The sequence below is a fragment of the Tessaracoccus flavus genome, assembly GCF_001997295.1.
Classification (GTDB): domain Bacteria; phylum Actinomycetota; class Actinomycetes; order Propionibacteriales; family Propionibacteriaceae; genus Arachnia; species Arachnia flava.
In genome coordinates this window covers 398,194-454,595 of the sequence record NZ_CP019605.1, presented here as the reverse complement: position 1 = coordinate 454,595, position 56,402 = coordinate 398,194, and the positions used below count along the sequence as shown (strand labels likewise).

The 56,402-nt window shown below is 67.5% G+C and carries 56 protein-coding genes and 1 pseudogene (2 of these 57 only partly in view); 25 read left to right on the top strand and 32 right to left on the bottom strand.

From position 1 onward, the window contains the following. From pepN to RPIT_RS14835, 11 genes and pseudogenes are all read right to left on the bottom strand, one after another. Positions 1–1,892 carry the 5' portion of an aminopeptidase N gene (pepN, locus tag RPIT_RS01975; RefSeq protein ID WP_077340080.1) on the bottom strand. The gene continues 613 nt to the left of window position 1, outside the view, so 1,892 of the gene's 2,505 nt are visible here — the first part of the coding sequence; the start codon lies at positions 1,890–1,892; its stop codon lies beyond the left edge, outside the window. 85 nt (positions 1,893–1,977) lie between these two features. Further along, a complete protein-coding gene (locus tag RPIT_RS14840; RefSeq protein WP_143028300.1) occupies positions 1,978–2,811 on the bottom strand; it encodes a DUF559 domain-containing protein in 834 nt (277 codons plus the stop codon). A gap of 219 nt (positions 2,812–3,030) precedes the next feature. Next, positions 3,031–3,705 (bottom strand): phosphoribosylformylglycinamidine synthase subunit PurQ, encoded by a 675-nt coding sequence (purQ, locus tag RPIT_RS01965; protein ID WP_077340076.1) that lies wholly within the window; start codon positions 3,703–3,705, stop codon positions 3,031–3,033. Further along, entirely contained in the window at positions 3,705–3,944 is a 240-nt protein-coding gene (purS, locus tag RPIT_RS01960; protein WP_077340074.1) for a phosphoribosylformylglycinamidine synthase subunit PurS, read from the bottom strand. The genes purQ and purS overlap by 1 nt, the downstream gene beginning before the upstream one ends. A 115-nt stretch (positions 3,945–4,059) precedes the next feature. Continuing rightward, a complete protein-coding gene (locus RPIT_RS01955; RefSeq protein ID WP_077340072.1) occupies positions 4,060–4,683 on the bottom strand; it encodes a DNA-3-methyladenine glycosylase in 624 nt (207 codons plus the stop codon). Next, the gene (locus RPIT_RS01950; protein ID WP_162274468.1) at positions 4,683–5,528 is read right to left on the bottom strand and encodes an aminotransferase class IV; all 846 of its coding nucleotides are present in this window, start codon (positions 5,526–5,528) and stop codon (positions 4,683–4,685) included. The genes RPIT_RS01955 and RPIT_RS01950 overlap by 1 nt, the downstream gene beginning before the upstream one ends. Positions 5,529–5,726: 198 nt before the next feature. Next, a pseudogene (locus RPIT_RS01945) lies at positions 5,727–6,578 on the bottom strand (phosphoribosylaminoimidazolesuccinocarboxamide synthase); the annotation flags it as partial. 57 nt (positions 6,579–6,635) lie between these two features. Beyond that, the gene (locus RPIT_RS01940) at positions 6,636–7,316 is read right to left on the bottom strand and encodes a sirohydrochlorin chelatase (protein WP_077340066.1); all 681 of its coding nucleotides are present in this window, start codon (positions 7,314–7,316) and stop codon (positions 6,636–6,638) included. A 547-nt stretch (positions 7,317–7,863) separates the two neighbouring features. Further along, positions 7,864–8,274: a hypothetical protein gene (locus tag RPIT_RS01935; RefSeq protein WP_093665120.1), complete on the bottom strand. Its 411-nt coding sequence runs from the start codon at positions 8,272–8,274 to the stop codon at positions 7,864–7,866. Beyond that, a complete protein-coding gene (locus RPIT_RS01930) occupies positions 8,274–8,771 on the bottom strand; it encodes a hypothetical protein (protein ID WP_143028301.1) in 498 nt (165 codons plus the stop codon). The genes RPIT_RS01935 and RPIT_RS01930 overlap by 1 nt, the downstream gene beginning before the upstream one ends. A gap of 455 nt (positions 8,772–9,226) precedes the next feature. After that, complete coding sequence (locus tag RPIT_RS14835; protein WP_143028302.1) at positions 9,227–9,556, bottom strand: hypothetical protein; 330 nt, start codon at positions 9,554–9,556, stop codon at positions 9,227–9,229. A 478-nt stretch (positions 9,557–10,034) separates the two neighbouring features. Here RPIT_RS14835 and RPIT_RS01920 point away from each other — a divergent pair, with 478 nt between their 5' ends. After that, the gene (locus RPIT_RS01920) at positions 10,035–11,690 is read left to right on the top strand and encodes a long-chain-fatty-acid--CoA ligase (RefSeq protein WP_077340058.1); all 1,656 of its coding nucleotides are present in this window, start codon (positions 10,035–10,037) and stop codon (positions 11,688–11,690) included. Positions 11,691–11,711: 21 nt separating this feature from the next. Here RPIT_RS01920 and purB read toward each other — a convergent pair whose 3' ends face one another. The 5 genes from purB to RPIT_RS01895 all read right to left on the bottom strand — a co-directional run bounded on the left by purB (position 11,712) and on the right by RPIT_RS01895 (position 17,258). Further along, the gene (purB, locus tag RPIT_RS01915; protein WP_077340056.1) at positions 11,712–13,142 is read right to left on the bottom strand and encodes an adenylosuccinate lyase; all 1,431 of its coding nucleotides are present in this window, start codon (positions 13,140–13,142) and stop codon (positions 11,712–11,714) included. A gap of 201 nt (positions 13,143–13,343) precedes the next feature. After that, entirely contained in the window at positions 13,344–13,703 is a 360-nt protein-coding gene (locus tag RPIT_RS01910; protein WP_176789368.1) for a YchJ family protein, read from the bottom strand. Positions 13,704–13,763: 60 nt separating this feature from the next. After that, positions 13,764–14,621, bottom strand: a complete 858-nt coding sequence (locus tag RPIT_RS01905; protein ID WP_077340054.1) for a MaoC/PaaZ C-terminal domain-containing protein — start codon at positions 14,619–14,621, stop codon at positions 13,764–13,766. Next, the gene (locus RPIT_RS01900) at positions 14,621–16,012 is read right to left on the bottom strand and encodes a 3-oxoacyl-ACP reductase (protein WP_077340052.1); all 1,392 of its coding nucleotides are present in this window, start codon (positions 16,010–16,012) and stop codon (positions 14,621–14,623) included. The genes RPIT_RS01905 and RPIT_RS01900 overlap by 1 nt, the downstream gene beginning before the upstream one ends. Before the next feature lies 1 nt (position 16,013). Next, entirely contained in the window at positions 16,014–17,258 is a 1,245-nt protein-coding gene (locus RPIT_RS01895; RefSeq protein ID WP_077340050.1) for an acetyl-CoA C-acetyltransferase, read from the bottom strand. Between the two features lie 92 nt (positions 17,259–17,350). Between RPIT_RS01895 and RPIT_RS01890 the strand changes: the two genes are divergently transcribed. From RPIT_RS01890 to RPIT_RS01880, 3 genes are all read left to right on the top strand, one after another. Then, positions 17,351–17,986 carry a TetR/AcrR family transcriptional regulator gene (locus RPIT_RS01890; protein WP_077340048.1) on the top strand — a complete coding sequence of 212 codons (636 nt, stop codon included), beginning with the start codon at positions 17,351–17,353 and terminating at the stop codon, positions 17,984–17,986. Between the two features lie 5 nt (positions 17,987–17,991). Further along, positions 17,992–19,920 carry an acyl-CoA dehydrogenase family protein gene (locus RPIT_RS01885; RefSeq protein ID WP_077340046.1) on the top strand — a complete coding sequence of 643 codons (1,929 nt, stop codon included), beginning with the start codon at positions 17,992–17,994 and terminating at the stop codon, positions 19,918–19,920. A gap of 434 nt (positions 19,921–20,354) precedes the next feature. After that, the gene (locus RPIT_RS01880; RefSeq protein ID WP_077340044.1) at positions 20,355–21,446 is read left to right on the top strand and encodes an IS110 family RNA-guided transposase; all 1,092 of its coding nucleotides are present in this window, start codon (positions 20,355–20,357) and stop codon (positions 21,444–21,446) included. Positions 21,447–21,510: 64 nt separating this feature from the next. On the opposite strand, the gene purD is transcribed toward RPIT_RS01880, so the two are convergent. Continuing rightward, entirely contained in the window at positions 21,511–22,737 is a 1,227-nt protein-coding gene (gene purD / locus RPIT_RS01875; protein ID WP_077340041.1) for a phosphoribosylamine--glycine ligase, read from the bottom strand. Positions 22,738–22,937: 200 nt separating this feature from the next. On the opposite strand from purD, the gene RPIT_RS01870 reads away from it, so the two are divergent. The 3 genes from RPIT_RS01870 to RPIT_RS01860 are packed head-to-tail and all read left to right on the top strand — an operon-like array spanning position 22,938 to position 26,334. Beyond that, positions 22,938–24,290 carry an ABC transporter substrate-binding protein gene (locus RPIT_RS01870; protein ID WP_077340039.1) on the top strand — a complete coding sequence of 451 codons (1,353 nt, stop codon included), beginning with the start codon at positions 22,938–22,940 and terminating at the stop codon, positions 24,288–24,290. Then, positions 24,290–25,474 (top strand): carbohydrate ABC transporter permease, encoded by a 1,185-nt coding sequence (locus RPIT_RS01865; RefSeq protein WP_077340037.1) that lies wholly within the window; start codon positions 24,290–24,292, stop codon positions 25,472–25,474. Before RPIT_RS01870 ends, RPIT_RS01865 begins: the two co-directional genes overlap by 1 nt. Continuing rightward, on the top strand, positions 25,471–26,334 hold the full coding sequence (locus RPIT_RS01860) for a carbohydrate ABC transporter permease (protein ID WP_226996312.1): 864 nt from the start codon (positions 25,471–25,473) through the stop codon (positions 26,332–26,334). The genes RPIT_RS01865 and RPIT_RS01860 overlap by 4 nt, the downstream gene beginning before the upstream one ends. Before the next feature lie 180 nt (positions 26,335–26,514). On the opposite strand, the gene RPIT_RS01855 is transcribed toward RPIT_RS01860, so the two are convergent. Genes RPIT_RS01855 through RPIT_RS01845 form a run of 3 tightly spaced genes read right to left on the bottom strand, consistent with a single transcriptional unit; the run spans position 26,515 to position 28,782 of the window. Then, positions 26,515–26,742, bottom strand: a complete 228-nt coding sequence (locus tag RPIT_RS01855; protein ID WP_077340033.1) for a hypothetical protein — start codon at positions 26,740–26,742, stop codon at positions 26,515–26,517. Then, a complete protein-coding gene (locus tag RPIT_RS01850) occupies positions 26,739–27,497 on the bottom strand; it encodes a hypothetical protein (RefSeq protein ID WP_077340031.1) in 759 nt (252 codons plus the stop codon). Before RPIT_RS01850 ends, RPIT_RS01855 begins: the two co-directional genes overlap by 4 nt. 1 nt (position 27,498) lies before the next feature. Next, on the bottom strand, positions 27,499–28,782 hold the full coding sequence (locus tag RPIT_RS01845; RefSeq protein WP_077340029.1) for an adenylosuccinate synthase: 1,284 nt from the start codon (positions 28,780–28,782) through the stop codon (positions 27,499–27,501). A 192-nt stretch (positions 28,783–28,974) separates the two neighbouring features. Between RPIT_RS01845 and dhaK the strand changes: the two genes are divergently transcribed. The 6 genes from dhaK (at position 28,975) to typA (ending at position 34,177) form a co-directional block, all read left to right on the top strand. Next, a complete protein-coding gene (dhaK, locus tag RPIT_RS01840; RefSeq protein WP_077340027.1) occupies positions 28,975–29,970 on the top strand; it encodes a dihydroxyacetone kinase subunit DhaK in 996 nt (331 codons plus the stop codon). Beyond that, positions 29,967–30,602, top strand: a complete 636-nt coding sequence (gene dhaL, locus RPIT_RS01835) for a dihydroxyacetone kinase subunit DhaL (RefSeq protein ID WP_093664998.1) — start codon at positions 29,967–29,969, stop codon at positions 30,600–30,602. The genes dhaK and dhaL overlap by 4 nt, the downstream gene beginning before the upstream one ends. Beyond that, on the top strand, positions 30,602–31,312 hold the full coding sequence (gene dhaM / locus RPIT_RS01830; protein ID WP_077340025.1) for a dihydroxyacetone kinase phosphoryl donor subunit DhaM: 711 nt from the start codon (positions 30,602–30,604) through the stop codon (positions 31,310–31,312). Before dhaL ends, dhaM begins: the two co-directional genes overlap by 1 nt. Continuing rightward, positions 31,312–31,716, top strand: a complete 405-nt coding sequence (locus RPIT_RS01825) for a hypothetical protein (RefSeq protein ID WP_077340023.1) — start codon at positions 31,312–31,314, stop codon at positions 31,714–31,716. Before dhaM ends, RPIT_RS01825 begins: the two co-directional genes overlap by 1 nt. Before the next feature lie 28 nt (positions 31,717–31,744). After that, positions 31,745–32,176, top strand: a complete 432-nt coding sequence (locus tag RPIT_RS01820; RefSeq protein WP_077340021.1) for a DUF3151 domain-containing protein — start codon at positions 31,745–31,747, stop codon at positions 32,174–32,176. Positions 32,177–32,314: 138 nt separating this feature from the next. Then, entirely contained in the window at positions 32,315–34,177 is a 1,863-nt protein-coding gene (gene typA / locus RPIT_RS01815; protein ID WP_077340019.1) for a translational GTPase TypA, read from the top strand. Between the two features lie 147 nt (positions 34,178–34,324). On the opposite strand, the gene RPIT_RS01810 is transcribed toward typA, so the two are convergent. The 3 genes from RPIT_RS01810 to RPIT_RS01800 all read right to left on the bottom strand — a co-directional run bounded on the left by RPIT_RS01810 (position 34,325) and on the right by RPIT_RS01800 (position 35,868). Beyond that, positions 34,325–34,786 (bottom strand): SRPBCC family protein, encoded by a 462-nt coding sequence (locus RPIT_RS01810; RefSeq protein ID WP_077340006.1) that lies wholly within the window; start codon positions 34,784–34,786, stop codon positions 34,325–34,327. 99 nt (positions 34,787–34,885) lie between these two features. Then, positions 34,886–35,458 carry an HD domain-containing protein gene (locus RPIT_RS01805; RefSeq protein WP_077340004.1) on the bottom strand — a complete coding sequence of 191 codons (573 nt, stop codon included), beginning with the start codon at positions 35,456–35,458 and terminating at the stop codon, positions 34,886–34,888. Beyond that, a complete protein-coding gene (locus RPIT_RS01800) occupies positions 35,452–35,868 on the bottom strand; it encodes a hypothetical protein (RefSeq protein WP_077340002.1) in 417 nt (138 codons plus the stop codon). Before RPIT_RS01800 ends, RPIT_RS01805 begins: the two co-directional genes overlap by 7 nt. A 93-nt stretch (positions 35,869–35,961) precedes the next feature. Here RPIT_RS01800 and RPIT_RS01795 point away from each other — a divergent pair, with 93 nt between their 5' ends. After that, positions 35,962–36,597: a SatD family protein gene (locus RPIT_RS01795; RefSeq protein ID WP_077340000.1), complete on the top strand. Its 636-nt coding sequence runs from the start codon at positions 35,962–35,964 to the stop codon at positions 36,595–36,597. Between the two features lie 43 nt (positions 36,598–36,640). Here RPIT_RS01795 and ppk2 read toward each other — a convergent pair whose 3' ends face one another. Further along, a complete protein-coding gene (ppk2, locus tag RPIT_RS01790; protein WP_077339998.1) occupies positions 36,641–37,555 on the bottom strand; it encodes a polyphosphate kinase 2 in 915 nt (304 codons plus the stop codon). A 72-nt stretch (positions 37,556–37,627) separates the two neighbouring features. Between ppk2 and tpx the strand changes: the two genes are divergently transcribed. Further along, positions 37,628–38,125, top strand: coding sequence for a thiol peroxidase (gene tpx, locus RPIT_RS01785; RefSeq protein ID WP_077339996.1), 498 nt, complete (start codon positions 37,628–37,630; stop codon positions 38,123–38,125). 157 nt (positions 38,126–38,282) lie between these two features. On the opposite strand, the gene ygfZ is transcribed toward tpx, so the two are convergent. Further along, positions 38,283–39,212: a CAF17-like 4Fe-4S cluster assembly/insertion protein YgfZ gene (ygfZ, locus tag RPIT_RS01780; protein ID WP_077339994.1), complete on the bottom strand. Its 930-nt coding sequence runs from the start codon at positions 39,210–39,212 to the stop codon at positions 38,283–38,285. 1 nt (position 39,213) lies between these two features. Beyond that, positions 39,214–39,717 carry a heme-binding beta-barrel domain-containing protein gene (locus tag RPIT_RS01775; RefSeq protein WP_077339992.1) on the bottom strand — a complete coding sequence of 168 codons (504 nt, stop codon included), beginning with the start codon at positions 39,715–39,717 and terminating at the stop codon, positions 39,214–39,216. A gap of 149 nt (positions 39,718–39,866) precedes the next feature. Between RPIT_RS01775 and dtd the strand changes: the two genes are divergently transcribed. Beyond that, complete coding sequence (dtd, locus tag RPIT_RS01770) at positions 39,867–40,304, top strand: D-aminoacyl-tRNA deacylase (RefSeq protein WP_077339990.1); 438 nt, start codon at positions 39,867–39,869, stop codon at positions 40,302–40,304. A gap of 206 nt (positions 40,305–40,510) precedes the next feature. Here dtd and RPIT_RS01765 read toward each other — a convergent pair whose 3' ends face one another. Next, positions 40,511–41,263, bottom strand: coding sequence for a discoidin domain-containing protein (locus RPIT_RS01765; protein ID WP_077339988.1), 753 nt, complete (start codon positions 41,261–41,263; stop codon positions 40,511–40,513). A gap of 70 nt (positions 41,264–41,333) precedes the next feature. Here RPIT_RS01765 and RPIT_RS01760 point away from each other — a divergent pair, with 70 nt between their 5' ends. The 8 genes from RPIT_RS01760 (at position 41,334) to pstB (ending at position 50,058) form a co-directional block, all read left to right on the top strand. Next, complete coding sequence (locus tag RPIT_RS01760; RefSeq protein ID WP_077339986.1) at positions 41,334–41,978, top strand: winged helix-turn-helix domain-containing protein; 645 nt, start codon at positions 41,334–41,336, stop codon at positions 41,976–41,978. Further along, on the top strand, positions 41,950–42,822 hold the full coding sequence (mshD, locus tag RPIT_RS01755) for a mycothiol synthase (RefSeq protein ID WP_162274467.1): 873 nt from the start codon (positions 41,950–41,952) through the stop codon (positions 42,820–42,822). The genes RPIT_RS01760 and mshD overlap by 29 nt, the downstream gene beginning before the upstream one ends. Further along, entirely contained in the window at positions 42,819–44,906 is a 2,088-nt protein-coding gene (locus RPIT_RS01750) for an RNA degradosome polyphosphate kinase (protein WP_077339982.1), read from the top strand. Before mshD ends, RPIT_RS01750 begins: the two co-directional genes overlap by 4 nt. Continuing rightward, positions 44,881–45,774: a histidine phosphatase family protein gene (locus RPIT_RS01745; RefSeq protein WP_226996371.1), complete on the top strand. Its 894-nt coding sequence runs from the start codon at positions 44,881–44,883 to the stop codon at positions 45,772–45,774. Before RPIT_RS01750 ends, RPIT_RS01745 begins: the two co-directional genes overlap by 26 nt. Positions 45,775–45,981: 207 nt before the next feature. Beyond that, a complete protein-coding gene (gene pstS, locus RPIT_RS01740) occupies positions 45,982–47,100 on the top strand; it encodes a phosphate ABC transporter substrate-binding protein PstS (RefSeq protein ID WP_077339978.1) in 1,119 nt (372 codons plus the stop codon). 98 nt (positions 47,101–47,198) lie between these two features. After that, complete coding sequence (gene pstC / locus RPIT_RS01735; protein ID WP_077339976.1) at positions 47,199–48,182, top strand: phosphate ABC transporter permease subunit PstC; 984 nt, start codon at positions 47,199–47,201, stop codon at positions 48,180–48,182. Further along, positions 48,182–49,261 (top strand): phosphate ABC transporter permease PstA, encoded by a 1,080-nt coding sequence (pstA, locus tag RPIT_RS01730; RefSeq protein WP_077339974.1) that lies wholly within the window; start codon positions 48,182–48,184, stop codon positions 49,259–49,261. Before pstC ends, pstA begins: the two co-directional genes overlap by 1 nt. Positions 49,262–49,278: 17 nt before the next feature. Further along, entirely contained in the window at positions 49,279–50,058 is a 780-nt protein-coding gene (pstB, locus tag RPIT_RS01725) for a phosphate ABC transporter ATP-binding protein PstB (RefSeq protein ID WP_077339972.1), read from the top strand. Positions 50,059–50,278: 220 nt separating this feature from the next. On the opposite strand, the gene RPIT_RS01720 is transcribed toward pstB, so the two are convergent. From RPIT_RS01720 to RPIT_RS01710, 3 genes are all read right to left on the bottom strand, one after another. Continuing rightward, positions 50,279–51,142 (bottom strand): SDR family oxidoreductase, encoded by an 864-nt coding sequence (locus RPIT_RS01720; protein ID WP_077339970.1) that lies wholly within the window; start codon positions 51,140–51,142, stop codon positions 50,279–50,281. Between the two features lie 69 nt (positions 51,143–51,211). Then, the gene (locus RPIT_RS01715) at positions 51,212–52,426 is read right to left on the bottom strand and encodes a glycoside hydrolase family 3 N-terminal domain-containing protein (RefSeq protein WP_143028271.1); all 1,215 of its coding nucleotides are present in this window, start codon (positions 52,424–52,426) and stop codon (positions 51,212–51,214) included. Further along, entirely contained in the window at positions 52,423–53,829 is a 1,407-nt protein-coding gene (locus RPIT_RS01710) for a mycothione reductase (RefSeq protein WP_077339966.1), read from the bottom strand. Before RPIT_RS01710 ends, RPIT_RS01715 begins: the two co-directional genes overlap by 4 nt. Positions 53,830–53,946: 117 nt before the next feature. On the opposite strand from RPIT_RS01710, the gene RPIT_RS01705 reads away from it, so the two are divergent. Next, complete coding sequence (locus tag RPIT_RS01705; RefSeq protein WP_077339964.1) at positions 53,947–54,708, top strand: SDR family NAD(P)-dependent oxidoreductase; 762 nt, start codon at positions 53,947–53,949, stop codon at positions 54,706–54,708. Between the two features lie 17 nt (positions 54,709–54,725). Here the strand turns inward: RPIT_RS01705 and RPIT_RS01700 are convergent, their stop codons facing one another. Next, on the bottom strand, positions 54,726–56,177 hold the full coding sequence (locus RPIT_RS01700; protein WP_077339962.1) for a GerMN domain-containing protein: 1,452 nt from the start codon (positions 56,175–56,177) through the stop codon (positions 54,726–54,728). 3 nt (positions 56,178–56,180) lie between these two features. Continuing rightward, positions 56,181–56,402 carry the 3' end of a c-type cytochrome biogenesis protein CcsB gene (ccsB, locus tag RPIT_RS01695; RefSeq protein ID WP_077339960.1) on the bottom strand. Its footprint extends 690 nt past the window's final position, so 222 of the gene's 912 nt are visible here — the last part of the coding sequence; its start codon lies beyond the right edge, outside the window; it ends in the stop codon at positions 56,181–56,183.

Below are 56,402 nucleotides of genomic sequence, written 5' to 3'. Positions count from 1 at the left end.
CCGGGCTCGGCCGCCATCAGGTTGGCCCGGCAGCCGTCCCGCCAGCGGGCTTCGTGACCGTCCGAGTAGCGGTCCAGGGCAACGAGGGCTCGCTGCAGGATCGAGGCGAGGACGCCCGTCTGCCGCTCCCCGGAGCTGAGTACGGCCCCGACGAAGTCCGCTGGGGGCAGAGCGCCAGCTCTCACGTCGGCCCAGAGCGCGCTCCAGGCCACAGCGCGGGCGAGCGCCTTGAGGCTCCCGATGTGGTCGAGCAGTGTCGCCCGGCTGTGTGGGTCGAGCGACACGCGGGCGAACGTGCGGTCGAGGTCGTTGACCAGAACGACGTCGGGCGCGCGCCCTCCGACGGCCTCCGCCACCGGCGTCTCGGGTCCCTCCACCAGCACCTCGTGGCGGGCATCGAGCACCAGCCGATCGCCGTCGAGCACATAAAGGCCGACGGTGGTGGCGTGCGGTCGGTCTGCCTCCGGATCGCCCGCCCCCTCGAAGTCGCGGCGCACCAGCAGCTCCGCGATGACGCCGTCCTCCACGCGGGTCTGGGCACTCAGAGTGTCGTGACCAGCAGTGCGGAGCCAGGCCTCCACCCAGCCGCTGAGATCCCGCGCCGCCTCGGCGTCGAGGGCGGCGATGAAGTCGGCGAGCGTCGCCGCGCCGAAGGCGTGCTGGGCGAAGTAGCGGCGGCATCCGGCGAGGAAGGCGTCGAGCCCGACGTAGTGGACCAACTGTGTGAGGGCCGAGGCGCCCTTGGAGTAGGTGATGCGGTCGAAGTTCGTCTTCGCGGCCTCGAGGTCGGGGATGTCGGCGACCACCGGGTGCGTCGTCGGCATCGAATCGGCGAGGTACGCACCGACCTTCCGGTTGGACGCGAAGTTGACCCACCCCTCCTTGAAGCCGCACGCCTCCACCGAGACGTGGCTGCCCATGAACTCTGCGAAGCTCTCCTTCAGCCATAGATCGCCCCACCAACGCGGGACGACGAGGTCGCCGAACCACATGTGGCTCATCTCGTGCACGAGAGTGTTGGCCCGCGCCTGCAACTGGGCAGGGGTGGCCGGTGAGCGGAAGAGGTAGGACTCGGTGAACGTCACGAGCCCGGGGTTCTCCATGGCGCCCAGGTTGTACTCCGGGACGAAGATCTGGTCGTACTTGCCCCAGGGGTACTCGCCGAACGCCTCGGTGAACCAGTCCAGCCCCGCCTTCGTGAGCCGGAAGAGCTCCTCGGCGTCGAGGTAACGCGCCATGCTCTGGCGGCACAGCAGAGCGAGCTCGATCTTGCCGCGCCACGTGTCGTCGACCCGGTGGTAGGGGCCGGCGCACAGACAGGTGATGTAGGTCGAGAGGGTGGGCGTTGGGGAGAACTCCACGCGGACGACACCCGGCTCCACCTCCTCGCGCGACGCCTCGGGCTGGTTGGACCCCAGCCACCAGTCCGACGGGCCGGTGAGCGAGAAGGTGAAGGGAGCGCGCATGTCGGGCTGCTCGAAGTTGGGGAACACGCGGCGTGCGTCGGCCGGCTCATACTGGGTGTAGAGGTAGGTCTCACCGTCGGCCGGGTCGACGAAGCGGTGGAGCCCCTCCCCCGTGCGCGAATAGTGGCCTCGCCCCCGCACCGTGACCGCGCATCGTTCGGCCGGCAGGCCGGTCAGCTGGATGCGGGCGCCGTCGTGGTGGAACGGCCAGGCTTCGCCGTCCACCAGTACGTCGTCGACCTCGCCGATGAAGTCGACCCACGTGTCCGGCTTCGCAGTGGTGAGCTCAATCGTCGAGGTCACGCGGAACGTCTGCGACGCCTGGTCGCGCGCGTCGCGGACGTCGACGTCGACGGTGTACGAGTGCACGTTGACGGCGGAGGCGCGGTGGGCGGTTTCTGCCTGGGTGAGGTTCGCTGACGACATGGTCACCATCCAAGCACGTCCCGAGAGGTGCCATTCAGCGACATGTACGACCACTATGGTCGCGCGTGTCGCCAAACTGACCCTTTCAGCGCGCCCGATGGCCGCGACGTCGAACAATCGACTGCAGGTCACCCAGAATGGTGGGCCACTTGTGCAACACGTCCCACCACGTGACGCGGATGGTCACATATCCTTGCGCGGCGGCGCTGAGGTCCCGACGACGGTCATTCCGGAAGCCATCAACGTGGCCATGGAACTCGAAGCCGTCCACTTCGAGGATGAGTTTCTCACCGATGAGAAAATCCACGCGCCCAATGCCGTCCAGCACTACCTGCACTCGAAATCCGATCCCGGCGCTCCACAACAGGTGACGAACCACGGACTCGAGAGCCGACTCTACGGTCCCATCCGCCACCGCGACCGCCGTCCGCTTCCGCGCGGAGCATTGGGCCAGAACGTGCTCCAATTCGTGGTCGGGCAGAAGCCGACGGCGACGGATGTCGTCCGCTGCGATCACTCCGTGAACGGCTGGATGGCAGGTGAGGGCCGCCGAGAGCGCAGTGGCGAGCGGCACCACCAGCCGCCCCTCGGCCCCTCCGAACCGACCCCGGCAATCACACCCGTTCTCCGGTAATGGATAGGTGGACCGTGCCTTCCTCGGACGAAGCAGATGGATGCTCCTGTCTGGGTAGGTCCACACGCCGTGCTCACGCAAGGCACTGAGGCAGGTCAGCGAACCGCCCGACCGAACTGCAGCCTTCACTGCATCGGGGACTTGCCCATCAACGACGTGCAGCCGCCCGACGCTGATGTACTCACGCCGATCGAGCGAAGCACGAAAACTTGACGCTGACACGCCGAGCTCGCGCAACTCCGCACGCGAGAAGACTCCTCGCTCTGCGCCATCCAGATATCGCATTCAACCGATCTTGGAGCGCCGCAGGGGCCAGGCCACCGACCTCCCAGTTGTCGGACTACACCAGAGGCGATACGGCCCACACCCGAGGCAGGTGGGACAACACCTACCGCAGAAGGCTAGATGAGGTCGAGCCTCCCGAAGGGTGCAGTTCGGTGACATGTACGACCACTATGGCCGTGCGTGTCACCGAATTGACCCTTTCGAGGCCTCCTGCGCCGACTAGACGCGGGTGCCGAGGAAGGAGATGACCGACTCGAAGAACTTCTGTCCGTCGAGCGACGGCGAGGTGAGGTCCTCGACGTTGTGTTCAGGGTGCGGCATGAGCCCGACGACGTTGCCGCGCTCGTTGGTGATGCCCGCAATGTCGTTGGCCGAACCGTTCGGGTTGTCCAGGTAGCGGAACACCACCTGATCGTTCTCCTCCAGCTTGCGGAGGGTCTCCGGCGAGGCCTGGAAGTTGCCCTCCCCGTTCTTCAGAACGATCGTGATCTCGTCGCCCTTGGCGAACGCGCAGGTCCACGTGGTGTCGATGGTCTCCACCCGCAGCCGCTCGTCGCGGCAGATGAACTGCTGGTTGGCGTTACGGATCATTGCGCCCTCGAGCAGGTGCGCCTCGCAGAGCAACTGGAATCCGTTGCAGATGCCGAGCACCGGCATCCCCTTGCGTGCAGCGTCGATGACCGTGTCCATGACCGGGCTGAACCGCGCGATGGCGCCGCAGCGAAGATAGTCGCCGTAGGAGAAGCCGCCTGGCAGGACGATGGCGTCGACGCCCTCGGTGGAGTCAGAGCCGTGCCAGAGCGGGACCGCTTCGGCGCCAGCCAACCGCACCGCGCGGAGGGCGTCATGGTCGTCCAGGGACCCGGGAAAGGTCACGACACCGATCCGTGGCATCAGTCGGCCACCACGTCGAACGACTCGATCACCGTGTTAGCGAGCAACGTCTCCGCCGCCTCCTCGATACGGGCCAGCAGCTCCGGCGTCAACTCGCCGTCGACCTCAATCTCGAAGCGCTTGCCCTGGCGGACGCTCATGCCGTCGAATCCCAGGCGGCGGAGGGCGCCGGTGACGGCCTTCCCCTGCGGATCAAGGATCTCGGGCTTCGGCATGACGTTGACAACGACGCGTGGCATGGCCCGAATCCTAGTCGCGCAGGGCGGCAAATGGCCAAAGTCTTGCAAGGGCCCGCCGCTACAGCGACGGGGCCCCTAGCTCGTGAGGGTCGGACAGGCCGGATTAAGCGAGTAGTCAGCGGGGGCGCGAGACCGTCGGATCGTCGGCGATGGAGAACCGCAGTGGGAAGTCGCGGGCGGCGCCGACGCCGATGCGCGGACCGGACACGATCGTCGGGGCGGGCCCTGAGCGTGGGAGCAGCGTGATGCCGCTCGAGCCGTCGAGTGCGGCACCGTTGTCGTCCAGCGTGATCCCGAGCGCCACCGTAAGTCGGGCGGGGCCGGACGCCAGGTCGAGGTCGGTTCGGGTGACGCCGCGCTCGGAGCGGCGGGCGCGGGCGATGTCCGCCCCGTCGATGACCTCGCCCGCGCGGATGAGCAGCCCGGTGGGGGTCCCGGGCGGACCCACGACGGCGTTGAAGCAGGTGTGCAGACCCATGTGGCGGTAGACGTAGGCGTGCCCGGCGGGGCCGAACATCGCCTGGTTGCGTGCGGAGGGTCCGCGGTAGGCGTGGGAGGCGGGATCGTGTGGGCCGGCGTACGCCTCGACCTCGGTGATCCGGAGCGTGACGGGTCCGGGGTCGCGGTCGACGGTCAGGTGCCCACCGAGAAGCGCCCGTGCCTCCTTCGCCACGGAGTCCAGGGCCTGCAGCGCGTCGAGTGGGAGCTCGGTGAAGCTGACGTCGCGTGGGATGAGCATCAGGCCTCGGGGACGTCGAGGATTCGCCGGAGTGCGCCGTCGAGGGGCGACGCAGGGAGCGGTTTGCCGTCGGCCTCGTTGACGCTGGCGATGAGGCGTCCGCTGGAGAGCAGCCACGCGCCGCGCGCTCGCCACAGGTCGTCGACGGTCAAAGCCCCGACCTTGACCTCCAGCCCCGCCGCGGGGGCCTTCTCGAGCAGTTCCGCGATCGTGATCGAACGCAGAATGCCGTCAAGGGGCGGGGTGTGCAGGACGCCGTCGAGATCGAGCACGACGCTGGACGTGGGGCCTTCGAGAATGGCGCCGGACGGGGTGACGAAGATGACGTCGTCGGCCCCGTTGGCGATGGCATAACGCTTGGCCGCCATGTTGATGCCGTAGGAGAGCGACTTGGCGCCAGGGAGGAGCCACGGGAGGTCGACGATGCCGTTGCCCTCGAACCCGCGGTCGAGGAGAAGAACGCGGACGCCCTCGTAGCGTTCGCGACGCGTCGCCGCGTCGAGGGGCGCGGCCAGCACGTAGCCGTTGCCCTGGCCGCCTGCAGGGCCGCGGGTCTGGATGAGGCGCAGCACCGCCTCCGGCTCCGCCTGCCAATCCCAGGCCTGGAGGACCGCGTCGACGGCGCGCCGGTAGCCGGCTTCGTCGGGCGCGGGGAGGGCGAGGATCTTGGCGGAGTCGGCCAACCGCCCGAGATGCTCGTCCAGGTCGCGGGCGATCCCGTTGGCGGCCAGCAGGGCGTCGAAGACGCCGTCGCCGCGGACCACGCCGTCGTCGTCGGCCCGCACGATGGGCGTGGAGGGGTCGACAAGTGAGCCGTCGAGGAGGGCAAGCATGCGTGTGGCCATGCGCCCGACCATACCCGCCCCCGCCGCCCACTGGGCGTGGGGGACGGGTCGACCCACCGACGCCCTGAGTCCACCCGATTCACCCTGAAAAAACGCGCCTCGGCCGCCATATGCGCCTTCGCACCTCATTTCTTCAGGACGAACGCAAAGGCTCGGCGTGCGGACAGGTCGTCCCTAACGCGGAGGGCTGAAGTCTGTACCTGTCAGACGTCGGTAGGCCTCGAGGTAGCGCTCGCGAGTGGCGGCGACCACGTCGTCGGGAAGCGCAGGCGGCGGGGTGTCGGACGACCTGTCCCAGCCCGAGTCGCGGGCGAGCCAGTCGCGCACGTACTGCTTGTCGAAGCTGGGCAGCGACTCTCCCGGCTGCCACAGTGCGGCGTCCCAGAAGCGGGACGAGTCCGGGGTCAGGACCTCGTCCGCCAGCACGAGCGTGCCGTCTGGACGTCGGCCGAACTCGAACTTCGTGTCGGCGAGGATGATTCCCCGCTCCGCCGCGATGCCCGCGGCGCGGGTGTAGATCGCGAGCGTCAACCGACGCAGTTCCTCGGCGAGCGCCGAGCCGTGAAGGTCGACGATGGTCGCGAAGTCGACGTTCTCGTCGTGCTCGCCGAGCCGGGCCTTGATGGCGGGAGTGAAGATGGGTTCCGGGAGCTTGTCCCCGTCACGGAGACCCTCGGGCAGAGCGACCCCGCAGACCGTGCGCGACTCCTGGTACTCGGCCCAGCCGGATCCGGTGAGGTAACCGCGTGCCACGCACTCAACCTCCACCATCTCCAGCGGCTCCACCCAGAGCGCCCGGCCGGCGACGGCGGGCGGTACCTCGGCGCTGAGGACGTGGTTGGGCACGAGATCGGAGAGCTGATCAAACCACCAGAGGCTGAGCTGCGTGAGGATTGCCCCCTTGTCGGGGATCAGCATGCTCAGAACGTGGTCGAACGCGGAGATGTTGTCGGTGGCCACCATGAGGATGCGGTGGTCGTCCGCGTAGAGTTCGCGCACCTTGCCGGCATGGCGAAGGGGCAGTCCGACGAGTTCCTGGAACTGGCTCACGCAACGCAGCCTACCGAGGGCCGCGACGACTCTCAGAGGTCGTCCGCCACGGATCGCTCAGGCGGAGCGGGCGACCACCAGGTCGGCGAGTGCCTGAGTTGTGGCGAGTGACCCGGGCACCATGCCGACTTGGGCATCACGGCAGCGCATCGCAAGCTCCCGCCGTCGGCGGACATCCATGAGCGACAGCGGCACGGCAACCACCCTCTCGCATCGCGCACGCAGCTGACCGATGACCGCTTCGAGGTCGTTGGTGTCGGATACGGACGCCACCGCCCACGCTCTGTACCCGTCCTGGCCAGTGTTGAATACCCGTTGGATGGCCGTCCTGTCGGAGGCCCCGAACCGCTGGTCAAGGAGAGCCACAACGCCGGTGTCACGGGAGGGCCGCACGTCGGCCGCCGAGAGCAGCTCTTCACAGGCGTGGAGCAGCCTGGGGTCCGGGCCAAGTGGTGGGGCAACCTTGATATCCGCCCCGCCGGCTCCCAGCCGGCGGGCCACCTCGGACAGCTCCGTGTGGAGTTCATCACTGGGTGTGACCATGATCGGCACGACGACGGCGCGGTGCCGGAGCTCGGCCGCCAGGTCGTCGGGCGACGGGCTGTGGTGGTCGAGGAAACAGGCCCCGACGCCGCGCCCCGACCGCACGCGATCCCGCACCCGGTCTGCCAGCAGCTCGACATCGGCGGCATGCCGCGGGTCGCTGGAGCCGCGGGCGATGATGACGATGTCGGGCATACGATCAACCTACGCTTCGCCTCCGACAAGCCCCTAACGCTTGTTGACGGCGACCGTTCTCACCCCCGAAAGTGTCAACTTTCGGAGACCTCCAATCCCCGAGCGTCCGTCCACCGTGATCCCTGAGCTTGTCGAAGGGTAACGGCTCCGCTACAACCGTCGCCCCCAGCCACAGGGCGGCGAGCAGGATCAGGGCCGCAACCCTTCGACAAGCGCAGGGAACAGGCTCGAATCGCTCCCTGAGCAGTGACGAGCGCTCTGCGCGAGGAGCGTCCGTCGAAGGGTAACGGCCCAGCCACCTACCGCCGCCCCCGGCCTCAGGGCGGCGACCTGGATCAAGGCCGTGACCCTTCGACAAGCTCAGGGAACAGGCTCGAATCGATCCCTGAGCAGTGACGAGCGCTCCGCGCGAGGAGCGTCCGTCGAAGGGTAACGGCCCAGCCAACTACCGCCGCCCCGGCCATAGGGCGGCGAGCAGGATCAAGGCCGTTACCCTTCGACAAGCTCAGGGAGCACGGACGACAAGCTCAGCGAGCAGGATCGGTGATCAGCCTGACTCCGTGCCGTTGAGGGTCCTGACGGCCCGGGCCGAACCAGACACGTCGAACCCGATCTCATGGATACCGATCAGCCCGAGGAAAACAGTGTCGTAGGTGGACGAGATCCGGACCGTGGCCGTTGAGCCCCCAGACACCGTGACCGCGGCGCTGTAGCCGCTCACGTTGGCGAAGTTGAGAGCCGCCGATCTGGCCCGCGGCACGTCCAGCACTGGCCCCGCGGGTCCGATGACAATCTCGTGCGTCGCCGCCCTGGCGGCCTCCGCGGCGATTGCCCGAGCCTCCTGCGCGGCTGTCGCGTGGCCGGAGAAATCCACGCCAATGCCCACGGCCACGATGAAAGCGGGCAAAGCCATTGCGGTCCACACCGACAGCGCCAGACCACGCTCGTCTAGTCTCATCAGGCCCCGGCCAGGTTGACCGACTGCATCTCCCCGACGATGACCTCGGCCGACCGACGCACCTCCAGGGGGATCGTGCCCGAGTACCCCGCAGCAGACCAGTCGATGGACCAGTCCGTGCTGGCCGTCACGGTGTAGCGACCCTCGGAGTCGTAGACATACCCGCAGTCGGGCGACGGCACATTGCGGCCGCCGGTCCCTGCCATCGTCCAGCGGGTCCCCTGCCCGCAAGAGACCGTGGCGCCGTCGCCCATGCTCCAGGTGACCTGGGACGATGACGCGTTCAGCGACACCGTGATGCCGGCGGCCGTGGCGCTGGTGCTCATCGTCCCCCACTGGGTGGACGACGGTGACTCGGCCCACAGCCAGGTGTTCCAGCCGACCACGCTCATCCGGGCGGCCGTGTCGCCGCGCGGATGGATGCCGAGGTCGATGGCCTCGATCCCGATCGACGCGGCCGCCTGCCGAGCAGCGGCTTCCGCCTCAGCCCGCGTCACCACGTCCGCCTCCGGAGCCGACGGCAACCACCGCATGAATCGCGAGCCAGCGTCGGGGTCAAGCGAGCCATTCGGGCTCGTGCAGAGGTAGATCGAACCACTGGCGCGCCCCTCCCAAATAGGGTGGCTACGGGCCGGTTGGTTCTCAGCCGGGATACACCAGGCTCCTGCGATCGAACTCCACACGCCGTGTGGTGTGTCGCATGGGAGCACTCGCCCTAGGAACTTGCAGGCTCGACTGCTGCTCGGCCCCTTGACTGCCTGCGAATCGGAGGCTCCCTGAGCTGAGCTCTTCGGTTGAGCAGTCGCTCCGGTTCCGCCTGCCAAATTAACAACGACGTTCTCCTGAGAGCCTCCTACGGCCAACCTCGACCAGTCATCATCAGCCGTAGCGCTCTGGCTAGCAACCGCCAGACTGATACCCATAGCCACCGCAACAAGACATCTTGTAGGGCTCAGCATGAACTCTCCCGGTTACGAATGGACGCGATGCGCCAACGGCCGTCCGATCCTCTCTCAAGCGTTGCTTGCTCCTCCATGTTCGATAGGGATCGGGGGATGACTTCGCCACTCTCGGAATCCTGGACCTGCAAACCACTCCTATCGAAGCAATAGGCGACCAGCGCCGAGTCCACGGCACCACTATCGGGGTGCGGGATAGTGACCACCACATCACGGAAACGAAATCCTTCAGTGAGTACCTCATTGGCCCCGCGAAGCCGCTGGACCTGCCCCAGTGTTTCTGGCAATTCCTCATCGGTGACCAACATCGTCAATTCGGTCAAGTCGCCCAGCCCAGGGTCCGCCGCGTACTTTGCGAACTGGGTGTAGTACTCCGTCCACGCCGCTCGGACGGCTGCCTGTTCGGGCGACTCCGTGGCCGGCGGCGGGGGGAACGACTCCACGGCGGTCGGCGAGGGCGAGGGGCTGGGGGTCGCGACAGCCGACGGAGCCGACGTCGTCGGGCTCGGGGACGGGGTTGACACGGTCGAAACCGTGGAAGTGGGAGGGAGGCTCGTCTGAACCGGCTCCTCGGGCGTGCACGCCACGAGCAACCCCACGCACATCAGCGACAGCGCGATCCTTCGCATTACGCATCCCCTCTCTCCGGACCCCGACATTCAAGCAAGCGAACGGGCCGTCCAACAGTGCGAGCTGGGCATCTGTGGATAACGTCGGGGCATTCAGTCAACTTTCGGAGACCCCGACCCGCGCGGGGCACCGCGGTAACAGTGACCCGAAACTCGTCGGTAGGCTTCTCGCATGAGCACAACGCCAGACTGGATCCGTTTCTACCAAGACGGCGTTCCCGCCGAGATCGAGCTGCCCACCGAGTCACTGACCGCGATGTGCGAGCGCTCCTGCGCGGGAGCCGCGGACAAGGTGGCCACCGAATTCTTCGGCGCCACCATGACGTACGCCCAGCTGGGCGAGCGCATCGCCCGAGCAGCCGAGGGGCTCCGGAGGCTCGGCGTCGGAGCGGGAGACCGGGTCGCGATCCTGCTACCCAACTGCCCGCAGCACCTCGTCGCGTTCTACGCCGTGCTGCGCCTCGGGGCGGTCGTCTGCGAGCACAACCCACTCTCCACCGAGCGGGAACTGGCGGAGGTCTTCACCGATCACGGCGCACAGGTCGCCGTGGCGATGGACTCCGTGGCGCAGCGGGTGAAGGCGGCCGCGCCTGCTATCACGGTGGTGGCGGTCAACCTCGTCGAGGCGTTTCCGACCGTCAAGCGACTGGCGCTGAGCCTCCCGATCCCGAAGTTGAAGAAGCAGCGCGCCCTGCTGACCTCGGGCGACCGCGGCGACGTCACGTGGCGCGAGCTCGTGGCCAATGACCCCATCGACGACGGCCACCCGCGCCCCGACGTGCACGACCTCGCGGCCATCCAGTACACGAGCGGCACCACCGGGCTGCCGAAGGGCGTCATGCTCAGCCACTTCAACATGTACTGCAACGCGCTGCAGGGCGTGGCCTGGATGCACGGCGCGCGCGACGGCGAGGAAGTCAGCTACGCCATGCTGCCGATGTTCCACGCGTTCGGGCTGGTCCTGTACGTCACATTCGGCGTCTACAAGCGCGCCCACCAGGTGCTGTTCCCCCGCCCCGACACCGACCTGGCGCTGGCCGCCATGAAGAAGCGGCCCCCGACCATCTATTGCGCAGTCCCGCCGATCTACGAGAAGACCGCCAAGGGGGCCGCCGAGAGGGGCGTCTCCCTCAAGGGCGTGCGCTGGTGCATCTCTGGGGCGATGACGCTGCCCGACGACGTCGTCGAGCTCTGGGAGTCGGTCTCTGGAGGTCGGTTGGTCGAGGGCTATGGGCTCACCGAGTGCGCGCCCATCGCCATGGGCAATCCGTTCAGCGCCAGCCGCAAGACCGGCACCATCGGCATCCCCTTCCCGTCCACTCTGCGGCGTGTGGTCGACGAGGACGGCGTCGACGTCGCCCCGGGTGAGCCCGGCGAACTCTGGGTCCGCGGCCCCCAGGTCTTCCAGGGCTACTGGAACAACCCCGAGGCCACCGCTGAGGCGCTGACCGACGACGGCTGGCTGCGCACCGGCGACATCGTGACGCTCGACGATGACGGTTTCGCGACGATCGTCGACCGCAAGAAGGAGATCATCATCACCGGCGGCTTCAACGTCTCGCCCAGCGAGGTCGAGCGCGTGCTGCGCGAGCATCCCGGTATCGAGGACGTCGCCGTGGTCGGCATGCCGCGCGAGCAGGGCGACGAGGAGATCGTCGCGGCCGTCGTGGCCCCGCACGGCGTCGACACCGGAGAGGTACGCGAGTGGGCGAAGCAGCGCCTCTCGCGGTACAAGGTGCCGCGCCGGATCGTCGTCGTGGCTGAGCTGCCGAAGTCGCTCATCGGGAAGGTGCTGCGCGGACAGGTGCGCGAGCAGCTGGCCGACTGACGGGGCCGGTCGAAGCCCGACCTACAGCACCGACCCCGGTCGGTAGGACGCGGCCTCGGGGTCGGCCGCCACGACGTCGGCCACGCGCTCCGCGATGCGTGCGACCTGGGCCTGCGCGGTGCCGGCCAACTCCAGCGGGCTGCCGACCAGCGCCTCCAACTCCTCACGGCTCAGCCCCAGCCGCTCGTCGGCGGCGAGGCGGTCGAGGAGATCGTTGGTGCGGGCGCCCTTGCGCAGGTCCAGGGCGACGGCGACGGCGTGCTCCTTGATGGCTTCGTGCGCCACCTCCCGACCCACCCCGCGGCGGACCGCGGCCATGAGGACCTTCGTGGTGGTGAGGAACGGCAGGTAGCGGTCCAGCTCAGCCTCGATGACGGCGGGGAAGGCGCCGAAATCGGCGAGCACGGTGAGGAAGGTCTCGAACAGCCCGTCCAGCGCGAAGAAGGCGTCGGGCAGGGCGACGCGGCGCACCACCGAGCACGAGACGTCCCCCTCGTTCCACTGGTCGCCCGCCAGCTCGCCGACCATCGACACGTAACCGCGCAGGATCACGGCCAGACCGTTGACCCGCTCGCACGAGCGCGTGTTCATCTTGTGGGGCATCGCCGAGGAGCCCACCTGTCCCTCTTTGAAACCCTCGGTGACCAGTTCGAGCCCGGCCATGAGCCGGATCGTGGTGGCCACGTTCGACGGCGCCGCGGCGATCTGCGCCAACGCGGTGACCGCGTCGTAGTCGAGCGACCTCGGGTACACCTGTCCCGTGGAGGTGAGCACGTCAGCGAAGCCGAGTTCAGCGGCGATCCGGCCCTCCAGCTCGGCGAGCCTTCCGGCGTCCCCGCCGAGGAGATCCAGCATGTCCTGCGCAGTGCCGACCGGTCCCTTGATGCCTCGCGCCGGATAGCGGCCGATCAGATCGTCGAGGCGCCCGAGCGCCACCAGGAGCTCGTCGGCCGCCGTCGCGAAACGCTTGCCGAGCGTCGTCAGCTGTGCCGCGACGTTGTGGGAACGCCCGGTGAGGGGCTGGTCGGCGTACTGCGTCGCGAGCCGCGCAAGCTGGGCGAGCGCCGCGACCACCCGAACGCGGACGAGCCGAAGGGACTGGAGCACCTGCAACTGCTCGATGTTCTCGGTGAGGTCCCGGGACGTCATTCCTTTGTGGATGTGCTCGTGGCCCGCCAGGTCGTTGAACTCTTCGATGCGCGCCTTGACGTCGTGCCGGGTGACGCGCTCGCGGGCGTCGATCGAGGCGAGATCTACCTGCTCGACGACAGCCTCGTAGGCCGCGATGACCGCGTCCGGATCCGCTCCGCCGAAGTCGACGCCGAGGTCCCGCTGCGCGCGCAGGACGGCGAGCCAGAGCTTGCGCTCGGAGACGATCTTGGCCTCGGGGGCCCAGATGTCGCGCATCTGGGTGGAGGCATATCGGTTGGCCAGCACATTGGGAACGCTCATGGCTGAAGCCTAGGACCGGGCGCGGGGATAGCGGAAAAGTTGGCGTCGGCATCCCGATCGCTGACACGGCCCCCTTGGGCCCTCGGTGCTTGCTCCATGAGCTTGTCGGAGGGTCCCGCTCGCCTCGCCCCCTGGGGTCGGGGGCGGAGCGCAGTCACGAGGCCGTTACCCTTCGACAAGCTCAGGGACCAGGCGACAAGCTCAGGGCGTGGCAGCGTCGAGGTAGAACCAGCGGCCGGCGCGGCGCGCGAACCGGGACCGTTCGTGCAACACCCCACCGGCGTGGTGGGCGTCGAACTCGACGACCCCCTCCGCGTCGTCCTCTCCCCCGCCGACGACGTCGAGCACCTCGAGGCGGAGCCACTCGACGCCAGCAGCGTCGACGGAGGCGGGTCTGGTGCGCGGATGCCAGGTGCGCCACAGGTGGTCGCTGTCCCCGAAGACGAACGCGCTGTACCGCGACCTCATGAGCGCCTCGGCGGTCCCCGCCTGGCGCGTGCCCGCGAGAAGCGGGCCGCAGCACTCATCCCAGGAGCCGCCTCCACACGGACAATCAGCCATGATCACCTGCTCTCCCGCCCGCCGGGACACGGGCGGTCACCAGTGTGGCAAGGATCGGCGTCAGCCGGTGAGTTCGCCCACCAGATGCGGCTTGCCGTCCTTGTTGACGACGGCGAAGCGCCACCCGTCCCCCTCCCGCTCGGAGGCGAACCCCACCTTGCCCGGCAGGAAGATCGGCTTGGCGAATTGCACCCTCACCGAGTAGGCCTCCGGCAGCTTGCCCCCGAGGGCGGCGACGGCGCGGGCGTGGGTCCACATGCCGTGGATGATCGGGCGGGGGAAGCCGAACAGCCGTGCGGTCAGCGGAGTCAGATGGATCGGGTTGGCGTCACCCGAGACGTCGGCGTACTGCCTGCCCAGGTCCGGGCCCAGCCGCCACTGCTGCGACGGCGTAACGTCGGGGGCCTCGAGCCGGACGGCGGGAGGGGCCTCCCCCGACATCTTCACTCCGGTGGCGAGGTAGGTGGACGTGCCGTCCCACACCAGTTCATCTCCGGCGTGGACCTCGCCGCGCATGGCGTAGGTGGCCCCCTTCGCGTGGGGCTGGAGGTCCTCTGCTCTCACCGAGATGCGCAGCTTCTCCCCCACCGCGACGGGGCGGTGCAGGGTCATCTCGTTCGTGACGTGCACGAGACCGGCCAGCGGGAACGGGAAGTCCTCGGCGGCCATCAGCTCGGTCTGCAGCGGGAAGGTCAGGACGTGCAGCCACGTGGCGGGCACGGAGTCGCGCAGCGCGAAGCCGGTGACGCGGGCGTAGTCCGCGAGCCCGAGCACGCTCTGGGTGTGGTCGAGGACCATCAGCGTGCGGTCGGGGAGCTGCGATCGCTCCCCCGGCCGCTTGAGCAGGCCCTTGGCAGCCTTCAGCCACAGCCCCTCCACCTTCGGCAGGGTCGGCAGCACCTGAACATCGCGCGACATCAGGCGCCCACCAGGTTCTGGCCGCAGACTCGGATGACCTGGCCGTCGACACCCCCGGACGCCGGCCCGCACAGGTAGGCGAGGGTCTCGGCGACGTCGACGGGCTTGCCACCCTGGTTGAGCGAGTTGGTGCGGCGGAAGATCTCCCGCTGCACGAACGGGATGGCGCCGGTCATCTCGGTCTCGATGAAGCCCGGTGCCACCGCGTTGACCGTGATCGGGCGGTCGGCAAGCTCGTCCTTCATCGCCCAGACCAGGCCCATGACACCGGCCTTCGAGGCCGCGTAGTTCGTCTGTCCCTTGTTCCCCGCGACCCCGGAGGTGGAGGCGATGCCCACGATCCGGGCGCTGGTGTCCAGCCCGCCCGGGGCATCCGGGTTGCTGAGGAGGAAGTCGTTGATGCGCATCTCGGCGGCCAGGTTGACGTCGAGGACGGAGGCCCAGAGCTTCTCGTCGAGGTTGGCGAGCATCTTGTCGCGCGTGATCCCGGCGTTGTGGACGATCGCCCAGATCCGCTTCTGCGCGCCGTGCACGCGGGCCACGTGGCCGGCGATCTTCTGGCCGGCGTCGGCGGCGGTGATGTCGAGCTGAAGGGCCGACCCACCGATCTCGTTGGCCACCTTGGCAAGGGCATCGCCGGCGGCGGGGATGTCGACGGCCACGACCGTCGCGCCGTCGCGGGAGAAGGTTCGCGCGATGGCCGCTCCGATCCCGCGGGCGGCTCCCGTCACCACCACGACCCGGCCGTCGAAGGGACGGTCGGTGAGGTCGTGGGGGTCCTTGGACGGGCCCACCCGCCACGCCTGACCGCTGACGAAGGCCGAGCGGCCCTCGAGCAGGAACGACAGGGTGGACGCAAGGTCCGCGGCAGTCGTACCGGGCTTGACGAAGACGAGGTTCGACGTCGACCCGTCGCGGAGCTCCTTGCCGACAGTGCGGTTGATGCCGTCGATGCCCTGCGCAACGGCCTTCGCCTCCAGCCCCTCCACGCCCGTGGCGTCTGTGGCGAGGATGATGATGCGACCGGACTTCTCCAGCCCGCGCATCGCTGGGCGCAGCGCCTGGCGGATCCCCTCGAGCTCGGTGATGCGGCGCACCCCGGTGGCGTCGACGACGACCGCGCCCGGTCTGGTCTGGTACCGCGGCGGCTGCATCCGGCCCTTGTCGTCCTTCGTGCGGGCATCGGCCACGTCGAGCAGCGGCTCCACGGTCGAGACGCCGAGCAGCTGCAGGCACTCGGCCGCCAGCCCGCCGCCGCCGAGTTCGGCCAGCGCGACCGGCCCCGACGGCATGGTGCGCCCCCGACGAAGCGTCGGCGGTTCGCTGAGTCCGGCCTTCTTGGCCACAAACTTTCCGGCCGGGGTGCCGTAGATCATCTCGAGAATGCTCATCTCACGCCTCCAGAATTGCGACGACGCCCTGGCCGCCGGCTGCACAGATGGATACCAGCCCGCGGGAGCCCGGGCCCTTCTCGGCGAGCATTTTCGCGAGCGAGGCGACGATGCGGCCGCCGGTCGCGGCGAACGGGTGCCCGGCGGCCAGGGACGAGCCCTTGACGTTGAGCTTGGTGCGGTCCACGGTCCCGTGGCCGTCTGCTTCCAGCGCCTTGAGGGTGGCCAGCACCGTGGAGGCGAACGCCTCGTGGAACTCGTAGAAGTCGAAGTCGGCGAGCGTCAGCCCGTTTCGCTCCAACAGCGTTGGGATGGCACGCACCGGAGCCAACAGGAGGTCCTCTTCGCCGTTGACGTAGCCGGTGGCTGCCACCTGGGCGTCGACCACCTTGGCCCACACCGGCCAGCCTCGACGTCGGGCCTCCTCCTCCTCGGCGAGCAGCACGAGCGCCGCGCCGTCGGTCAGCGCGGTGGAGTTACCCGCCGTCATGGTGGCCTCGTCGCCCTTGCCGAAGACGGTGCGGAGCTTGCCCAGTGCCTCCATCGAGGTCTCCGGGCGCAGGATGCCGTCGCGCGAGACCTTGAGGTAGGGGGTCACCAGGTCGTCGAAGAAGCCGTCGTCCCAGGCTTCGGCCAGCTTGTGGTGCGATTCCAGGGCGAGCTGGTCCTGATCCTCTCTCGACACCTCCCACTTGGCCGTGGTCCTGGCCTGCGACTCACCCATGGAGAGCCCTGTGCGCGGCTCGACGACACCCGGGGGGACTGGGACGAGATCGGCGGGCCGGATCTTGGCTAGCGCCGCGAGCTTGTCCGGCAGCGACCGGGCGCGGCTGAGGTCCAGCATGGCCCTTCGCATCGGCTCCGACACGACGATCGGCGCGTCCGAGGCGCTGTCGACGCCGCCAGCGATGCCGACGTCCATCTGACCCAGCCGGATCTTGTTGCTGACGTAGACGACGGCCTCGAGACCGGTCCCGCACGCCTGCTGCAGGTCGCAGGCGGGCGTGTGCGCGGAGAGGGCGGAGCCGAGCACGGCCTCCCGCGTGAGGTTGAAGTCACGGGTGTGCTTGAGCACGGCGCCGGCGACCACCTCGTCGACCTTCTGGCCCGCCAGCCCGAATCGCGCGACGAGCCCGTCGAGCGCTGCCGTCAGCAGGTCCTGGGCCGAGGCCATGGCGTACTTGCCGCCGGCTTTGACGAAGGGGGTGCGGTTGCCGCCGACAATCACCGCGGTACGTGTCGTCATTTAAAAGTCCTCCCGGAAGTTCAGGGTCCCGGCTGACCGGTAACCGATACCCAGGGTAGCAGGTACGTCAGGTTTCGGGTACCCTCGGTTACATGAACCAGAAGAGCGGCGCGACGGCGCCCGTCCAGGACGGCCGTGCGTCCCGCTGGGAGGAGCACAACAACCAGCGACGGCGTGCGCTCGTCCAGGACGCCGTGCGCGCCATCCGCAAACATGGCCCGCACGTCGGCATGGACGAGATCGCCGCGCAGGCCAAGACGTCGAAGACCGTCCTCTACCGGCACTTCGGTGACAAGGCGGGCCTGTACCGTGCGGTCGTCGAATCCGTGCAGGACTTCATCGTCCGCAAGCTGCCCCTCGACGAGGCCGACAACCTCCCCCCGCACGAGCTCATCCTGCGGCTTGCCGACGCCTACCTCGCCGTCGTCGAGCGCGACCGCAACCTGTACCTGTTCGTCTCGTCGCGGCCCACCAGCGACTCCCCCGATCCGGTCACGGGCGTCACCACGCGCATCGGCAACGAGGTCGCCACCGTCCTGCGCGCGTGGCTTCGCCGGGAAGGCCTGGACGAGGAGCCGGCCAACATCTGGGGACACGGCGCGGTCGGCTTCATCTGGGCGGTCTCCGACCGCTGGATCATCACTAATTTCCGGCGCCCGCGCGCCGAGGTCGTCGGCTACGTCGACCAGCTTTTCGCCCCCGCATTCGCAGCACAACAAAGGAGTTGACACTCATGTCCATCTCACCCACCGGCGAAGGCCTTCGCCGCGCTCTCGATGGCCCCTTCCACGACCTCAAGCAGCGTTGGCGCGACGAGGTGAGCGCAGACGAGGTGGTCCGCGACACCGCGTTGAGCATGGAGGAGGCACGTGACTGGACCCTCGACCGGGTCAAGAAGCTCGCTCAGCGCGACTTCGTCACCGCAGGCTTCCCCTCCGCGCAGGGCGGCACGGGCACCAGCGCGGAATCCGTGGCGAACTTCGAGATGATGGCCATGGGCGACCTCTCGCTGACGATCAAGTCGGGCGTCCAGCACGGCCTGTTCGGCGGAGCCATCACCAACCTCGGCACCCAGTACCACCACGAGACGTTCCTCCCTGGCGCGATCAACGTCGACCTGCCCGGCTGCTTCGCTATGACGGAACTCGGGCATGGATCGGACGTGCAGTCCATCGAAACGTCGATCACCTGGGACCCTGACACGCAGGAGTACGTCGTCCACTCCCCCTCGCCCACAGCCACGAAGGCCTACATCGGCAACGCGGCCCGCGACGGTCGCATGGCCGCGGTGTTCGGTCAGCTCTGGGTCGACGACGAGCACCAGGGCGTACACGTCGCCCTGGTCCCCATTCGTGACGAGGACGGCAACCCCATGCCGGGCGTCACGATCGGCGATCACGGCCACAAGGGAGGCCTGCTCGGCGTCGACAACGGCACGATCTCGTTTGAGCACGTTCGGGTCCCCCGGTCGATGCTGCTCGACCGCTATGGCGGCGTCGGCGAGGACGGCGCCTACCACTCCCCCATCGAGTCCAAGAACGCCCGCTTCTTCACCATGCTGGGCACGCTCGTGCGCGGACGCATCTGCGTCGGCGGCGGCGCTGCGTCAGGTGCCCGCAAGGCCCTGGCTATCGCCGTCCATCACGGACTCAACCGTCGGCAATTCCGCCGCGCCGGCCTCGGCGAGGAGATCCCGCTGTTCGACTACCTCAGCCATCAGCGTCGCCTCCTGCCGCACGTCGCTCGGGCCTACGCGTATGGGTTCGCGCAGAACGAACTCGCCCAGCAGCTGCAACGCGTGCTCGATCAGGAGGATCCGGGCAGCCCCGCGTCCCGCGAACTGGAGACCCGCGCGGCCGGGATGAAGGCCCTCCTGACCAGGTGGGCACTCGATGCGATCCAAGAGGCGAGGGAGGCGTGCGGCGGCGCGGGCTACATGTCCGACAACGGCATCACGATGACGCGCCAGGACGCCGACATCTTCGCCACGTTCGAGGGCGACAACACGGTGCTGCTGCAGTTGGTCGCCAAGGCGCTCCTTCTGGAGTACAAGTCGACCTGGGGCGACATGGATCTGCGCGGGACGGCGTCGAAGACAGCGAAGCTCATCGGCGGTGCGTTCATGGAGCGCACCACGGCCCGGTCGGCCATCGACCGCCTCGTCGCCGTCGCCAACCGCAAGCCGGAGTCCGAACGGCTCCGCGCCCGCGGCTGGCACGTCCAGATGTTCGAGTTCCGGGAGTCGCACATCGTCGAGAGCCTCGCCGCCCGGATGCGCGCGGCGTCGAAGCAGCCCGAGGACCAGCGCGACGCGGCCATCAACGCGTGCCAGATGCACATGATCGAGGCGGCCAAGGCCCACGTCGACCGGATCGTCCTGGAGGCCTTCATCGAGGGCATCGAGGAGACCGCCGACGACTACATCAAGGCGATCCTCGTCAAGGTGTGCGACCTGTACGCGCTGTGGACGATCGAGCAGAACCGCGCCTGGTACCTGGAGCACGAGGCCTTCGACCCGAAGAAGTCCAAGGCGATCACTGCGACGGTAGACGCCCTCTGCGGCGAACTTCGGCCGCGCGCCAAGGAACTCGCCGAAGGCCTGGGAGTCCCCGAGAGCTGGCAGAAGCACCCGACCGAGGCCGTGCCCCCGATCATCGCCTGACCCGCGCTTGCCGTTTCCCTGAGTAGCGGCCGCGAGGTACGAGCGGCCGCGAATCGAAGGGCTCGCGACATGACCGCTCACCCAGGTCAGCGCGACGCCGCGGGATGCCCTTCGATACAGAGAGGATTGGGGGTACCGGGTTTCCCGGGGATCAGCGAGGATGAGGGTGCCGGGCTTTCCGGTGGTCTTGTGGTGGTGGCTGTCTTCGATACTGCCCTGGAGGGCGTTGCTGCGATGTGCCCTGCCTCGTTGATCCCTGGGAGATCCGGGCCGGTGTCTGACCCCGCGTGCGGGTTGGGGGATGGGTCAGGCCGGGGCGGTAGCTTGATAAGACCGTGCCCCGCGTGTGTGGGGCTCATCTCTGTAGTGCTCCGGTCCCCGGCCTGCTGAGCCATCCCTCCCGGCTGATAGTGACAAGCCTTGAGGGAGGCAACATGTACAAGACATCACACACGCGCCGTCACCGCAACCCCCCATCAGGATCGGTGGTGGTGGGTATCGATACCCATCTGGACATCCATCACGCGGCGTTGGTGGATGCGGCGACCGGTGCTCCGGTGGCTGACCAGCAGTTCCCGGCCACCCCGGCCGGCTATCTTGAGTTGCTGGACTGGGCTGTGGGTCATGGCAGGGTCTCGCGGGCCGGGGTGGAACAGACCGGCACCTATGGTGCCGGGTTGAGCGCCGTGTTGCATGCTGCCGGGATCGAGGTGATCGAGATCAACCACACCGAACGAGGTGACCGGGCCCGGCACGGGAAGACCGATGAGCTCGACGCGTACCGGGCGGCGACCGCGGCGGCGGCCGGCACCCAGAAGGGCCTAGCCAAGCACTATCATCCCGCGATCGCCGCGCTACGACCGTTGATGGTGCTGCGGGCCCATCACCGGAGCTCCAGGCAGCGGGCCTGGGGCCGTGTAGGCGGGATGCTGGTGACCTGTCCCGACGACCTCGCTGACCAGGTGCGGGGGTTGAACTCGGCCCAGAAACTGGCCCGGATCGCCGCGTGGCGTCCCGACCTGACTCGTCTCCACGACCCTGTCAACAGTTACAAACTCGCCCTCAGGGACCTCGCCCGTGCCTGCCTCGACCATGATCGGGCCATCGTCGAGATCGATGCGCAACTGCTCAGGATCCTCACCCCGATCGCGCCGACCCTGCTGGCCCAGCATCATGTCGGGCCAGTGACCACTGCCCAGTTGTTGATCACCGCCGGTCACCCCGGCCGGATCACCTCCGGTGACGCGTTCGCCAAACTTGTCGGCGTGGCACCACTGCCCGTTCAATCCGGAAAGTCCAGCCGGTGGAGATTGTCGCGCTCGGGCGACCGGCAAGCCAACAGCGTCATCCACCGCGTCGTCATCGGACGCCTCGGAACCGACCCGCGATCCAAGACCTACATCCAACGCCGAGTATCCGAAGGAAAGACCCGCTCCGAAGCCATCCGAGCACTCAAACGACACGTCACCCGAGACCTCTGGACCGCCCTCCAAACAGACCTCAACAACCTCCCCCACACCACTTGACAGACCATAAGACCTTCGTTCGCTCGTCCCTCGCGAACTACTCAGGGAAACGGTCGATACGTCCTCAGTGGGGCACGCCAATGTCGGTGCGGCTGAAGCCGCCGGCGAAGTCGATTCTCTCCAGGAGTGCGTAAGCCAGGCGGCGGGCCTCGTCGAGGTCGGCGCCTCGGCCGACGATGCCCAGCACCCTCCCGCCCGACGACACCAGACGGCCGCCCTCGATCCGCGTGCCGGCGTGCAGCACGTACGCGTCAGTTTCGTCGTCGGGGAGCGTGATGGGACGTCCGGTCGCCGGGGTTCCGGGGTAGCCTTCGGCGGCCGAGACGACGACGACGGCCGCACCGTCGTGCCAGTCAAGTTCCGGCACGCTGTCCAGTTCGCCGCGCGCGGCCGCCCGGAGGACGCCTGCCAGGGGTGTCTTCAACAGCGACAAGACGGCCTGGGTTTCGGGGTCCCCGAAGCGGACGTTGAACTCGACGACGCGGAGCCCCCTCGAGGTGAGCGCCAGCCCCGCGTACAGCAGCCCGATGAACGGGGTCCCGCGGCGGCGCATCTCGGCCAGCGTGGGATTGACGACCTCGGACATGATCTGGTCGGTCAGACCCGCGTCGGCCCACGACAGTGGGCAGTACGCTCCCATACCCCCGGTGTTGGGGCCCTCGTCGTCATCTCCGACCCGCTTGTAGTCCTGCGCAGGCAGCAGAGGGAGCGCGCGCTCTCCGTCGCAGATGGCGAACAGCGAAACCTCGGGGCCGTCGAGGAAGTCCTCGATCACGACGCGGCCACACGACGCGGCGTGGTCCAGCGCCTCCTGCCGATCCGTCGTCACCACGACTCCCTTGCCCGCGGCGAGGCCGTCGTTCTTGACCACGTACGGAGGCCCGAACTCGTCCAACGCCGCCGAGACCTCGTCGGGGGTTTCACACACCCGCGCGTCGGCCGTCGGCACGCCGGCAGACCGCATGACCTCCTTCGCGAAGGCCTTCGACCCCTCCAGCACCGCGGCCTCGCGGCCGGGTCCGAAGACATCGAAGCCGGCGTCGCGAAGTGCGTCGGCCACACCCGCCACCAGCGGCGCTTCGGGGCCGATGACGATCAGGTCGACCTGCAGGGAGCGCGCCAGGTCCAGCACCGCTGTTGGGGACGCGGGATCCGCCGAATGCATCGTCGCGATTGATGAGAGGCCTGGATTGCCGGGGGCGACGTGCAGTTCGGTGACGGCGGGATCGTGTGCCAGTGCGCGGCCGATCGCGTGCTCGCGGCCACCGGAACCCAGGAGGAGAATTTTCACGGCCCAACCCTAACCCGCGCCGCCGGGGAGACCTCCCCGGCGTTCAGCGCAACGGACAGATCCGGGAGTCACCATTCGGTAACTATGTCGCGACTATCGCAGCCTCCATGACGCGACTGTTGCTAAGCTCCGGCACGAGAGTCAGGCGCGCTCGCCGACCACACAGCCGTGGGAGGGGTAGCGCCGGAAGGGAGCCAACGATGGCTAAGCAACACTGGCGGAAAGCCCGCATACCCGCGCTCCTCGTCGCAGGGGGGTTGCTGTTGAGCGGCTGTCTGCAGGACCCGAACGCCGGGTCCAACCAGGCCGGAGGATTCAGCTTGGGCGAACCCGAGGCGGGCGACGGCATCGTGACCATCATGGGTGCGTTCGGCGGTGATGAGGAGGCGCTGTTCAACGAGGCCCTTCAACCGTTCATCGACGAGACCGGCATCCAGGTCGACTACGTCTCCGATCAGGACTTCACCAACACCATCCAGGTGCGGGTGAGCGCGGGCGACCTGCCCGACATCGGCCTGTTCCCGCAACCCGGCGGCGTGATGAACCTGGCCGAGGGCGGCCACATCTACCCGATCGACGAGTTCCTCGACTACGACTCGTTGAACTCGACGCTGGTGCCCGGCTTCCTGGACTCGGCCCGCTACAAGGGCCGTGTGTATGCCGTGCCCATGCGCATGGCAGTGAAGAGCATCGTCTGGTACCCGAAGAAGGCCTTCGAGGAGAACGGGTGGAACACCGCTCCGGCCACCCTTCAGGAACTGGACGAGCTGACCGAACAGATCCGCACTGAGACCAGCACCACCCCGTGGTGCATCGCGTGGGGCTCCGACCAGGCCACCGGCTGGGTCGGCACGGACTGGATCGAGGAGTACGTCCTGCGAATGTGGGGTCCTCAGGTCTACGACGACTGGATCTTCGGGCGCATCCCGTTCAACGACGAGCGCATCGTGCAGTCGATCGAGCGCTATGGCGAGCTCGCCACCCCTGAGAACGTGATCGGCGGCAACGACGGCATCATCAACACGCCGTTCTCCGACGCCATGAACCCGGCCTTCAGCGAAACCCCCGGCTGCTACATGATGCGCCAGGGCAACTTCGCGATCGGCTTCTTCCCGCCCGAGATCGCGTCCAATCTCGATGAGGAGATCGGCATCTTCGTGTTCCCGCGCGACGAGGAAGGCTACGACGGCCAGCCGATGCTGGGCGGCGGCGACCTCGCCGCAGCGTTCAGCTACGACGCCGACACCATCGCCGTCATGGAGTTCCTGAGCTCCGACCAGTTCGGTGGCCCCTGGGCCGAGGCCGGTGGCTGGCTGAGCCCGCACACCACCTTCGACACCTCGCTGTACCCCAACGAGACGACCCGACAGATCGCCGAGCTCGCCGTGAGCTCCGACGTGTTCCGGTACGACGGCTCCGACGTCATGCCTCGCGAGGTGGGTTCGGGCAGCTTCTGGACCGAGATGGTGGCCTTCCAATCCGGTAAGTCCGCCCAGGACACCGCCGACGCCATCGCCGCCACCTGGCCGGAGTCGGAGGAAGAGGAGGAGTGATGAGCACTCCAAGTGCCACCCCGCCTCCCGTGAGCGGGGTGCCCGACAGCCCTGACCCGTCAGGTCCACCCACAGCAGCCACCACTGGCCTGCAGCCGCTCAAGGTGATCGGCGGCGCCGTCGGCGCGGCCTTCACCCTCTGGTTCATGGGCAACCTGTTCCTGGCCTTCGCCTACTACCCGCAGTGGTTCTTCGACAGCAAGATCCTCATGGCCATCCTCGCCCTCATCGTGGGCGTGGGCGGTGCCGCGATCTTCTTCTGGTTCCTCAACATGGCGATCGAGGGGCTGCCGCGCTCGCTCGAGCACGGATTGATGCCCTACGCGTTCCTGTTGCCGGGCTTCTCGCTGATCGGCCTCATGCTGCTCTACCCGACCATCCAGACGATCAACTACTCCTTCGCGAACCGCAACAGCACCGAGTACATGGACCCCCCGTGGGCCAACTACACCTTCCTGTTCCAAAGCTCGGAGTTCTGGTCCGCCATCTTCAACAACGTGTTGTGGATCGCGATCGTCCCGGCTGTGACCGTGGCGCTGGGCGTCATCGTCGCCGTTCTCTCCGACAAGCTGTCCGCAGCTGGTGAGAAGTGGTCGAAGAGCTTCATCTTCCTCCCGATGGCGATCTCGTTCGTGGCGGCGTCGGCGATCTGGTCGACGACGGTCTACGGCTACCAGCCCCCGGGCCAGCCGCAGACGGCCATCCTCAACGCGATGCGCACAGCGACGGGTAACGAACCGCTCGCCTGGTTGTCCATCGACACTGGGCGGTTGAACTCGCTCCTGCTCATGGTGATCCTCATCTGGCTGCAGGTGGGCTTCGCGATGGTGCTGCTCTCGTCGGCCATCAAGGGTGTCCCCGAGGACACGATCGAGGCCGCCCGCATCGACGGCGCGTCCGAGTTCAAGATCTTCTTCCAGGTGATCATCCCCCAGATCATGGGGACGATCATCACGGTCTTCATCACCGTGCTGATCCTGGTCATGAAGGTCTTCGACATCATCTACGTGCTCACCAACGGGCGCAACAACACGGACGTCATCGCGAACATGTTCTTCCGTGAGATGTTCACCAACCTCCAGGCCGGCCGGGCCACCGCCATCGTGGTGGTCCTCCTGGTCGCGATTCTCCCCGTCCTCATCTACCAGGTGCGGCTGTTCAGGCAACAGGAGTCAATGCGATGAGCGTCAGCAGAATGAAGGACGGCCGTTACCGCAGTCCCTTCTCCATGGTGGTCATGTTCCTGCTTGCCTTGTTGTGGGCCGTGCCCACGCTCGGCCTGCTCGTGATCAGCTTCCAGACCCGCGATTCCGCGCTCCGCGGTGGCTGGTGGGAGGCGATCTACAAGCCCTTCGAGCGCACCTGGACGTTCGACAACTACACCCGGGTGTTCGAGATGCAGGACATGGGCAACGCGTTCCTCAACGGCATCGCCGTCGCGGTTCCGGCCACGATCATCCCGATCATGTTCGCGGCGTTCGCGGCCTACGCGTTCACGTTCATGAGCTTCCCGTTCAAGGACGTGCTGTTCATCATCATCGTCGCGGTCATGGTGGTGCCCATCCAGGTGGCGTTCCAGCCCCTGCTCAACCTCATGGGCCCCAACGGCCTGGGCATCTCTGGACAGTATCTGGCGGTGTGGATCCTCCACACAGGCTTCGGCATGCCGCTGTGCATCTACACGCTGCGCAACTACATGTCGTCGCTTCCCTACAGCGTCGTCGAATCGGCCCGCATCGACGGGTGCTCGAACTTCCAGATCTTCTGGAAGCTCATCGCCCCGATGTCGACGCCCGCGATCGCGGCGTTCGCCACGCTGCAGTTCCTGTGGGTGTGGAACGACCTGCTCATTGCCAAGCTGTTCCTGTCCAACGACAACACGACGGTGATCGTCAAGGTCCAGCAGTTGCTGGGTACACAGGGTCAGGGTGCTGAACTCGTCACCGCCGGCGCCTTCATCTCGATGGTGCTGCCGATGATCGTGTTCTTCACGCTCCAGAACTTCCTCGTGCGCGGCATGACCGCCGGCGCGGTCAAGGGCTGATCTGGTCCGACAGGATGGGGCGGAGGCTGAGGCCTCCGCCCCTTCCGCTTCCCTCAGCCTTTCATCCTGAGAAAATGATGTGCCGTGCGCCATATCGCTGCGCAGGCACGTTTTCTCAGGGTGAAGGAGTAGGCGAACCGGGCGCTCGTCCCTCGCTCCCCTACCCGGGAGACGTTGAGGTCAGCGGGCTGGTTCGTCAGCCTCGCGGTCGGCTCGCTCGGCGGCCTCCTGCGAGCGTTGCACCAGCACGCGGAAGCCGAGGACCACGAGCACGAAAAAGCCGCCCAGCGGGACGGCCCACCACCAGCCCCAGTCGATGTCGTCCTGGCCGAAGGCGATGGCCACAGTGGCCACCATGAAGCCGACGAGGACCACCACGAGCGCGGTGACGAGTCGTTTCGTGGTCATGGCAGACCCAGCCGGGGGCTGCCGGTCACGGCGCCCCCGACGGCACGGCCGGGATCAAGCTCGCCGAGGTCCACCAGGTCGGGGCACCCCTGAATGTCGATCTCAGCGTCGTCGGCGAAGCGCACGCCCCGGAGGCTTCGCAGTCCCGGGAGGTCGAACAGGGTGAGGAAACGCAGCGGGCTCGCGTCTGCGAAGAGCGAGAGATCAGCCAGCCCTCTCGACTCGGCGACCTCCAGACTCACCACGCGCTCGATCCCTGTCACCGACGCCGGCCAGGACGTCACGCCCGTCACGGTCAGGTCCGTGAGTTCCAGCGACGCGAAGCGGGCGGGGAACGCCCCTGCCCCTTCCAGCGTCGCGTCAGCCAGCCGAGGGAGGGCCGCGACGGCCGCGACCTCACTTTCGTCCGGGGCCGCCAGCAACACCTGGCGGATCTCCGTCGCTCCGCCGAAATCGACGATCAGGCGCCTGCCCTCAGGACCCCGGTCAAGGATCGACAGCTGCCTCAGCGACGGCATCCCCGCCAGCCGAAGGACAGCATTGGCACCGCCTGGGGCATTGATGTTCAGGCGCTCGAGGGCCCGTAGCTGATTGATTTCCGCCACGTCCATCTCTTCATCCCCGGTGATGACGAGTTCGCGCAGCGTGTCACGGTGACGCGACAGGAAGGACAGGTCGTCGACGGGGGTGTCGTCCTCGATGAACGCCTTCTTGAAGTTCCACAGCCGCAGTGCCAGCGGCCCCTTCTGCGCCACCTCAGATCAGATCGTGGATCGCGACCGACTGCTCACGCCCGGGACCGACGCCGATGCCGCTGATGCGGCAGCCGATGAGCTCCTCAAGGCGGTGCACGTAGGCCTGGCACGTGGGGGGCAGCTCGTCGAACACGCGGCAACCGCTGATGTCCTCGGCCCAACCGTCGAGATACTCGTAGACGGGCTTGGCGTGGTGGAAGTCGGACTGGGTCATCGGCATCACGTCGTGACGGACGCCGTCGACCTCGTAGGCGACACACACGGGGATCTTTTCCCATCCCGACAGGATGTCGAGCTTGGTGAGGAAGATGTCGGTGAAGCCGTTGATCTTGACCGCCTGTTCCACGAGCAGCGCGTCGAACCAACCGCAGCGGCGCGGCCGCCCGGTGGTGGCGCCGAACTCCGCACCGATCCGGCGCAACTTCTCGCCGTCCTCGTCGAAGAGCTCGGTCGGGAACGGGCCCTCCCCCACGCGGGTGGTGTAGGCCTTGGCGATCCCGATGGTTCGATCGATTCGGGTGGGGCCGACCCCGCCGCCGGTGGTGGCACCAGCCGCGGTCGGGTTCGAGGAGGTGACGTAGGGATAGGTCCCCTGATCGACGTCCAGGTGGTGGGCCTGCGCACCCTCGAACAGGACGACCTTGCCCTCGTCGAGCGCGTCGTTGACGTACCGGCCGGAGTCGACGATGTGGGGCCGGATGACGTCTGCGTGCTTGAGCAGCGACTGCACCACGCCTTCGGCGTCGATCTCGCGGCGGTTGTAGACCTTGACCAGCAACTGGTTCTTCTGGTCCAGCGCCGCCTCGACCTTCTGCCGCAGGATCGACTCGTCCAGAATGTCCTGGATGCGGATGCCGAGGCGGTTGACCTTGTCGGAGTAGCAGGGCCCGACACCGCGGCCGGTCGTGCCGATCTTCCGCTTCCCGAGGAACCGCTCGGTGACCTTGTCGATGACCTTGTGGTACTCCGTGATGATGTGAGCGTTGGCCGAGATGAGCGGGTGGGGCACGTCGACGCCGCGGTCGCTCAGCACCTTCAGTTCCTCGGCGAGCACGTCCAGATCGACGACGACGCCGTTGCCGATCACCGTCGTGGTGTTGCGGTTCAGGATGCCCGAGGGCAGCAGGTGGAGAACGAACTTCTCCCCGCCCACCACCAGGGTGTGGCCCGCGTTGTTGCCGCCGGAATACCGGACACACACGTCGACGCGATCGCCCAACTGGTCAGTGGCTTTGCCCTTGCCTTCGTCGCCCCATTGGGCTCCAACAACCACCACACTCGGCATGGGGGTCACTCCTCAACACATAGATGAAGCCCCGCGCGTCGCACGGGGCCGTGCCACCGCATTCTACCCGGCCAGCCGCTGTGGCGTGCCGACGACCAGCAGCCAGCACCGGCTAGATCTGGAAAGTGCAGACAACCGGTGAGACAATGGAGACCGCGTGGCAGCGCCGCCGCGCCCGATGTAGGAGGCACCATGAAGAAGCTCATCAACTCCGCCGACGACGTACTGGCCGACGCCCTGAAGGGCATCGAGGCCTCGGACGGCAACGTCCGGGTAGACCACACCAACCGGGTCATCTACCGCGCCGAGGCGAAGGACTCGGGGAAGGTCGCCATCATCTCCGGCGGCGGCTCAGGACATGAGCCCATGCACGGCGGGTTCGTCGGTCTCGGCATGCTCGATGCGGCCTGTTGCGGCCAGGTCTTCACCTCCCCGACGCCCGACCAGATGCTGGAAGCGACCACGACGGTCGACACCGGGGCCGGAGTCCTCCACATCGTCAAGAACTACACCGGCGACGTCATGAACTTCGAGATGGCCGCCGAGATGGCAGCCGACGCGGGCGTGCAGGTCGAGACCGTTCTGGTGGCGGACGACGTCGCCGTTCAGGACTCGCTCTACACCGCCGGCCGCCGCGGCGTTGGGACGACCGTGCTGCTGGAGAAGATCGTCGGGGCAGCCGCCGAGGAGGGACAGGACCTGGCATCGGTCAAGGCAGTCGCGCAGAAGGTGGCCGACAACGGACGCTCGATGGGCATGGCGCTCACCTCGTGCACCGTCCCCTCGGCGGGCAAACCGACGTTCGACCTACCCGCCGACGAGATGGAGATCGGGATCGGCATCCACGGCGAACCCGGCCGACACCGCGAGCCGATGGCGGACGCCAAGTCGATTGCCAAGCAGCTCGTCGATCCGATCCTGCACGACCTCGATTTCACCGGCGCACCGGTCATCGCCATGCTCAACGGCATGGGTGGCACGCCGCTGATCGAGCTCTACCTGATGTACGGCGAGGTCGTGGCGCTGCTCGAGGCCGCCGGGATCAAGATCGAGCGCAACCTTGTGGGCAACTACATCACGAGCCTCGACATGGCCGGCTGCTCCCTCACCCTGGTGAAAGCCGACGATGAGCTAATTCGCCTTTGGGACGCGCCGGTGAAGACAGCAGGGCTACGGTGGGGCCTGTGACCTCATCCACGCTGACACTCGATCTGCTCGCTGACTGGCTGCGCCGCTTCGCGGCGATCATCGACGAGAACAAGACGTATCTGACCGAGCTCGACTCGGCGATCGGCGACGCCGACCACGGCGCCAACATGGCCCGCGGCACGGCGGCCGTCGTGACCCACCTCGACGAAGCAACCACCATCGACGGCCTTCTCAAGAAGGCAGGGATGACGCTGGTGAGCACCGTCGGCGGCACCAGCGGGCCCCTGTACGGCACACTGCTGATGAAGATGGGCATGGCCACAGGCTCCGTGGTGGAGCTTGAACCGGACCAGTTCGGCAAGGCGCTGCGCGCGGGCCTCGAGGGTCTCATCGCCCGTGGCAAGACCGAGCTCGAGGACAAGACGATGGTGGATGCGCTGTCGCCCGCCATCGACGCCTACGACGCTGCCCTCGCCGACGGCGCCGACCTGTGGGACGCGGTGGACGCCGCCCAGCAGGCCGCCGCTGCGGGGCGCGACGCCACCACCCCGATGGTCGCCCGCAAGGGCCGCGCCAGCTACCTGGGTGAGCGTTCCGCGGGGCACTGCGACCCTGGTGCAACGTCGTCGGCTTATCTGTTCGACGCTCTTGCGGACGTGATCGGCACCTGATGGCGGTCGGCATCGTGCTGGTCTCACACAGCGCACGGCTGGCCGAGGCGGTCGTCGAGATGGCCATGGAGATGATTCACGACGACGCACCTCCGGTCGCTCTGGCCGCCGGCATGCCCGACGGCGGTCTCGGTACCGACGCCACGCGCGTGATGTCGGCTATCGAGGAGGTCGACCAGGGCGAGGGCGTGGTCGTCTTCGTTGATATCGGCTCGGCCATCATGAGCGCTGAGCTCGGGGCCGAGCTCTACGGTGAGCGCCCCGACATCCGGGTGCTCGCCGCCCCGTTCGTCGAGGGGGTCCTGGCCGCGATGGTGCGGTCCGCCACCGACGCTTCACTCGACGAAGTGGCAGCCGAGGCGCTCAGCGCCCTGCGGCCCAAACTGGCAGCGCTGGGCACCGTTGAAGAGATGGCCGCCGAACCCGAGTCCCGCCGCTCGGCGGAGGTGCGGGCGGAGGCGACCCTCGTCAACGACACGGGGCTGCACGCGCGCCCCGCCGCGATGTTCGTCGCCGAAGCCAAGCGCCACGACGCGGACGTGCTGGTCAGCAAGGGAGTCCAGGGCCCCGTGCCCGCCAAGAGCAGCATCGGTCTCGCAACGCTTGGCGCCCGCAAGGGCGACACCCTCCACCTCGAGGCGAGCGGTCCCGACGCGCAGGCGGCGATCGACGCGCTGGTCCGGTTCATCGAGTCGGGGTTCGGCGAATAGTGCTGGCCCATACTCGACGTGCCGACGTCTGGCACGTCGCAGCGTTGTGGGTGGCCACCGCCGCCACCATCTTCGGCGTGGTCGTGCTCCTTCTGTGGCCTCTCGAGATCGTGCTGCCCGTCACACGAGGCGCCAGGGTCATCTCCAGCCTCGCCTTCACTGTCCTCATCGGAGGGCTGGCGGGGGTCGGGTGGTACTCGCATATCCGGCGCAAGTTGGTCCAGTGGAACTACCTGGCGATCGGCCTGATGCTGCTCATCGTCACGTGGGGCCTGACCGACGGGGCGCTCCGCGAACTGGCCGCGGGCAATTGGGTCTGGATGGGGGTCTCCGCGGGGCTCGCTCTCGGCGGCATGGTCGTCAGCGACTCGTTTCTGTGGCGCGGCCTGCGCCGTCCCCAGTAGTCGCAGAGGTGGGGGCTAGGCTGACGACATGAGCGAGACGCACCCGAATTTGATGGCTTCCGACGTCGTCGTGCACCTGCCCGAGGACCCGGCCTTGGCAGCGATCTCTGAGAAGGGCCGGGAGCACTTCCTCGAGGTGGTCGCGGCGTACCCAGAGTCGTCGCTGTGTTGGGCGCTCCTCGCCGAAACCTGCCTCGCGGACGACGACCTGGGCAGTTCCCTGGCCGCGTACGCCTACGCGAGGACCGGCTACCACCGGGGCCTCGACACGCTGCGTCGAAACGGCTGGAAGGGTTCGGGCGCGGTGCCGTGGGAGCACGAACCCAACCGCGGCTTCCTGCGGGCGCTGTGGGCCCTGAGCGTCGCGGCCGGCCGGATCGGGGAGTCCGAAGAACAGCAGCGGTGCGCCCAGTTCCTGCGCGACTCCTCCGAGACCGCTTACCAGGAATTGACGAGCTAAGGGCTCGCTTCTCGGCGGCTCAGGGGGAAGGTCTCCGCGAATGAGCGCCGGGCGGATCCGCTGTGTTTCTTGACAGCGCGCTGCGGCTTTACACTTTTCGATGGCCCTTAGCCATCTATCCCCCAAGGGAGCACACCTATGCCAAAACGCGAAGACTTGCGAAACGTCGCCATCGTCGCCCACGTCGACCACGGTAAGACGACGCTCGTCGACGCCATGCTGTGGCAGTCCGGAGCCTTCCGAGAGGGCTCCGACGTCAACAGCCGGGTCATGGACTCAATGGACCTCGAGCGGGAGAAGGGCATCACCATCCTCGCGAAGAACACCGGGGTCCAGCACATCAGGCCGGACGGCTCGAGCGTGACGATCAACATCATCGACACCCCGGGCCACGCCGACTTCGGCGGTGAGGTGGAGCGCGGCCTGGAGATGGTCGACGGGGTGATCCTGCTCATTGACGCCTCCGAGGGCCCGCTCCCCCAGACCAGGTTCGTGCTGCGCAAGGCGCTCGCGAAGAAGCTCCCGATCATCGTCGTGGTCAACAAGGTCGATCGCTCGGATGCCCGGATCTCGGCGGTCATCGACGACACGTACGGCCTGTTCATGGACCTCATCGACGACGACGCCGCCCACATCCTCGACTTCCCGATCGTGTACGCCTCCGCCAAGGCCGGAAGGGCGTCGCTCACGCAGCCGGAGGATGGCGGCATGCCCGATTCCCCCAACCTGGAGCCGCTCTTCGACACGTTGATGGAGCACATCCCTGCCCCGGAGTACGAAGAGGGTGCGACTCTGCAGGCCCACGTGACGAACCTCGACGCGTCCCCCTATCTGGGGCGCCTCGCGCTGCTCCGCGTCGTGGCGGGCGAACTGAAGCGCGGCCAGCAGGTGGCGTGGTGCAAGACCGACGGCACCGTGCAGACCGTCAAGCTCACCGAGCTCCTCAAGACCGAGGCACTGGACCGGGTACCGGCCGACAGCGCCGGCCCCGGCGACATCGTCGCCATCGCCGGCATCCCTGACATCATGATCGGCGAGACGCTCTCCGACCCCGAGAATCCCAAGCCCCTGCCGCTCATCCACGTGGACCACCCGTCCATCTCGATGACGATCGGCATCAACACCTCACCGCTGGCCGGTAAGTCGGGCAAGCTGCTGACCGCCCGCCTGGTGAAGGCCCGGCTCGAGCAGGAGCTGGTCGGCAACGTCTCCATCCGGGTGCTGACCACAGAACGTCCCGACACCTGGGAAGTCCAGGGACGAGGCGAACTGCAGCTCGCGATCCTCGTTGAGCAGATGCGTCGTGAGGGTTTCGAGCTCACGGTGGGCAAGCCCCAGGTGGTCACCCAGACCATCGACGGCAAGCTGCATGAGCCGATCGAGCGGCTGACCGCCGACATCCCCGAGGAGTTCGTGGGTGTCGTCACACAGCTCATGGGTCTTCGGCGCGGCCGGATGGAACAGATGGTCAACCACGGCACCGGCTGGGTCCGCCTCGAGTTCATCGTCCCCGCGCGCGGCCTCATCGGCTTCCGCACGGAGTTCCTCACCGAGACCCGTGGCACCGGCATCATGAACCACGTGGCCGAGGGCTACGAGCCCTGGGCCGGCGACTTCCGCACCCGCCCCACCGGTTCACTGGTGGCTGACCGGAAGGGCGTGGTGACGTCGTACGCACTGTTCAACCTCCAGGAGCGTGGCACGTTGTTCGTGTCCCCCGGCGCCGAGGTCTACGAGGGCATGATCGTCGGCGAGAACCCCCGCGCCGAGGACATGGACGTCAACCCCACCAAGGAGAAGAAGCTCACCAACGTCCGGTCCTCCACCGGCGACGAACTAGAACGGCTCATCCCGGCCAAGCAGATGTCGATGGAGCAGCAGCTCGAGTTCTGCGCCGGCGACGAGTGCCTGGAGGTGACCCCGGCCGTGGTCCGCATCCGCAAGGTGATCCTCGACGGCAACGAGCGACAGAAGGTGCGCAACCGTCAAAAGAAGCTCTGACGGTCTCAGCGTACGGCCCCGTGGGAGATGGCAAGGGAAAAGAAGCGTCTCTACCGGCTGCTCGCCGAGAGCTGAGCCGGCACCACACGCGGAACGGGCGCGGACCACAATGGTCCGCGCCCGTTCGCGCTTGCTTGACGAGTTGCGTCAGGAGAGCGCCTCGCTGAGCTTGGCCAGCGAATCCTCCAGCTTCGACTCTTCGACGAGGGGGAAGGAGACCTTCTTGAGAAGCTCCTTGTCGGTGACCTTCGACCAGTCGTAGGTGAGCGTCACCCTGGTGGCCCCGGTGCCCTCGCCTTCCAGCTCCCACACCCAGGTCCACCCGGGCGGCTCGGTGCCTGCGGGAGCGGTGGCCCAGCCCACGACGGCATTGCGGCCGTACGCGGTGACATGGTTGTCGGTCTGGTACTCGCCGCCCATGTGATCACCCTCCATGTTCATGGTGAACACGTCGCCAACGGCCTGGATGCGGTCGCCGTGCGCGACGGAACGGATGAAGCCCGAGCCGTCGAGCTCGACGTGGTTCGCCGGCAGAGTGAGGTGCTCGAAGACCTTATCGGCGGGGGCGTTGATCGTGCGGGATACCTGGACAGAGGTGTTGTCGCTCATGGCCCCATCCTGCCTTCCCGCGCCTCGATTTCAAGCCACACGCCACATCCACACTCCTTCGAGCCATCGGGTGCGGGGGCCCAGGGAACCGTGCAGAGCTCAGGTGAGCCCCTCCAACTCCCGAGTCAGGTTGGCTCGGGCCTGCTTTTCCCACAGCGCGCGCCCGCGCTCGGTGGAGTAGAAACGATCGCGCTCCAGGAACCCCGCCAGGAACTTTGCGCGGCCTTCCCTCCACCCCTCGTCGGAGAGATCCGGCAACTCGGCCCGGATTCCCTGGACGTTGCGCGCGTACTGCTCCCAGTCCGCTCCGAGGCCGCTTAGGTCGGCGTCGCAGAGGCGAGCCCCTGCGTCATCGCCGGGCTCGACGCTGTGGCCAGCCGTCAGCAGGATCAGGCGACGCACCTCCTCAACAACGCTGAGCGGCAGGTGCCCGGCGAGCAGGTCCTCCATCACCACGGCAGAGGCGCGTTCGTCGTCGGGGGTGGTGTTGGTGTGCACCGCGTCGTGCCCCCAGAACGCCAGCACTTCGATGGGTTGGCCGCCCAGCCGATCCAGGGCCTTCAACCCGTCGGCCAGGTGTGAGGCCGAGTGATAGACCCGATGCGGTTCTGCCCACCGCTGCCTGAGGCTGGTGAAGACCGAGGCCGGCACCTCGTGGCCGTCGATCACCACGCGCGCACCCCCCAGTAGGCGATGCCGCCCCAGAGGGCGGCCCAGAGCATGGAGGCGAAGGTGCCGATGATGAACAACTCACCCTTGCGGGAACGGTCCGACTCGGTGACAAGATCCGCGTAGCGCCCGAGTCCCTTGACCGCCAACACCATGGCAATCCCGGCGGGGAACGACGCAACGATGCATGCGTAGACCGCCAACCTCTCCAGGATCCCGACCCACCGTCCGCCGGGAAGCTCCTTCTGCGCCTGCACGAGGCCGAGGTTCGCCCGTGCCTGCTCCACGTCGTCGGGTTCGGCCGACCTGTCGATGCGGCGAAGAAGCAGCCGGATCAGGGGGTTGCCGAGCATGGCCGCCAGCGCACTGACCAGGACGATCAGCGCTTTCAACCCAACAGTGGTCCATTCCACATGGGCACGCTACACGGCACCGACGACATAATCCCCAGGCATCTTGATGAAGCCAAGGGCTTCATACCTCCATGATTAAGCTAGTATCTACATATGTCCCGAATGAAGGATCTCTCTGCAGCCCTGCTGGTAGATGTTGTCGAGTCCCGTTCCGCCGACCGGGGGGCGCTCCACACCGCCGTTCTGGCCGCAGTGGAGGCCACCAACGTCGCGGTCGCCGGCACCCATCCGCTACACCCCACCGTCGGCGACGAACTCCAGGGCGTCTACCCCACCCTCGGCGCGGCACTGGCTGCAAGCTACAGCCTCCGACTCGAGCTGGCGCCCCGCTGGGACGTGCGGTTCGGCATCGGTGGCGGCGAGGTGCTGATCGTCGACGCCGCCCGCGGCATCCAGGACGGCTCCGCGTGGTGGAACGCACGCGAGGCCATCGACTGGGTGAAGGAGCACTCGCAACGCAAGGGGCACGAATCGGCGCGAACCGCCATCCGCGACGGCCGTCCGACGGCCACGCCGTCGGCCGACGCTCTCGCCCGGCTCGTCGACGCGCACCTTGCTCGGCTACGCGACGGAGCCGTCGGCACGCTTCGCGGCATGCTCAAGGGATTGGACAACGCGGCGATCGCGGCGGCCGAGGGCATCAGCGAGTCGGCCAATTCGCAGCGCGTGCTCAACAATGACCTGCGCCCCCTCCTGGACGCGATGGAAGCCCTCGGCTCGCTCCTTTAGCCTGGCTCCACGGAGGCGACCGCGGCCAGGGCGTCGGGCGTGCCTAGTCGTCGGACTCGTCGAGCTGAGCAGCGGAACGGTTCTTGTAGCCGCGCGTCACGATCAACGGATCGGTCGGCTTGATCACGGAGGCGTCCTTGCCGTCGTAGTCGTGCAGGTCCAGGAACAACCTCATCGCGTTCAACCGCGCCCGTTTCTTATCGTTGCTCTTGATGCGGTACCACGGCGCGACCGCAGTGTCGGTGTGACGCAGCATCGCCGTCTTGGCCGCCGTGTAGTCGTCCCACCGACCTAGTGACTCGAGGTCCATCGGTGAGAGCTTCCACTGGCGCACAGGGTCGATCTGTCGGATCGCGAACCGGGTGCGCTGCTCGCGCTGCGTCACCGAGAACCAGAGCTTCGTGACGGTGATGCCGGACTCGATGAGCATCTCCTCGAAGATCGGGGCCTGCCGCACGAAGATCTCGTACTCCTCGTCAGTGCAGAAGCCCATCACCCGCTCGACGCCCGCACGGTTGTACCAGGACCTGTCGAACAGGACAATCTCCCCGGCCGTCGGCAGGTGCTGGATGTAGCGCTGGAAGTACCACTGGCCCCTCTCCCGCTCGGTCGGCGCGGCGAGCGCCACCACGCGCGCGTTGCGGGGGTTGAGGTGCTCGGTGAACCGTTTGATCGCCCCGCCCTTGCCGGCCGCGTCGCGTCCCTCGAAGATGATGACGTGCTTCGTCCCGCGATCCTGGGCCGAGTACTGGAGTTTCAGGAGCTCGATCTGCAGCTGTCGCTTCTCGGTCTCGTACTCGCTGCGGCTGATCAGCTCGTCGTAGGGGTACTTCTCCTGCCATGTCTCGACGGCGTTGCCGAGCGGGTCGATCAGGTACGGATCCTCGCCGTGCACGTCGGCGACGGCGTAACCCTCGGCTCGCAACATGTCGATGTACTCACGCAGGCTCTGGCTCATGGGCCAACGCTACCCAACTCCCCCTCCACGCGGGGGTAGCGAGATTTGGCACGATCAGGAAAGATCGGGGTCATGGCTGATATCAAGTTTCACGGTAACCCTGTCCACTCCGTAGGCACCCTCCCCGAGGTGGGGTCGACGGCACCCGACTTCGAGGTGACCGGTACCGACCTCTCCCCCGTCAAGCTCAGCGACTTCGCCGGGCAGAAGATCGTGCTGAACATCTTCCCGTCCGTCGACACGGGCGTCTGCGCCAACAGCGTCCGGGCCTTCAACGAGAAGGCGGCCGGCCTGGAGGGCACGACGGTCCTGTGCATCTCGCGCGACCTGCCGTTCGCGCTCGGCCGATTCTGCGGCGCTGAGGGCATCGACAACGTCGTGGTGGCCTCCGACTTCCGCACCGACCTGGGCGAGAAGTACGGCGTCACCTTCACCGACGGCCCGCTCGAGGGTCTGCTGAGCCGGTCGGTCGTCGTCATCGACACCGACGGCAAGGTCGTCTACACCCAGCAGGTGGAGGAGACCACCACGGAGCCCGACTACGACGAGGCGCTCGCCGCGCTGAGCTGACCCCGGTGGCGAGTTGAGCAAGTGAGATGGGTCGTCGAAGCAGAACGGTGTTACACCGGCGTGTCGAGACGTTGACCCATCTCATTTGCTCAACTCAAGCCCAGGCGGGCAGTGAGCTCCGGGGACCGGCGCGACGGTCCGGTTAGGGCGCTGTCGCTCAGCCGAGGACGGGGCGAACGTGGAGGCCGACGTCGGGATCCACCAGGGCCTCCTGGGCCGCGGCGATGCCCCCGGCCAGCACCTCGGCGTCAACGGGAACATTGCGCTTCACCAGTCCCAGGGCCACGGGGCCGAGCTCGTGGTGCCTCGCAGACGATCCGACAAAACCGACGACCCGGCCGCCGAACTCGATCGGGTCGCCCACCTCCGGCAGCGACGACAGCGAGCCGTCGAGGTGGAGTTGCACCAGCCGACGCGGAGGCCGACCGAGGGTGTGCACGCGTGCCACCGTCTCCTGTCCGCGGTAGCAGCCCTTGTCGAGGTGGGTGCCCATAAGGCCGATCTCGTTGGGGATGGTCTTGAAGTCCGTGTCGACGAAGATGCGGGGGACACCTGCCGCGATCCTCTGCGCGTCAAAGGCCCACGTCCCGACATTCGCTTCCAGAGATTCGCCTGCTGGGAGGAACACCTCGGAACCCCCCACCTCGGACCGGCGGCTCCGCCAGGCCGGGTCCAGGTCCACCCGATGGCCCGTCCACGCGAGGGTGAGGTCGGTGCGCCGGGCCACCTCCACGCGCATCGCGAACCGCATGCGTAGGAGGAAATCCACGAGCGCGTCCGCGCGGGACGGCTCCGTCCAGGCCAGGAACGAGGTGCCGTCGTCGACCCCGTGGAGCACATGCTCGATGTGGCCCGTCGGGGACAGAATCAGCGCCGTGGTGGAGTCGCCCGGGGTGAGGGCGGAAAGGTGCTGGGTTGTGAGCGAGTGCAGCCAGCTGAGCCGGTCCGGGCCCGAGATCTCGACGATCTCACGATTGTGGAGGTCGACGACGCCGTTGCCCGCAACGAGCGACCTCGCCTCCGTCACCGGATTGCCGTAGTGCCACGCAAGGCCCTCGTCGGGGCCCGAGTCCAGAAGTACCGGCACGTCAGACCCTCTTGAGGCGGGCCCACATGTGGGGTCGCAGCGCGTGCTCGGCGGTCGAGCGGTCGAGCGCGTACATCAGATCTCCCTCGACCTTGCCGTAGAGGCGCTGCCCCGATGCGTGGCTGACCTGCGCAGACTCGGTGCGCACGACGGCGTCGGTCAGTAGGTCGATGCGGGTCACGGCGATCTTCCCGAGCAGAACCTCAGTCCAACCGTCAGCGCTGGCCAGCACCACCTCGAGGGAGGCGTCGGCCTTCGGGCGCCAGAACCCGGTCTCGACGCCGAGCGGCTCCGCCTCCGCGCCGTCGTCGCCGAGAAGGAACGTCTGCGAGGCGTAATAGAGGTAGTCGCTGCCGTTGTGACTGAACTCGATGCGCTGCTCGAACTCGAAGTCGTTGCCCTCGTGGTCGGTCCCGTTCCCGGTGCCTTCCCAGCGTCCGACCAGCCAGCCCAGCGCGGTCAAGGCCGGGTTGAGCCCTTCGGGGACCTCGATGTCGATGTTCACTCTCGTTCTCCTTGCAGTCGTTTGAGGCCTGCCAGCGTGCGCCAGAGCGCAACCAGCGCTCCTACTCCGACGGCGACCGCCGCGACGATCAGCACCCACACCAGGATCTCGGCCATGCGCGACAGTCTACGTCGGCCACAATGGGGCCCATGCGTGTTGTCGTGACCAGGGCGACCGAGGCCTCCGTCGAGGTCGAGGGTCAAGTGATCGCCGAACTCCCCCGACCCGGCCTCCTCGTACTGGCCGGCGTCGGCCACGACGACGGGTCCGACGACGCGGCCGCGCTGGCGCGCAAGATCTGGGGTCTGCGCATCCTCGACGACGAGGCCTCCGCGAGTGACCTCAACGCTCCGATCCTTGTCGTGAGCCAGTTCACCCTCTTCGCCTCCACCAGGAAGGGCCGCCGACCGTCGTGGAGCAGGGCGGCCCCCGGCGAGATCAGCGAACCGCTGGTGGAGCGCCTCTGCGTGGAGCTCGAGCGGTTGGGCGCGACGGTCCAGCGTGGGCGATTCGGTGCCCACATGAAGGTGTCGTCCGTCAACGACGGCCCGATCACCATCACGATCGACACCAAGTCCTGGGAGTGAGCCTGCCCCGGCGCCTCAGACGCCAACCGGCCGACGTGTTCGCTGGGTCGGCCGGGGTGGTGGGAAGGTTCACCCTGAAAAAACGTCCTCCCATTCCCATGTGAGCCCTGGCACATCATTTCTTCAGGATGAACGCAGGCGCTCGGCTCGTCGCGCTCGGTCAACCCATTGATGTCCGGTCGCCGCGCAGCACCAGGCGCTCAGGGTCAGCGGGCGGGGGTCAGGAACTCGAGCGAGCTGATCGACACCGCATCGGAGTTGGGGCTGATCTCGCCCGGCACCGTGGCGCTCAGGACCTCGAGCGTCGCCCGGTCCGTGAGGGTCTCGGGGAAGCGGACCTCCTGCGCGTTGCGGTCGTTGGCGGCCAGTCCCTGCTCGAAGTAGGAGCCATCGGCGAACGTCCACCGCACTGCGGTGATCCGCCGCTCGACGGCGTAGCGATCGGGCCACGCGACGTTTCCGTTGACGATCCTGATCCCCGCGAGGCTCACCGGGCCGTCGAACACGATCGTGAACGACTCGCCGTCGCCCGCCCCGCGGCAGCGCCACAGCGTCTCGGGGTCGCCGTCGAGCAGCGCCGAGGGGGACTCGAGGGTGCCGCCCTCCCGGCATTCACCCAGCGCCGCGATGGGCTGAACGGCCGAGACCGGCCCCTCGTAGGCGCTGAAGGCATCCGTCGACGGGTCGGGCCCCATCGAGGTCGACGCCGAACTGCTGGGCGTTGGGGGCACCACGACAGGTGGGAACAGGAACAGACGTCCGGCGAGAAAGGACAGGGCAAGGGCGAGGACCACCACGATCGCGGTGGCGCGGGGTGGCAGACCGCCCTGGGCATCGCGGGCCACCACCGCCCTGGCGGTGGTGCTCGGTGGTCGGTGCCGCTCGTCCGCCGACTCGTCGATGTCTTCAGACTCAGCGGCCCGCTTCCGGAAGTACTCGTCCGGGACCCGCTGGACCATGGCGGCCATGCTACCGCCCGGCCATCGCACGTTACGATGATCACGTCCACGTGCGTCGGGAGGAGGCATCATGAGCAGAATCGTCTTCGTCTCCTCCACTCAACCACCCAGCGAGTTGACCCTGCTGAGCTACGAGATGACGACTGTCGAGTCGGCGGCGGACGCGCTCCAGGAAGCCGCGGACGTTTACGTCATCGACGGCCGCACCGACCTGGCGGGCGCCAGAGCGGCCTGCCAGACGCTGTCGAGGGCGGAGGCTCCGGTGCTGCTCCTCGTCGCTCTGGCGGGGCTCGCCGTCCTCTCTCCCGACTGGGGATTCTCCGATTTCGTGGCCGCCAACTCGGAGCCCGCCGAGTTCGACGCACGGCTGCGCGTCCTGCTGCGCACCAACGCCGACCCCGACGTGCTGGTGGCCGGCCCGATCAGGGTGGATGGGGCGGCCTATTCGGCCACGCTCGACGGGGCACCTCTCGACCTCACCTACACCGAGTTCGAGCTGCTGCGCTACCTCATGCAGCATCCCGGGCGCGTGCTCTCACGCGAGACTCTGGTGAGCCAGGTGTGGGGGTACGACTACTACGGGGGCACCCGCACCGTCGATGTTCATGTCCGCCGACTTCGGGCTAAGCTCGGCCAGTTCGATCACTACGTCGGCACCGTGCGCAACGTCGGTTACCGTTTCGCCAATGCCAGAGAGGCCCACCGTGCTGGTTAGCCTGACCACCCTGACCCCGACCATGCGAGAGGCCCTGCTGAGCCTCGTGGCCGACATCACCAAGCACGACGGTGTCTCCCCGATCAACGAGTCCGCTTCGCTGGGCATCGACGGCGAACGCGAGGCCGACTTCTACTTCATGGGCTCGCGGACCGACCCCCACGGTTTCGTCGTCTGCGATGAGCGTGACGGGACACTCATGGTCGGCGTCCATCCCGATCACCGCTGCCGTGGGGTCGGGACGCAGCTGCTCGACGAGGCGCTCCGGTCGCACCCCGATTCCGCCGTCTGGGCGTTCGGCACGCTGCCGGGCGCGGAGGCGCTCGCGGCGAGGGTGGGGCTGACCCCCGTGAGGCAGTTGCTGCGGATGGAGCGGCCGCTCGACCCGCCCTCCCGGGTCAGCATGCCGGAGGGCTTCGAGATCGTCGCCTACACGCCTGACGACGCTGAGGCCGTCGTCGCGATCAATGCCGCCGCCTTCGCGCACCACCCGGAACAGGGCCGGCTGAGCGTGGGAGAGTTTCTCCAGCTCACCCGCCAGCCGTGGTTCGACCCGGCGGGCCTGCTCATCGCCAAGAGCAACGGCGTCGCCACCGGCTTCCATTGGACCAAGCGTCACGGCGAAGGGTTGGGCGAGGTCTATGTGCTCGCGGTCGCTCCCGACCATGAGGGCCGAGGGCTGGGTCGGGTGCTCCTCGAAGAGGGCCTCAACCATCTGGTCCAGCAAGGCGACGATAGGGTTCAGCTCTACGTGGAGGCCGCTGAGACGCGCGTGGTCAACATGTACAAGGCGGCGGGCTTCGACGTCGCGCAGACCGACACCAGCTACCGCGTCGACAGGTGAGAGACGTGACGCAAGAACCACTTCCCGCTGACCGTTACCTTGACCGCGAGATCTCCTGGCTCCTGTTCAACAACCGGGTGCTCGACCTCGCCCGCGACAAGCGCAGGGTGCCTCTCATCGAGCGCGCCAAGTTCCTCGCGATCTTCTCCTCCAACCTGGACGAGTTCTTCATGGTCCGCGTCGCGGGACTCAAGCGTCGCATCGCGGCGGGGGTCGCCGTCCCCACCGTGACCGGGAAGATGCCCGGCGAACTGCATTCGGAGTTGTTGGGTCACGTTGCCGAGCTCGTCGCCGAGCAGTCCCGGATCTTCCACGAGGAGGTCCGCCCGGAGCTCGCCGCCGAGGGCATCGAAATCCTGAACTGGGAGGAGCTGACGGCTGCCGAGAAGGACCGGATGCGGGCGCTGTTCGTCGAGCGCATCTTCCCGGTGCTCACCCCTCTCGCGGTCGACCCCTCTCATCCGTTCCCCTACATTTCCGGCCTGTCCATCAACCTGGCGGTCCTGCTGCGCAACCCCGCCACAGGCGCCAAGCAGTTCGCACGCGTCAAGGTCCCGCCGGTACTGTCGCGCTTCATCAAGCTGGCGGAGGGCCGCTTCCTACCGCTGGAGGACATCATCTCCCGGCACCTCGGGCAGCTCTTCACCGGCATGCAGGTGCTGCAGCACACGACGTTCCGCGTCACCCGCAACGAAGACATCGAGGTCGAAGAGGACGACGCCGAGAACCTCCTGTTCGCGCTGGAGAAGGAGCTTCTCCGCCGTAAGGTCGGCAGGCCGCCGGTTCGGCTCGAGGTCGAAGAGGACATCGACCTGCAGATGCTCGACATGCTGATGCGCGAGCTCGACGTCAGCGAGGCCGAGGTCTTCCGGCTCGCCGCACCCCTCGACCTGACCGGGTTGTTCTCGTTGGCCGACTCGCATCGCGAGGACCTCAAGTACCCGAACTTCCTCCCCATCACCCATCCCGATCTGGCCGAGGTCGAGAGCTCCAGCCCGGCCGACATGTTCAAGTCGCTCAAGCTCCGCGACGTGCTGGTGCACCACCCCTACGACTCGTTCGCCACGTCGGTGCAGCGGTTCATCGAGCAGGCGGCAGCCGACCCCGCCGTGCTCGCCATCAAGCAGACGTTGTACCGCACCTCCGGTGACTCCCCCATCGTCGACGCCCTCATCGAGGCCGCGGAGGCCGGCAAGCAGGTCCTGGCGGTGGTCGAGATCAAGGCCAGGTTCGACGAGCAGGCGAACATCGGGTGGGCCCGCAAGCTCGAGAAGTACGGCGTCCACGTCGTCTACGGCATGTTGGGGCTCAAGACGCACTGCAAGCTGGCCCTCGTCGTGCGGGAGGAGGCCGACGGCCTGCGCCGCTACGCCCACATCGGCACCGGCAACTACAACCCCAAGACCGCCCGTCTGTACGAGGACATGGGGCTCCTCACGTCCAACCCGGTCATCACCGACGACATCGCACGGCTGTTCAACCACCTCTCGGGCATGACCCACGAGACCAACTACCGGCGGCTCCTCGTCGCCCCGCACGGCATCCGAAAGGGCCTCCTGGAGTACGTCGACGGCGAGGTGGCCAACCACCTGGCCGGGAAGCCGGCCGGCATCCGCGTCAAGATCAACTCCATCGTCGACGAGGCGCTCATCGACGCCTTCTACCGTGCCTCGCAGGCCGGCGTGCCCGTCGACATCTGGGTGCGCGGCATCTGCACCATCCGTCCCGGGGTGCCGGGCCTCAGCGACAACATCCGCGTGCGGTCCACGCTTGGCCGATTCCTTGAGCATTCCCGGGTGTTCTGGTTCGCGGGCGGCGGTCGTCCCATCGTGGGAATCGGTTCCGCAGATCTCATGCACCGCAACCTCGACCGGCGGGTAGAGGCGATCGTCGGCATCAGCAACCCCGCGCACGTCGAACGGGTGGAGACCCTCTTCGATCGGGCGTTCGCCCCCGATACTGTCCACTGGGAGTTGATCGACGACACCTGGACGGCACACACCCACGACGACCAGGGCAACCCCCTGACGGACCTGCAGGAAACCCTCATCCAGGAGGCTGCGGAGAGGCGCTCCTCGCGATGACAAAACGAGCCCAGGTCCGGGCGGCCGGCGCTGTTGTGCTGCGCGGTCACGGAGACGCTACCGAAGTACTTCTCATCCACAGGGCCTCGTACGACGACTGGTCCCTACCCAAGGGCAAGGGTGTCGTCGACGAACTCCCCCGCTCACCGCGATGCGCGAGGTTCACGAGGAGACCGGAGCCGTGGTCCGGCTCGGAGTCCGCCTCCCCACCATCCGCTACAAGGTGTCAAAGGGCACCAAGGCCGTCGAGTACTGGCGCGCCGAGATGGTCGAGCAGCACCGCCGTGAACCGGACGCCGAGGTGGACAAGGTCAAGTGGTTCCCCGTCGACCGCGCCATGGAGCGGATGACCTACGCCGACGAGCGTCGGGTCTTGTCGGCTGCACTTCTCATCCCCCCGACGACGCCGCTCATCATCGTCCGGCACGGCAAGGCCATGCTCCGCAAGGACTGGGACGGGCCCGACCAGATGCGCCGTCTCACCGGCCGCGGACGACGACAGGCGCAGGAGCTCTCCCAACTCCTGATGGCCTACGGGGTTGACGCGCTCGTGTCGAGTTCGTCGACCAGGTGCATGGAGACCCTGCGGCCGTACTCCGAAGCGGCGGCAATCCCCATCTACGCCGAGGATGTGTTGACCGAAGAAGAGGGCACCGTCAAGCCCAAGCATGTTCGCGCCTATGTCGCGGCCCTGTTCAAGACCCTCGACGCCCCCACGGCCATCTGCGGGCACCGACCGGTGTTGCCCATGATGTTCCAGGGAGTGGGGCTGGAACCGAAATCCATGGTCGTCGGGGAGTCTGTCGTCGTGCACCGCGACGAACACGGCAACCGGGTGGCCGTCGAGGTTCATAAGCCACGCGCCTGATCCCCTCCTTCGTCGAGTTCGGGCGGTCCGCTCACTAGCGCAGCTGGCGGGTCCACCGGGCATTCCTCCCAGATCGTTCACCCGGTGTTTACCAACGGCCCCCGGACGCGTTACTTCGGAACTCTAGCGTCCACGTCAGACCTGCTGAACCACATGGTTCCAGGGGGGCCACCGGCCCGAACTCACGTCTTGGAAGGCATGACCCGAATGAAGATTCGTCTGACCGCTGCACTCGGTCTCTCCGCCGCACTGATGCTCTCAGCCTGCGCTGCCAATGAGAGCACCGCCCCGACCGCGGACACTCCCGCCGCCACCACCTCAGCCGCTGGCGCCTCGGATGCTCCGGCCCAGGAGCCCATCAGCGGCACGATCTCCGGCATCGGCGCGTCGGCGCAGGAGGTTGCCCAGCAGACCTGGATCGCTGGTTTCCAGACGGCTAACGAGGCCGTCACCGTGAACTACGCAGCCGAGGGCTCCGGCGCCGGCCGCGAGGCGTTCATCGGCGGCGGCGCGGACTTCGCCGGCTCCGATCGCGCGTTCAAGATCGATGAGCTGGAGGAGAACTCCTTCGGCAAGTGCGCCGCCGACAGCAAGGCCATCAACCTGCCCGTCTACATCTCCCCCATCGCCGTGATCTTCAACGTCGAGGGCGTTGAGGAGCTCAACCTGGACGCCGCTACTCTCGCCGGCATCTTCAAGGGCGACATCACGAACTGGAACGACCAGGCCATCGCAGCGACGAACGAGGGCGTCACGCTCCCCGATCTGACCATCACCGCTGTGCACCGCTCCGACACCTCCGGCACCACAGAGAACTTCACCGACTACCTGGCCTCCGCCGCCCCCGATGTGTGGGACGCGGAGAAGTCGGGCGATTGGCCGTACCAGACCGGTGAGGGCGCGGGCCAGACCCAGGGCGTCGTCGCTGCGGTCTCCGGCGGTGTGGGTGCCATCGGCTACGTCGATGCCTCCCAGGCCGAGCAGTTCAGCGTGGCCAAGCTGGGCAAGGACGGCAGCTTCCACGGCCCGACCACGGAATCCGCCGCCGCGATCGTCGAGAACTCGCCCGTGGAAGAGGGCCGCGCCGACAACGACATGGCCATCGCACTCGACCGCGAGGCCGAGGGCTACCCCATCGTGCTGGTCTCCTACCTCATCACCTGTCAGGATTACGAGGATGACGCGGTGGCCGACCTCGTGAAGAGCTATGCGTCCTACATCGTCTCGGACGAGGGCCAGTCGGCCGCCGCCGAGCGTGCGGGATCCGCGCCGCTTTCCGCTAGCCTGAGCGAGACGGTTCAGGCCGCGATCGACTCGATCCAGTGATCTGATCCCTCTGCGGCGAAGTCGCGTCACCCGCGAGGGCGGCGCGACTTCGCCCAGTGAGGGAAATCCCGTCCCACCCGTTCGACCCAGGAGCGCAGATGTCGCCAACGGACGCCGCCCCGGCAGCCGGCACCCGACCCGATTCAGAGCCACACTCCCTGCAGCGCAGCGCCAAGCGTTTCGGCGACACGGTCTTCCGGAGCCTCTCGACAGGTTCCGGCATCCTCATCCTCCTCATCCTCGCCGCGGTGGCCTCGTTCCTCGTCGGTCTGGCCCTCCCCGCGCTCCTCGCCGACCCCGCCGAGCTCCAGTTCGGTCGCGGCGTGAGCTTCTGGGAGTACGTCGCGCCGTACGCGTTCGGCACGATGTGGTCCTCGATCCTGGCGATGCTGGTTGCCGTGCCCGTGGCGGTGGGGATTGCTCTGTACCTGACGCACTACGCCCCGAAGCGGGTCGCCTCGACGTTCGGCTACGTCATCGACCTCCTCGCGGCCGTGCCGTCGGTGGTGTTCGGTCTCTGGGGCATCGCAGTATTGGCACCGGCGCTGCGCCCGCTCTTCCTCTGGCTGGAGGAGAATCTCGGGTTCATCCCCCTGTTCAGCGGCCCGGTCTCAGGCACCGGGCGCACGATCCTCACCGCGTCCCTGGTGCTGGCGGTGATGATCCTGCCGATCATCACCGCAATCTCGCGGGAGGTCTTCCTGCAGACCCCACGGCTCCACGAGGAAGCCTCGCTCGCCCTGGGTGCCACGCGGTGGGAGATGATCCGGCAGGCCGTCATCCCCTTCGGCATGCCCGGCATCATCTCCGCCTGCATGCTCGGCCTCGGCCGCGCGCTCGGCGAGACCATGGCGGTGGCGATGGTGCTGTCGGGCAGCGAAGTGATCAGCATCCAGTTGCTGACGTCGCAGAACCCAAACACGATCGCTGCCAACATCGCCCAGTCCTTCCCCGAAGCGCATGACATCGGGCGCAACCAGCTGATCGCCACGGGCCTGGTGCTGTTCGTCATCACCCTGGCCGTGAACATGACCGCGCGGTGGATCATCAACCGTCGCAAAGAGTTCTCGGGAGCGAACTGATGAGCATCGACACGACGCACAAGCCCGCCCCCTCGAGGCTCAACTTCCTGACGGCTGCCCAGCTGCCGAAGTTCACCCCGCTGGCCACCCTGGTGGTGTCAGTCGCCGCGGCTGCCGGGGCGCTGGCACTGTTCGGCTCGGCGAGCATCGCCAACGTGGTGATCTTCGGCGCGCTGCTGTTCCTCGTCGCCATCTTCACGCTGTCCGCAAGCGTTGAGGGCAGCCGCCGAGCCAAGGACCGCCTGGCCCGCTACGTGGTCACGGGTTTCTTCCTCCTGGCGCTCACGCCCCTCATCTCGCTCGTCTGGGGCACGGTTGCCAACGGGATCTCCCGCTTCGACGGCACCTTCTTCACCTGGTCGATGCGCAACATCCTCGGCGAGGGCGGGGGCGCTGTCCACGCGATCTGGGGCACGCTCATCATCACGGGCATCGCGACGCTGATCTCTGTGCCGATCGGCCTGCTCACCGCGATCTACCTCGTCGAGTACGGATCGGCGAGCAAGCTCGGCGCCGGCATCCGCTTCTTCGTCGACGTCATGACGGGCATCCCCTCGATCGTCGCGGGCCTGTTCGCCTACACGATGTTTTCGATGATCTTCGGCGCCGGTCACAAGAGCGGCCTCTCCGGTGCGGTGGCGCTGACGATCCTGATGATCCCCACTGTCGTGCGATCGACCGAGGAGATGCTGAGGATCGTCCCGAACGAGCTGCGGGAGGCCTCCTACGCTCTCGGCGTGCCGAAGTTCCGCACCATCTTGAAGGTGGTTCTGCCCACCTCCATCGCCGGCATCATCACCGGTGTCGTCCTGGCCATCGCCCGGGTCATCGGTGAGACCGCACCCCTGCTGGTGACCGCCTCTTTCACGGCCTCGATGAATCTCGACCCGACCCAGAACCCCATGGCCACGCTGCCGGTGTTCGTCTACAACCAGTACATGTACGCGCCCGGCATCGACACGGCCGCCTACCATGCCCGCGCCTGGGCCGGCGCGCTCACCCTCATCCTCATCGTGATGGGGCTCAACGCGCTGGGCCGGTTCATCGCGTGGAAGTTCGCCCCCAAGCCCGGCCGCTGACGCCCTGAAGGAAACACATGTCCAAGCGCATTGAACTCAACGACCTCAACATCTACTACGGCAAGTTCCACGCCGTGAAGGATGTGAACATGGTCATCGAGCCGCGCGCCGTCACGGCGTTCATCGGCTCCTCCGGCTGTGGCAAGTCCACCGTGCTGCGATCGATCAACCGCATGCACGAGGTCATCGACGGAGCGTACGTGACCGGTGAGGTGCTCCTCGACGGCGTCGACCTGTACGCGCCGAACGTCGACCCGGTGCGGGTGCGTCGTCAGATCGGGATGGTGTTCCAGCGGCCCAACCCGTTCCCCACCATGTCGATCCGGGAGAACACCCTGGCCGGTGCCCGGCTCAACAACTCGCGGCTCTCCAAGTCGGAGGCCGACGAGCTCGTCGAGAAGTCGCTTCGCGGGGCGAACCTCTGGAATGAGGTCAAGGATCGGCTCGACAAGCCCGGGTCCGGCCTGTCCGGCGGCCAGCAGCAGCGCCTCTGCATCGCGCGCGCGATCGCCGTCTCCCCCGACGTCATCCTCATGGACGAGCCGTGCTCAGCGCTCGACCCCATCTCCACGCTGGCCATCGAGGACCTCATCAAGGAACTCAAAGAGACCTACACCGTCGTCATCGTGACCCACAACATGCAGCAGGCCGCGCGCGTGTCGGACTCCACCGCGTTCTTCAACCTCAAGGAACACGGGAAGCCCGGCGAGTTGATCGAGATGGGTCCCACGGAGAAGATCTTCCACAACCCCGATCAGAAGGCCACCGAGGACTACATCACCGGCCGTTTCGGCTGATTGCCAACCATAAGCAGCGACGCCCGGCCGGCACCGTGCTCCCTGAGCTTGTCGAAGGGTTACGGCCGGGACCGGGGTCGCCGCCCTTGTGGGCGGGGGCGGCGGTAGGGAACGAGGCCGTTACCCTTCGACGGAGCTCAGGGACCGCCCTTCGACGGACGCTCGCTCGTTCCTCGCTCACTACTCTGGGCGACGGTGTACCCTCTGGCGTCAGAGAGGATCAGAAGACGGGCCGTCCGCCGGTCACGCCGAGGACGGCACCCGACACGTAGCTGGCCTCATCGGAGGCGAGGTACACGAACGCGGACGCCACCTCGATGGGGTCGCCTGCCCTGCCCAGCGGGGTGTCTGAGCCGAAACCCTCCACCTTCTTCTCCGGCATCGTGGCCGGAATGAGCGGGGTCCAGATCGGGCCGGGGGCGACGACGTTGACGCGAATACCGCGCTCACCCAGGAGGGACGCCAGGTTCATCCCGAGGTTGGTGACCGCGGCTTTCGTTGCGGCGTAGTCGAGCAGCGGCTCCGAGGGGTCGTACGCCTGCACCGACGCGGTGAAGATGACCGATGCGCCCTCGCTCAGGTGCTTGTCAGCCGCCTTGACCAGCCAGAACGGCGAGTACACATTCGTCTCGAACGTCTGGTGGATCTGATCGTCGGGGAACTGGTCGAGATCAGGGTGTGTCATCTGGTACGCGGCGTTGGCGACGAGGATGTCGATCCCGCCCAACTCCTTGACGGTGGTCTCCACCGCCTCCTTGTTCGCCTCGGGCGTCCGCAGGTCGAGCGGGAGCGCCACGCACGTGCGCCCTTCCGCTTCGACCAGCCGTCGGGTCTCCTCGAGGTCGTCGCTGCCGGGCAGGTCGACGACCACGACGTCGGCTCCCTCCTTGGCGAACGCGACGGCCACAGCGCGCCCGATCCCGGAGTCGGCTCCGGTGATCAGCGCCCGCTTGCCGGTCAGTCGGTCACGGCCCGTCCAGGTCTTCTGCCCGTGGTCCGCGGCGGGCTTGAGCTCGCTCTCGGTGCCGGGCCATTCCTGCTTCTGGGACGGGATCTTGCTCAGTTCTTCACGGTTCTCAGCCATGCCTCCACATAACCACCCTGGACCAGCCGCGACAACACCCTCAGGAGTGGAATCTGGCCGGGTTCGGCGCTACGCGCAGTCGACGAGGCCGACACCGGACTTCAGCCGGAGGACGCGCTCGACGGAGTCGAGCACCCGGTCCGCGAACTCAGCGTCGCTCTGGGCCCTGCCCAGCGTGGCGTCGGCCATCGTCGCCATGAGGGACGGGTTCGCGTTGATGAGCAGGTCGCCCCCGGCGTCGAAGAAGCGCAGCGCCCGATCCGCGGGCGCCACCCCACTTACCGACTTCGCCGCACCGAGATCGTCGGCGATGACCACGCCGTCGAATCCCAGGTCGTCGCGCAGCAGATCCTCGATGACCACTGAGCTGAAGACGCCTTCGTTGTCCGGGTCGATCTTCGTGAAGACGGCCGACGACACCATGACGGAGTCCACCCCCGCGTCGATCGCAGCCGCGAACGGCTCCAGGCTCTCCCCATCAGCTTCGATGACGTCATCGGTGGCGATCCCGAAGTCGGTGTTCGTCACCACCTCGCCGAGGCCGGGGAAGTGCTTGACCGAGGTGGCCACCGAGGCCGCGCCCATCCCCTCGACGAACTCGACGATGGACTGCGAGACCGCTTCCGGGTCAGATCCGTAGTCGCGATTCAGCTGGCCGATCGGCTCGTTGGTGCCGCGCTTGGCCTCGGACACGACGTCGGCCACGGGCGCGAGGTCGTAGTGGACCCCCACCTCCCGTAGTTCCTCGCCCCACTGCTGAGCGGCGGCGCGGAGGTCTCCCTCGGCCAAGGCGCCCTGCTCCCTCGCGCTGGGGATGGAGGAGAACCCCTCCCCCTTGAGGCGCTGGACGGTACCGCCCTCCTGGTCGACGGCGATGAGCACCGGGACCCGGTGGCTGCCGAGGCTGCCGAGCTCAGCGGTCAGCTGACGGATCGGGGAGGCACCTGCGGACGTGTTGCCGAGGAGCACCACGGACCCGACCCGTGCGTTGGCGATCGCGGACCGGGTCGCCTCGTCCAAGCCCCCGGTGTCGACGCCGATCATGAACAGCTGACCGACCTGCTCGGCTGGGCTCAGGCTGGACGCCACGTCCCGGCACGAGGTGACGGTCGGGCTGGGGCTGGTTTCCGCCACCGCGTCCATGGAGGGGTGCGTTGCTGTGCCGGTGACTTCGACGGCGGCGGGGGTCGCCGATTCGCCTGCGGACTCGAACACCTCGGGGTTCGGCGCGCAGCCCGTCAGGGCGAGCGCCCCTGCGGCGAGCAACCAGGGAAGGCGGCTCACCGGTCGAGCTCCGCGGGGCGGTGGGCGGCCAGTAGGCCGAGCAGTGCGTTCTCGACCACTTCCGGCAGGCTCGGATGGATCCAGTACTGCCCCCGGGCGAGATCGTCCACCCGCTGTCCGAAGGACATTGCCTGGATGAGCGGCTGGAGCAGGGTGGATGCCTGCGGTCCGACGATGTGGGCGCCGAGGATGTGCCAGGAGCGGGGATCCGCCAGCAGCTTGACGAAGTGGCCCTCGTCCTCGAGGGCCCAGCCGTAGGCGACGTCCGCATAGCGTTGCCGGGCGACGACGTAAGGGTTGCCCCACGCCTTCAACTGCTCCTCCGTCGCACCCACCGAGGCGATCTGCGGGTCGCTGAACACCGCGCTCGGGACGTAGCGATGATCGGTCTCCACGGGGTCGTCGGGGTGGAGGAGGTTGTGCTGCACGGTGCGCATCTCGGCGTTGGCCACATGCTTGAGGAGATAGTCGGACGAGACGTCGCCCATGGCCCAGATCCCCTGGACGTTGGTGCGCTGATGGGCATCCACCCGGATCTGGCCGTCGACGTTGACGTCGATGCCGGCCGCCGAGAGGTTGAGCGCCTCCCAGTTCCGTTCACGTCCCACCGCGACGAGGATCGCGTCGGTGAAGTACTCGTATTCGACGCCGTTCCGGTCGGTGGTGACCACCACGATGTCGCCCTTCGAGCCCTTCTCCACCGAGGAGACCTTCTGGTTGAGCCGAACCCGAACTCGACGTCCGATGAGGGCAGCGAACTGCTCCGAGACCTCCCGGTCCTGGCCGCGCAGCAACACCTCGGAGCGGTTGAGGAGCGTGACGTCGGTCCCGAGCGCAGCGAAGACGTGGGCGAACTCTGCGGCGATGAATCCGCCCCCGAGGATCATGAGGCGCCGCGGTCGGTCCGGGATGCGCATGATGGTGTCGGAGGTGTAGATCCGGTCGGCGACGTCCTCGAACCCTGGGACGTGGAGGTCCCTCGGGCGAGACCCTGTCGCGATGACGATGTTGTCCGCGCTGATCCGGTCGTCGCCGATCTGCAGCGTCTGGGCGTCGACGAAGCTCGCCTCGCCGGTGAAGACGGTCACGTTGCTGGAACGTTGGCGCCAGTCGAGCCCGCCCTCGGAAATCGGATCGATCCGTCCGAAGATGCGGTCCCGGATGGCGTTCCAGTCCGAGCCGCGGTGCTCGAGATGCACGCCCAGTCGCTTCGCGTGGGGCGGCGAGGCAGCGAAATCGGCCGGCACCACGAACATCTTCGTCGGGATGCACCCGCGGTTGAGGCAGGTCCCGCCGAATGTCTCGTCCCGTTCGATCAGTGCAACGTTCCAGTCGGCGAAGCGTTCGTCGATCAGCGAGTTGCCCGTACCGGAGCCGATCACTGCGAGGTCGAAGTGCTGCATGGCCCCCATTGTCTCACGCTCGCCATAGCGGCCCGGCCCTAGGGAAACGCTGGTCAATGGTGTCCCGGCTGCGGCGCACCGAGACAGTCTTGATCAGCACGTCCCTACACTGGGGCGATGAGCAAGTCTTGGGCAGTGGTCACCGGCGCGTCGAGTGGTCTGGGCGTGGCCTACGCAGAGCGGATGGCCGCGGACGGTGCCAACGTGGTCCTGGTGGCCCGGAGCGTCGACAAGATGGAGAAGGTTGCCGCCTCGCTGCGCGCACAGCACGGCGTCGACACGCTCGTGCTGGCCGTCGACCTCACCGACCGCGCCGCCCGTGCGGAGCTGGTCGAACTCCTGAAGGAGCGCGACGTCAGCCATCTGATCAACAACGCCGGGTTCGGCACCATCAACAGCTTCCACGAGATCTCCGAGGAACGGATCCTGTCCGAGCTGGAGCTGAACGTCGTGGCGCTGACCGAGCTCTCCCGCGCCGCAGTGCCGGGGATGCTCTCGCGCGGCCGCGGCGCCATCATCAACGTGTCGTCGACCGCAGCGTTCCAGGCGATTCCCGAGATGGCCGTCTACGCCGCCGCGAAGGCGTACGTGCTCCGCTTCACCTCCGCCCTGTGGGGCGAACTGAAGACCACCGGTGTTCGCGCGCTGGCCGTCTGTCCCGGGCCCACAGAGACGGAGTTCTTCGCCAACGCCGGACGGGCGTCGGCGATGCGACGACGACGCACGCCCGAGCAGGTCGTCGACGCCACCTTCGACGCCCTCGGCCGGCATCGCCCGTTCGTGGTCGACGGCACCATCAACAAGGTCCTGGCCTTCACCAACCGTCTGGTACCGGTGGACCTTCAGGTGGCGGTGGCGCGCCACGTTGCCACCCACTGAGCTGGAGGGCGCAGCCCTCAGCCGATCCTGATCGACTTGTTCTCCGAGACCGTCACGGGTGGGGTACCCGTCGTGACCGCCGCCTTGATGTCGTAGGAGCCCGGGTCGAGGTTGATACTGACGGACCACACGCGCCAGCCGTCGGAGTTCACGCTGAGCGAGGTCTGCGCCGATACCTCGGCGATGACGCGGCCGCTAGCGATCTCGGTGATCGTCACGATCGGCTCGCCGACGTCCGCCTTGACCGTGCCGACGAACACGTGCGCGCCCGGGGCCGACTGCTCGCCGTTGCGGGGGTTGGTGATCCACACCGCGGGCATCGGATCGAGCCCTCTCCTCGTGTAGCCCTCCGCAGCGGCGAAGTCGGCCGGCGGCGCGCCGGCGTCGCTCAGGAACACCACCCGCAGGTTGGGGTTCCCGATCAGTTCCGAGGCCGTGTAGACGGCCTGATCGCGGGCCTGCTGCGCCAAGGCCGGGGAGGTGAAGCCCTCGTAGGCGTCAGCAGAGAGGTCCACGGTCAGGGTCTCGCCTGCCAGCTCTGCGGAATGCACCTGCCCTCCGCTCCACGCCGACGCGTAGTCCGGATCGCGGGGCACCAGGGTCAGCAGCGCGTCGAGGGCGGAACTCAGCAGGTTGTCCGACGCGGGCAGGTTGCGCTGCTCACGGTAGAGCTTGCCGTCCTGGCCAATGAAGTACAGCGGCACGTCGCGCACAAGCGCCGGCAGTGAACGCGTGGCGACAGGGCTGGGGGGTAGGGCCTGCCTGGAGACGGCCGGCAGTTCGGGCGCGGCGACGGTGGGGCGGGTGACCGCCGCGAGAAGCAGGCCCGCCGCGATCGCGCCGAGGGTCAGGACACCAATGATCCGCGGCCCGAGGCCGTTGCGGGCTGAGTCGAGTTCTGCGACGTCCTTGGCCAGCGTGTCCGCCTCGGGGGTCGGCACCTGGCGGGCGGCCGAACGGAGCGCGTCGGTCACCTCCTGAGACAGCGACTCGATGACTCCTGGGAGGATCCCGGGGGTCGGGTCACCGACGCGATCGCGAACCGCTTCCAGCGACTGCTCGAGCTTCTGGTTGCAAGACCTGACCGACATCCGCATGATGCCGGCCAGTTCGGGGCCGAACACCCCCAGGTAGTGGCTGACCACCAGCAGCTCGGCGGCCCGGTCGGGAGACTCGCCGATGGAGCGCAGGATCTCGTCCTGACGGGAGTCCGGGACGGACCCGAGCTCGATCGAGCCCTGCGAACCACGGACCGCGCGGGCAAGGTGGACGACGTGCTCGTGGAGGAACTCGACGCGGTCGGCCGGATCGATGACTCTCCGGCCCCGCCGGTAGAGGGCCAGGAAGGCGCTGCGGACGATCCGCTCCGATTCGTCCGCGGCGCCCAGCAGCACGGCCAGCCGGTGCAGCATGGCCCCGTGCTCCTCGTGCAGCTGGAGCAGCCAGTCCCGCTCTTCTTCGCCCGCCATCGATCAGATCCCCGCGTAGGAGTGCAGACCGCTGAACAGCAGGTTGACCCCGATGAAGTTGAACCAGAACGTGACGAGCCCGACGAGCGCGATGATGGCCACGGGGCGGCCCCGCCATCCGGCCGTCGCGCGGGCGTGGAGGTAGGCGACGTAGACAACCCACGTGATGAAGGACCAGGTCTCCTTGGGGTCCCAGTTCCAGAAGCGTCCCCAGGCGTACTGGGC

Bases quoted from the DNA above. Each gene is read 5' to 3' on its own strand.
- RPIT_RS14840 (WP_143028300.1), bottom strand. From the start codon at position 2,811: ATGCGATATCTGGATGGCGCAGAGCGAGGAGTCTTCTCGCGTGCGGAG.
- purQ (WP_077340076.1), bottom strand. From the start codon at position 3,705: ATGCCACGGATCGGTGTCGTGACCTTTCCCGGGTCCCTGGACGACCAT.
- purS (WP_077340074.1), bottom strand. From the start codon at position 3,944: ATGCCACGCGTCGTTGTCAACGTCATGCCGAAGCCCGAGATCCTTGAT.
- RPIT_RS01955 (WP_077340072.1), bottom strand. From the start codon at position 4,683: ATGCTCATCCCACGCGACGTCAGCTTCACCGAGCTCCCACTCGACGCG.
- RPIT_RS01950 (WP_162274468.1), bottom strand. From the start codon at position 5,528: ATGGCCACACGCATGCTTGCCCTCCTCGACGGCTCACTTGTCGACCCC.
- RPIT_RS01940 (WP_077340066.1), bottom strand. From the start codon at position 7,316: ATGCCCGACATCGTCATCATCGCCCGCGGCTCCAGCGACCCGCGGCAT.
- RPIT_RS01935 (WP_093665120.1), bottom strand. From the start codon at position 8,274: ATGAGACTAGACGAGCGTGGTCTGGCGCTGTCGGTGTGGACCGCAATG.
- RPIT_RS01920 (WP_077340058.1), top strand. From the start codon at position 10,035: ATGAGCACAACGCCAGACTGGATCCGTTTCTACCAAGACGGCGTTCCC.
- purB (WP_077340056.1), bottom strand. From the start codon at position 13,142: ATGAGCGTTCCCAATGTGCTGGCCAACCGATATGCCTCCACCCAGATG.
- RPIT_RS01910 (WP_176789368.1), bottom strand. From the start codon at position 13,703: ATGGCTGATTGTCCGTGTGGAGGCGGCTCCTGGGATGAGTGCTGCGGC.
- RPIT_RS01905 (WP_077340054.1), bottom strand. From the start codon at position 14,621: ATGTCGCGCGATGTTCAGGTGCTGCCGACCCTGCCGAAGGTGGAGGGG.
- RPIT_RS01900 (WP_077340052.1), bottom strand. From the start codon at position 16,012: ATGAGCATTCTCGAGATGATCTACGGCACCCCGGCCGGAAAGTTTGTG.
- RPIT_RS01895 (WP_077340050.1), bottom strand. From the start codon at position 17,258: ATGACGACACGTACCGCGGTGATTGTCGGCGGCAACCGCACCCCCTTC.
- RPIT_RS01890 (WP_077340048.1), top strand. From the start codon at position 17,351: ATGAACCAGAAGAGCGGCGCGACGGCGCCCGTCCAGGACGGCCGTGCG.
- RPIT_RS01885 (WP_077340046.1), top strand. From the start codon at position 17,992: ATGTCCATCTCACCCACCGGCGAAGGCCTTCGCCGCGCTCTCGATGGC.
- RPIT_RS01880 (WP_077340044.1), top strand. From the start codon at position 20,355: ATGTACAAGACATCACACACGCGCCGTCACCGCAACCCCCCATCAGGA.
- RPIT_RS01870 (WP_077340039.1), top strand. From the start codon at position 22,938: ATGGCTAAGCAACACTGGCGGAAAGCCCGCATACCCGCGCTCCTCGTC.
- RPIT_RS01865 (WP_077340037.1), top strand. From the start codon at position 24,290: ATGAGCACTCCAAGTGCCACCCCGCCTCCCGTGAGCGGGGTGCCCGAC.
- RPIT_RS01860 (WP_226996312.1), top strand. From the start codon at position 25,471: ATGAGCGTCAGCAGAATGAAGGACGGCCGTTACCGCAGTCCCTTCTCC.
- RPIT_RS01855 (WP_077340033.1), bottom strand. From the start codon at position 26,742: ATGACCACGAAACGACTCGTCACCGCGCTCGTGGTGGTCCTCGTCGGC.
- RPIT_RS01845 (WP_077340029.1), bottom strand. From the start codon at position 28,782: ATGCCGAGTGTGGTGGTTGTTGGAGCCCAATGGGGCGACGAAGGCAAG.
- dhaK (WP_077340027.1), top strand. From the start codon at position 28,975: ATGAAGAAGCTCATCAACTCCGCCGACGACGTACTGGCCGACGCCCTG.
- dhaM (WP_077340025.1), top strand. From the start codon at position 30,602: ATGGCGGTCGGCATCGTGCTGGTCTCACACAGCGCACGGCTGGCCGAG.
- RPIT_RS01820 (WP_077340021.1), top strand. From the start codon at position 31,745: ATGAGCGAGACGCACCCGAATTTGATGGCTTCCGACGTCGTCGTGCAC.
- typA (WP_077340019.1), top strand. From the start codon at position 32,315: ATGCCAAAACGCGAAGACTTGCGAAACGTCGCCATCGTCGCCCACGTC.
- RPIT_RS01810 (WP_077340006.1), bottom strand. From the start codon at position 34,786: ATGAGCGACAACACCTCTGTCCAGGTATCCCGCACGATCAACGCCCCC.
- RPIT_RS01795 (WP_077340000.1), top strand. From the start codon at position 35,962: ATGTCCCGAATGAAGGATCTCTCTGCAGCCCTGCTGGTAGATGTTGTC.
- ppk2 (WP_077339998.1), bottom strand. From the start codon at position 37,555: ATGAGCCAGAGCCTGCGTGAGTACATCGACATGTTGCGAGCCGAGGGT.
- tpx (WP_077339996.1), top strand. From the start codon at position 37,628: ATGGCTGATATCAAGTTTCACGGTAACCCTGTCCACTCCGTAGGCACC.
- dtd (WP_077339990.1), top strand. From the start codon at position 39,867: ATGCGTGTTGTCGTGACCAGGGCGACCGAGGCCTCCGTCGAGGTCGAG.
- RPIT_RS01765 (WP_077339988.1), bottom strand. From the start codon at position 41,263: ATGGTCCAGCGGGTCCCGGACGAGTACTTCCGGAAGCGGGCCGCTGAG.
- RPIT_RS01760 (WP_077339986.1), top strand. From the start codon at position 41,334: ATGAGCAGAATCGTCTTCGTCTCCTCCACTCAACCACCCAGCGAGTTG.
- mshD (WP_162274467.1), top strand. From the start codon at position 41,950: ATGCCAGAGAGGCCCACCGTGCTGGTTAGCCTGACCACCCTGACCCCG.
- pstS (WP_077339978.1), top strand. From the start codon at position 45,982: ATGAAGATTCGTCTGACCGCTGCACTCGGTCTCTCCGCCGCACTGATG.
- pstC (WP_077339976.1), top strand. From the start codon at position 47,199: ATGTCGCCAACGGACGCCGCCCCGGCAGCCGGCACCCGACCCGATTCA.
- pstA (WP_077339974.1), top strand. From the start codon at position 48,182: ATGAGCATCGACACGACGCACAAGCCCGCCCCCTCGAGGCTCAACTTC.
- pstB (WP_077339972.1), top strand. From the start codon at position 49,279: ATGTCCAAGCGCATTGAACTCAACGACCTCAACATCTACTACGGCAAG.
- RPIT_RS01720 (WP_077339970.1), bottom strand. From the start codon at position 51,142: ATGGCTGAGAACCGTGAAGAACTGAGCAAGATCCCGTCCCAGAAGCAG.
- RPIT_RS01710 (WP_077339966.1), bottom strand. From the start codon at position 53,829: ATGCAGCACTTCGACCTCGCAGTGATCGGCTCCGGTACGGGCAACTCG.
- RPIT_RS01705 (WP_077339964.1), top strand. From the start codon at position 53,947: ATGAGCAAGTCTTGGGCAGTGGTCACCGGCGCGTCGAGTGGTCTGGGC.
- RPIT_RS01700 (WP_077339962.1), bottom strand. From the start codon at position 56,177: ATGGCGGGCGAAGAAGAGCGGGACTGGCTGCTCCAGCTGCACGAGGAG.